This is a genomic window from Bacillus sp. SJS (assembly GCF_000732485.2).
In the GTDB taxonomy this organism is placed as follows: Bacteria; Bacillota; Bacilli; order Bacillales; family Bacillaceae; genus Metabacillus_B; species Metabacillus_B sediminis.
In genome coordinates, this window is sequence record NZ_JAQV02000010.1 from 1 (window position 1) to 56431 (window position 56431).

The following is a 56431-nucleotide window of genomic DNA, read 5'->3' on the forward strand; positions in this document are numbered from 1 at the left end:
AAAAGGAGACTTGAGGAAAAGCTGAAGAGACTGACCAACCGAAATTGGGGAGTCTCTATGAAGTACCGTATTCTCAAAATCAACCAACTCATCCAAGGCTGGGGTAATTACTTCAAAGTGGCAGACTGCAAGAAATTTGCGGAGGAAACAGACAGCCATATTAGAAGGAGGCTACGCGCATGCCGGTGGAAAGAGTGGAAGATAATCAGAACCAAAAGCCGGAACCTAATGAAATTGGGGATAAAGAAAGGAAAGGCATGGGAAGTAGCTAACTCCCGTAAGGGATATTGGCGGAATTCTAAGAACCCCATTCTCCACAAAGCCCTTCCTAACAAGTACTGGAATCAACTTGGATTAAAACAATTAACGATTGTGGTTTCATAAACTTTCGAACCGCCGTATACGGATCCGTACGTACGGTGGTGTGAGAGGTCGGGGGTTAATCACCCCCTCCTACTCGATTGGGATTTGGGGTTGAGGGATACGCTTGGGATAGAGGGAGAAAGACGGGGTGGCGGATACGTAATTCGGGATACGCCAAGAGTAGAGGGAAGGAGAAGGAGGCGGAATACTCGATTCAGTTGAACTTAGTATTTATTAGTAGCTTAATGTTTGGCTGGACTTAGTTTTAACAGAGTGAGACTGGCGGACCGTACTGGATGATGCTGGCTGGGGAAGAGGATCCAACGAATTGAGGCGGCTGCGATCTCTGTCGAACCCTCCCGAAAAGTCGATATCCGCTTATTTTAGTCGATATATCGAAATAATCGTCGATATATTAAAATTTTGGACGATATATCAAAATAATCGCCGATATATCCAAATTTCGGTCGATATCCGCTCCAGAATAGCCGATATCTTGCCACCTCCCCCCTTCCCGCACCAGAAACAAGCGTATACCTTTCCATCCTCATAGCCATTTTCCTCCCACCGAGTCTTTTTGCCAACCATTTCAGCAATTTCGAGCAAAAACAGGCGAGTTTTAATAAAAAATTCATTCTCACCCTTATCAACTCCTCAAGCCGGAGGTACCTGGCAGGCTCAAAGTACTCCCGATAGCATTAAACCACCAACTCGAAAAATCAACATCCACCCAATTTACTTCCCCAAAACCCATCTCCATCCTCCAACATCAGAAAACCCCGGCCGCCACCCCCTCAAACTATAATTCATTCCCTAACCCAAGCCTTCTATCTGTGACTCAAAATTCCCTCTCTCAAAAAGGATATGCCACTAGAATGATTTTTTAAGAATAAAAGTTTGAAGGTGCAGATTAATGGAAACCATGATGGATATTATCCTATCTGAAGAATTTACGATGATGATCCCAATTATATTTACAGCTGTCAAATTCAATTTTTTTGTTGCAGTATGTGAATTGAAAGGGTATCGGCAAGTTTTAGAACTCATTTAATTGTTGGTATGGTTGCATGTTTGCTGATGCTGCTTGCTCTTCACGGTTTTTAAAGTATTTGGAAATTCCCCAATACTCTGTTCGATCATTCTCGGTTTCCACCCTGTGTCTTAACTGAATTGGCTATTAGCAGCAGGAAACCAGTGTCCCATGAACTGCCTTGGACTTGTGATAAGGGCCGGGATGTATAGGCTTGCCTGTTTTACAGCCTTTGTTGTCAGGATGAGCCTTTCTTTACTGAATCGTGTGCAATGAAGTTTTAATAAAAAGCAGGAAAGGGAAAGAATGAAAATAAGGTGCACCCGGAGGAAAGTCTGGGGGAAGTGCTTAGGGCACTGGATCACAATGACTTGGCTGTGTATAAGATGAGCATAAACAATCCCGGCACTTATCAAAATGAACCGGCTTATTCCCTAGAGTGTTGAAAAAGGGATGATTGGATCTGTAAAGGAAAGCTTCCTCGAATGAAATAGTTGAAAAAAAAGCGAGTACGTCATATATTTATATTAGTCAAATATAGTCAAAGTCAAGTGAGGAGGAGGCTTGATGAGAAACATTTCGGATATTATCGAGCAGTATTTAAAGCAGGTTCTCGATATGAGTGAAGAGGAAATCGTCGAACTGAAGAGAAGCGAGATTGCCGATAAGTTCCAGTGTGTGCCCTCTCAGATTAATTACGTGATTAATACCCGCTTTACTGTCGAACGGGGATATATGGTTGAAAGCAAGCGCGGGGGCGGAGGCTATATTAGGATTATTAAAGTTCAATCCAATGATAAGGCCCACCTTCTGGATCAGATTTTGGAGCTTGCGGGGGACCGGATTTCCCAGGCATCTGCTGAGGATATTGTTATTAGGCTGACAGCAGAGCAGGTCATTACTCCGCGTGAAGCGAAAATCATGATAAGTGTGATGGATCGTTCAGTGCTTTATGTAGATTTGCCTTTAAGAGACGAATTACGGTCACGAATGTTAAAGGCAATGCTGACGTCCCTTAAATATAAATAATCGTAAGGCAGGTGATCCTCATTGATTTGTCAGGAGTGCCACGAAAGACCGGCAACGTTTCATTTCACCAAAGTAGTGAATGGTGAAAAGGCAGAAGTGCATATTTGTGAACATTGTGCGAAAGAGAATAGTAATATGATGGTATTCGGAAGCGACGGCGGCTTTTCAATCAATTCCCTTTTATCAGGACTTCTGAATTTTGAAACAAAGCTTGGGAAGTCTGATGCATCCTCGATGTATCGGGCAGAGGAAGTTCGCCAATGCCCCCGCTGCAAGATGACGTTCCGAGAGTTCGGGAAGGCTGGCCGATTCGGATGTCCGGATTGCTATCGGACTTTTAAAAGTGAAATTACGCCTATTTTAAGAAAGGTTCATAGCGGCAACACTGCTCATGGAGGCAAAATTCCGAAGCGCATTGGAGGCAGCATTCATCTCCAAAAGAAAATGGAAGAGCTGAAGAAGCAGATGCAGCATCACATTTCACAAGAGGAGTTTGAAAAAGCAGCCGAGCTCAGGGACGAAATTAAAGCGATCGTCAGAGAAATGAATGCCGATAGAGGGGAGGAGGCTTAAGATGTCATTGCAGGATTTTATGAACAATGCAATGAGTGCGTGGATGAGCCAGGAAGGTCCGGACTCAGATATCGTATTGAGCAGCAGAGTGAGACTTGCCCGGAACATTGAGCAGTTCCGCTTTCCAACCTTAGCATCAGAAGAAGAATTCCAGAACATTCTTACGCTTTTTGAAGAACAGTTTTCAAATCAGACGTTCCCAGATATCGGATCCTTCGTTCTGCTGAAAATGAGTGAGCTCGAGCCCGTGCAAAAAAGGGTATTGGTGGAGAAGCATTTGATTAGTCCGAGTCTGGCAGAGGATTCCGCTTTCTCCGGATGTCTGCTTTCTGTTAATGAAGAAGTGAGTATCATGGTGAATGAAGAGGATCACATTCGAATACAATGTTTGTTCCCGGGTCTTCAGGTAAAAGAGGCCCTTGAAGTGGCAGGCAGGCTGGATGACTGGATTGAAAAAGAGGTAGATTATGCTTTTGATGAGAATCGAGGCTATCTGACAAGCTGTCCGACGAACGTAGGTACCGGGATGAGAGCTTCTGTTATGATGCATCTTCCTGCCCTCACTTTGACAAAGCAAATGAACCGGATTGTCCCGGCAATTAATCAGCTTGGTCTGGTTGTTAGAGGAATTTACGGGGAAGGCAGCGAAGCTTTAGGTAACCTGTTTCAAATTTCAAACCAGATCACGCTCGGGAAGTCGGAAGAGGATATAGCGGAGGATCTTCTCAGCGTTGTGCAGCAATTAATTGCCCAGGAACGTTCGGCAAGGGAAGCGGTGCTTCAGGCATCCAAAATCCAGCTCGAGGATCGCATTTACCGTTCGTATGGCATTCTTTCCAACAGCAGAATTATTGAATCGAAAGAAACAGCCAGATGTTTATCCGATGTTAGATTGGGAATTGATTTAGGACTAATACAAAACGTTTCCAAAAATATTTTAAATGAATTGATGATTTTAACACAGCCGGGTTTTCTGCAGCAGTATTCCGGTACTGGGCTGACACCGGATGAGCGGGATATCCGCAGAGCGGCATTAATTCGTGAACGTTTAAAAATGGAGATAGATGGAGGCTGATAGGTATGATGTTCGGCAGATTTACAGAGAGAGCGCAAAAAGTACTGGCACTGGCTCAAGAAGAAGCCGTTAGACTGGGACATAACAATATTGGAACAGAACATATCCTTCTTGGTCTTGTACGCGAAGGAGAAGGAATTGCTGCAAAAGCTTTGAATGCTCTTGGATTGGGTTCAGAGAAAATTCAAAAAGAAGTGGAAAGTCTGATTGGCAGAGGCCAGGATATTTCACAGACGATCCATTACACTCCGCGTGCTAAAAAGGTTATTGAGCTTTCAATGGATGAAGCGCGCAAGCTTGGCCATTCCTATGTAGGAACAGAGCACATCCTTCTTGGGCTAATCCGCGAAGGTGAAGGAGTAGCAGCTCGAGTACTTAATAATCTGGGTGTAAGTTTAAACAAAGCAAGGCAGCAGGTTCTTCAGCTGCTCGGAAGCAATGAGTCCTCTTCCGGCCATCCGGGCGGGGGAATGGCGAATGCCAATACACCGACTTTAGACAGTCTGGCACGCGATTTAACGGTGATTGCACGTGAAGGAAGCCTAGATCCGGTTATCGGACGCGGGAAGGAAATTCAGCGTGTTATTGAGGTGCTAAGCCGCAGAACGAAGAACAACCCTGTCCTTATCGGAGAACCGGGTGTAGGTAAAACCGCAATTGCTGAAGGTCTTGCCCAGCAAATCGTTCAAAATGAAGTGCCGGAAATTCTTCGGGATAAGCGGGTCATGACACTTGATATGGGTACGGTTGTTGCCGGAACGAAATACCGCGGGGAGTTTGAAGACCGCCTGAAAAAAGTGATGGATGAGATCCGTCAGGCAGGCAATATCATTCTTTTCATTGATGAGCTTCATACACTGATCGGTGCAGGCGGAGCAGAGGGCGCGATTGATGCATCCAATATTCTGAAGCCGTCCCTTGCACGCGGCGAGCTTCAGTGCATCGGTGCTACGACTCTTGATGAATACCGTAAATATATAGAAAAAGATGCAGCACTTGAGAGACGCTTTCAGCCTATTACAGTTGACGAACCGACTGTAGCGGAAAGCATTCAAATCCTGAGCGGCCTTCGCGACCGCTATGAAGCGCATCACCGTGTTTCCATCACAGATGAAGCGATTGATGCGGCCGTTAAGCTTTCGGACCGTTATATCTCGGACCGCTTCCTGCCGGATAAAGCAATCGATTTAATCGATGAAGCGGGTTCTAAAGTGAGACTGCGTTCCTTCACTACACCTCCTAATTTGAAAGAATTAGAGATGAAGCTTGAGGAAGTAAGAAAAGAAAAGGATGCAGCCGTACAGAGCCAGGAATTCGAAAAGGCAGCTTCTTTAAGGGATACAGAGCAAAGACTTCGTGAACAGCTGGATGAAACGAAGAAAACGTGGAAAGAAAAGCAAGGCCAGGAAAATTCAGAAGTCACGGTTGAGGATATTGCAATGGTCGTATCCAACTGGACAGGAGTTCCTGTATCACGCCTTGCCCAGACTGAAACAGATAAGCTTCTGAACATGGAACAGCTTCTGCACTCCCGTGTAATCGGCCAGGATGAAGCTGTAGTGGCAGTAGCCAAGGCTGTCCGCAGGGCGAGAGCCGGCTTGAAGGATCCTAAGCGTCCAATTGGATCATTCGTTTTCCTTGGACCAACAGGTGTAGGTAAAACAGAGCTTGCACGTGCTCTTGCAGAATCTATTTTTGGCGACGAGGATGCCATGATCCGCATTGATATGTCGGAATACATGGAGAAGCATTCAACCTCCCGTCTGGTAGGTTCTCCTCCTGGATATGTAGGGTATGAAGAAGGCGGCCAGCTGACAGAGAAGGTTCGTCGCAAGCCTTATTCCGTTGTCCTTCTGGATGAGATTGAAAAGGCCCATCCGGACGTCTTTAACATCCTGCTTCAAGTTCTTGAGGACGGCCGCTTGACGGATTCAAAAGGAAGAACGGTCGATTTCAGAAATACTATTCTGATCATGACATCCAACGTAGGAGCAAGCGAACTGAAACGCAATAAATATGTCGGCTTCAACGTTCAGGATGAAAATCAGAACTACAAAGACATGAAGGGTAAAGTTATGGGCGAGCTGAAAAAAGCGTTCCGTCCTGAATTCATTAACCGGATTGACGAGATTATCGTGTTCCACTCCCTGGAGAAAAAACACTTAAAAGAAATCGTTACGCTTATGTCCAGTCAGCTTACAAAACGTCTAGCTGAACAGGATCTGTCCCTGTCGCTTACAGACGCTGCCATTGAGAAAATCACAGAGGAAGGCGTAGACCTTGAGTATGGGGCGAGACCTCTTCGCAGAGCGATTCAGAAGCATGTAGAGGACCGTCTATCTGAAGAATTGCTCAAAGGCAATATTGATAAGGGCCAAAGCATTACGCTGGACGTAGAAGGCAATGATTTTGTGGTAAAACAGGCAGAAAAATTAAATCAATAGCATGTTGAAGCAGAGGCATACATTTTATTCCGTATGCCTCGCTTTCTTTATAAAAAGAGAGGTTGGACTATGGCAAAAACGAAAACGAAATTTATGTGCCAGTCATGCGGCTATGAGTCTGCGAAATGGATGGGGAAATGTCCCGGATGCGGCGCATGGAATACGATGAACGAAGAAACGTTTAAAACAGGTACGGGAACAGGCTCCAGAAGAACCGCCTTTCAGCATTCCGCTCAGACCGCTCAAAAGGCTTCTCCCATAACAAAAATCGAAACATCATCAGAACCGCGCATTATGACAAAAATGAAGGAATTAAACCGGGTCCTGGGCAACGGAATTGTAAAGGGTTCTCTTGTTTTGATTGGGGGAGATCCCGGTATAGGGAAATCCACTTTGCTGCTGCAAGTATCCTCGCAGCTTGCTGATTTGGGTAACCGTGTGCTTTATATATCAGGAGAGGAATCGGTTAAACAGACAAAGCTTCGGGCTGACCGTCTTGATGTTTCATCAGATGAGCTTCTCGTTTTGGCTGAAACTGACATGGAATTTATCACGAAAGCCATTGATGAATCCGAGCCGGCTTTTGTCGTGATTGATTCCATCCAAACTGTGTATCAGAGTGAGATCACCTCTGCACCCGGAAGTGTTTCACAGGTAAGGGAATGTACCGCAGAATTAATGAGAATTGCAAAGACGAAGGGAATTGCGATTTTTATTGTAGGCCACGTTACAAAGGAAGGCTCCATAGCGGGTCCGCGTCTGCTTGAGCATATGGTGGATGCGGTTCTGTATTTTGAAGGCGAACGCCATCATACATACCGGATTCTCCGTGCCGTAAAAAATCGTTTCGGGTCCACAAATGAGATGGGAATTTTTGAAATGAAGGAAGCAGGTCTAGCTGAAGTGCTGAATCCATCGGAAATATTCCTTGAGGAAAGGTCAAAAGGGGCTGCCGGTTCAACAGTTGTTGCATCGATGGAAGGAACGAGGCCTGTCCTCGTCGAAATACAAGCATTAATCTCTCCCACAAGTTTTGGAAATCCGAGAAGAATGGCAACGGGCATTGATCATAACCGGGTGCCTCTTTTGATGGCGGTTCTTGAAAAGCGCGTGGGTCTGCTTCTTCAAAACCAGGATGCCTATTTAAAAGTAGCGGGCGGAGTTAAGCTGGATGAACCGGCTATCGATCTTGCTGTTTCAGTAAGCATTGCTTCGAGCTTCCGTGATGTGCCGACCAATCCGATGGATATCATTATCGGCGAAGTCGGTTTGACCGGTGAGGTGAGAAGAGTCTCGAGAATTGAACAAAGAGTTCAGGAGGCAGCAAAGCTTGGCTTTAAACGGGTGATTCTGCCGGAAGCCAATATTGGAGGCTGGACGCCGCCGCCTGGCATTAAAATTATTGGAGTTAAAAGCGTAGCGGAAGCCTTGCAGCATTCACTGGGGGGATGATCAGCATGTTGGATAAGCAGAAATCTGCCAGATATTTAAAAGATATTTTGAGATTCATAGCTCCGGGAACACCAATCCGCGAGGGAATTGAGAATGTGCTCAGAGCCAAAACCGGCGGATTGATTGTGCTGGGATACAATGAAAAAGTAAAGGATCTTGTGGATGGCGGTTTTTATATTCATTCTCCATTTTCTCCTGCTCATTTGTACGAGCTCGCGAAAATGGACGGCTCTATCATCTTAAGTGACTCAGGACAAAAGATTCTTTTTGCCAATGCACAGCTCGTCCCTGATTCGTCGATTCCATCATCTGAGACTGGCATGAGGCACAGGACGGCAGAACGGGTAGCTAAGCAGTCTGGCTGCCTGGTAATTGCGATATCCCAGCGCAGAAATGTCATCACCCTTTATCATGGGGAGCATAAATACTCTCTTCGGGACATAGGAGTCATTTTAGTGAAAGCCAATCAGGCAATCCAAACTCTTGAGAAATATAAAACGGTTTTCGATCAATCGATTGCAAGCCTGAATGCACTGGAGTTTGAAGAGCTTGTGACCTATGGAGAAGTGCTGCATGTTCTCCACCGGATTGAGATGGTGCTGCGGATCAAAAACGAAATTATTACGTATGTGAATGAGCTTGGGACAGAGGGCCGTCTGATCCGCCTTCAGATGAGTGAGCTTGTTACGGATATTGAGGGCGAAACGATGCTGCTTATTAAGGACTACAGCTTGAACCGTCTTCAGGATCCCCGCTCCGTTCTTAAACAGCTTCAGGAACTGGCGAATTTTGATTTACTGGAAGACTCTGTGCTTTTCAAGCTGCTTGGCCATCCTCACTATACGAACACGGAGGAGCAGATTTTGCCGAGAGGCTATCGGATTCTCAGCAAGATTCAGCGGCTGCCGCCATCCATTATTGACAATCTTGTGACAAAATTTCTCAATCTGAAACTTATCTTTCACGCATCCGTAGAACAGTTGGATGAGGTGGAGGGCATAGGTGAAATAAGAGCGAGAAAAATAAAAGAAGGCCTGAAAAGGATGCAGCAGCAGTCTTTGATTGACCGATGAGGTTTCTAATGGCTTAAAAAAGGGTATAACTATTTTGTTTAACCAAATGAAATGTCAGTCTATTTTCATTCTTATTACAAATTTTGAAAATATGACGGCTGAACGTTTTAATTCTTGTATTCTGTTTATAATGGTTAAAAGGAGGTGAAGGTATGTTACAGCGAATCGTTCAAATCTTCTTTCTGATTACAGGAGGAGTATTGGGAATCTTTTTTATGCCCGCATTGCTAAAACTTATGAATCTACAGGACATACCTTTTTTAAATACACCGTATACACTAGCGATTTTAGGAGCCGTCATTTTCTTTCTGGCAACTTTCTGGCTTGTGGATTACGCTGTTAATTGGATTAAGAAGTGGGAAGAGTCCCTTGTAAAAGCTCCGGTAACAGATGTACTTTTCGGAAGTCTCGGATTGGTTTTTGGACTCATAATTGCTTTTCTTCTTGTTAATGTTATTCCGTTTAAAGATATTCCGTATCTGTTCAGCACGATCATTCCTGTTTTTCTTACCCTGCTGTTGGGCTACCTCGGATTTCAGGTAGGATTTAAGAAGAAGGATGAACTGATTGGCCTATTCTCATTGCCAGGACGCATTAATAAGAAAAAGGGTACGAATGAAGATGAAACAGAGTATGAGGATAAGAAGCTGAAAATCCTCGATACAAGCGTTATTATTGATGGCAGGATTGCAGATATCTGCCAGACTGGTTTCCTTGAAGGCACCATTGTCATCCCGCAGTTTGTTCTGGGAGAGCTTCAGCATATTGCTGATTCATCCGATGTGCTGAAAAGAAACAGAGGCCGCAGGGGTCTTGATATTTTAAACCGCATTCAAAAAGAATTGGCTATCAAAGTTGAGATTTACGAAGGCGATTTTGAAGAGATTCAGGAAGTGGACAGCAAGCTTGTAAAATTGGCTAAGCTGACTTCCGGTGTTGTCGTAACCAATGATTTTAACTTGAATAAAGTCTGTGAGCTTCAAAATGTAGCTGTATTTAACATTAATGATCTGGCTAATGCTGTGAAGCCGGTTGTTCTTCCGGGTGAAGAGATGAAGGTGCAGGTCATTAAAGACGGGAAAGAACACAACCAGGGTGTAGCTTATTTGGATGATGGAACAATGATTGTCGTAGAAGACGGCCGCAATTACATCGGCAAGCACATCGATGTGCTTGTAACGTCTGTATTGCAGACTTCTGCGGGACGAATGATTTTTGCTAAACCAAAGCTTCTTGAAAAAGCGCTTTAAGTAAGGAGAAACGAAATGAACTATGAAGTCGTTATCCCGGCTGCGGGACAAGGCAAGCGAATGAATGCGGGAAAGAATAAGCAATTTATCGAGCTTGAAGGCAAGCCGGTCATTGCGCATACACTAACCGTTTTTGAAGCAGACCCTTCCTGTACGGGAATCATCCTCGTGATCAACGAGGCAGAGCGGGACGAATTCATGGACATGATTGAGCGCTATTCCTTTTCCAAAATTAAAAAGATGGCAGGCGGCGGTGCCGAGCGTCAAGAGAGTGTATACAATGGGCTAAAGCATGCATCGGAACCGATTGTTTTCATTCATGACGGCGCCAGACCCTTCATCGAGTATCCGGTCCTGCAGGAACTTGCAGCAACAGCTGAGCGGGAGGGTGCGGCGACACTTGCCGTACCTGTTAAAGATACGATTAAGCGGGTGGAAAAGGGAGAAGTGCTGGAAACAGTTGAACGATCAAGCTTGTGGGCGGTGCAAACCCCACAGGCTTTTCGTCTTTCTGAAATCCTTCATGCCCATAAAGATGCCGAGCTGCATCATTATCAAGGAACAGATGATGCCAGTCTAATCGAAAGACTGCAGCAGAAAGTACATGTTATAACAGGGTCCTATGCAAACCTGAAACTGACTACACCGGAAGATCTGCTTATTGCAGAGGCGATCCTTAAACAAAGAAAAGGGGAAATAAATCATGATACGAATCGGACAGGGATTTGACGTTCACCAGCTTACAGAGGGCCGGCCATTAATTATCGGAGGAATCGAAATTCCCTATGAAAAAGGACTGCTTGGACATTCTGATGCAGATGTTCTGCTTCACACAGTTGCGGATGCTGTCCTCGGCGCAATTGGCGAAGGCGATATCGGCAGACATTTTCCGGATACAGATCCTGAATTTAAAGATGCGGACTCGGCGAAGCTGCTTCAGCATGTATGGAATCTTGTAAAAGAGAAAGGCTATAAACTCGGAAATGCGGACTGCACGATCATCGCTCAAAAACCAAAAATGGCTCCATACATCGCTCAGATGAGGGAAAGAATTGCTTTTCTTCTGGAAGCAGACCCTTCCCAAGTGAATGTGAAGGCAACAACTACAGAAAAACTCGGATTCACCGGACGCCAGGAAGGAATTGCGGCACAGGCTGCCGTCCTGCTTATCAAGGAATAATCCGCTTTGTGCGGCATTCCAAATAATGATAAGATAAGGGTATTCATTGCGATTTTAGACATTATTGTGAAACACAATAAGGGATCTGTGGAGGTAAATAAGAATGACAAGTGAAATCCGCGTGCGCTATGCACCAAGTCCGACCGGACATTTACATATCGGTAATGCAAGAACGGCTTTATTCAATTATCTTTTTGCAAGAAGCCAAAATGGAAAATTCATTATCCGTATTGAAGATACAGATAAAAAAAGAAACATTGAAGGCGGCGAGGAAAGCCAGCTGAAGCATCTGAAATGGCTCGGCATGGATTGGGATGAAAGCGTCGATGTAGGCGGGGAGTACGGCCCATACCGCCAGTCTGAACGAACTGAGATCTACAAGAAGTATTACGAAGAGCTTCTTGAAAAGAATCTCGCATACAAATGCTATTGTACAGAGGAAGAGCTTGAGCAGGAGCGTGAAGAGCAGACAGCACGCGGAGAAATGCCCCGTTACTCTGGAAAATGCGCAAACCTGACAGATGAAGATCGTGCGAAGCTTGAGTCCGAGGGACGTAAGCCTAGCATCCGTTTCCGGGTTCCAAAAGGACAGATCATTAAGTTCAACGATATCGTTAAGGAAGAGGTTTCCTTTGAATCCGATGGAATCGGCGATTTTGTTATCGTGAAAAAGGACGGAACCCCTACCTACAACTTCGCAGTTGCGGCTGATGATCACCTGATGGAAATTACCCACATCCTGCGCGGAGATGATCACATTTCCAATACACCTAAACAAATCATGATTTACGATGCGCTGGGCTGGGATGTGCCTGTGTTCGGCCATATGACGCTAATTGTAAATGAAAGCCGCAAAAAACTGAGCAAGCGGGATGAATCCATTATCCAGTTTATTGAGCAATACAAGGATCTTGGATATTTGCCGGAAGCGCTTTTCAACTTTATTGCTATGCTTGGCTGGTCTCCGGTAGGGGAAGAGGAGATCTTCTCCCGCGAACAATTCACTGAAATCTTTGATCCAAACCGTCTTTCTGTTTCACCGGCTGTATTTGACACTCAAAAGCTGACGTGGATGAACAATCAATACATGAAGCAGCTCGATCTTGAAACGATAACAGAGCTTGCACTTCCCCACCTTGTAAAAGCAGGAAAAGTGAGCGGGAATCCTTCTGCTGAAGAACTGGACTGGGCGAAAAAGCTGATTGCCCTTTACCAGGAGCAAATGAGCTTCGGAGCTGAAATTGTTGAGCTTTCCGATCTATTCTTTAAGGACGAGCTTGAATACAACCGTGAAGCTAGAAGCGTACTTGATGAAGAACAGGTGACGGAAGTTATGGCCGCCTTCAAAGAAGAGCTTGAAAAGCTTGATTCCTTCACCGCGGATGAAATTAAGGCGTCCATTAAAGCTGTTCAAAAAGCAACAGGCCATAAAGGGAAAAAGCTCTTTATGCCAATCCGTGTTGCGGTTACTGGCCAAACTCACGGTCCTGAACTTCCTCAGTCGATTGAATTAATCGGTAAGGAGAAAGTTTTATCCCGTCTTGCAAGTTTAATGCGTTAACATTTTGAATAAAATATAATATAGTATAGATAATATTTTAAAACGTTGAAGAGGATAGTAGAGAACGGATTTCCTTTCCAGAGAAAACCTCCATGGCTGAGAGAGGTTGAAGTGAAGCTGTTCTTGAATTGCACCTCCTGAGTCTTTTGCCGAACCGTTTCAGTAAGCAAAAGCGTTCGCTCCGCGTTAAGGAGCCTAAAGTTGAGGGCTGGTCTAAAGAAATCGCCCTAAACAGAGTGGAACCGCGCATAAAGGCGTCTCTGTCCGTATACAGAGGCGTCTTTTTTTATGCAGAAAATGACCGGTTCTAGCGCCACCGTACACCATTGCTTCAAGATGCTTATAAGAAAAGAGAAAAACAGGAGGGGAGACATTGTTTAAGCTGCTGAAGGAAGATGTAGACGTTGTTTTTGACCAGGATCCCGCCGCACGAAGCTATCTGGAAGTCCTTCTGACATACTCAGGATTACACGCCGTATGGGCGCATCGGCTTGCCCATGCATTTTATAAGCGGAAGCTGTATTTTGCGGCAAGGGCTATTTCACAGATCAGCCGTTTCTTCACCGGAATTGAGATTCATCCCGGAGCTAAAATCGGGCGGCGTTTTTTCATTGATCACGGCATGGGGGTCGTGATTGGAGAAACGTGTGAAATCGGCGACAATGTCACGGTCTTTCAAGGGGTAACCTTGGGCGGAACAGGGAAAGAAAAAGGGAAGCGCCACCCGACAATTATGGATAATGCGCTGATTGCAACAGGAGCAAAAGTTCTCGGTTCGATTACAATAGGGGAGAATTCCAAAATCGGAGCGGGATCTGTCGTCCTTCAGGATGTGCCTGATCACTCTACGGTCGTCGGAATACCGGGACGCGTCGTGATCCGCAACGGCAAAAAAATAAAACGGGATTTGAATCATACGGATCTGCCGGATCCCGTATCTGATAAATTTAGAACATTAGAAGCTGAAATACTAAAATTAAAAGCTGAACTTGAAATAGTAAAAGAAGGGAAGAACGAAAATGGGCATCAGGCTTTACAACACGCTGACTCGCAAAAAGGAAGATTTTAAACCGCTTGAGGAAGGCAAGGTAAAAATGTATGTGTGCGGTCCGACTGTATACAACTACATTCATATAGGGAACGCCCGTCCGGCTATCGTATATGACACGGTTCGAAAATACCTGGAGTTCCGCGGCTACGACGTCCAATTTGTTTCAAATTTCACAGATGTAGACGATAAACTGATTAAAGCAGCGAATGAACTTGGCGAGGATGTCCCAACGATTGCAGATCGCTTTATCGATGCCTATTTTGAAGATGTAACTGCCCTCGGCTGCAGTCATGCGGATGTACATCCGCGTGTTACCGAAAACATGGACATCATCATTGAGTTTGTAGAAGCACTGATTGAAAAGGGGTTCGCCTACGAGTCCGGAGGCGACGTTTATTACAAGACCCGTGCCTTTGAAGGATATGGTAAGCTTTCTCATCAGTCGATTGACGAACTTCGTTCCGGAGCTAGGATTGAGGTTGGCGAGAAAAAACAGGATGCTCTTGATTTCGTCCTGTGGAAAGCAGCTAAAGAAGGTGAAATTTCTTGGGATAGTCCGTGGGGGAAAGGCCGTCCAGGCTGGCATATTGAGTGCTCGGCGATGGCACGCAAATATTTGGGTGACAGCATCGATATTCATGCAGGAGGTCAGGACCTTACCTTCCCGCATCATGAAAATGAAATCGCCCAATCCGAAGCTTTCACCGGAAAACCTTTCGCCAAATACTGGCTTCATAATGGATATATCAACATTGATAATGAAAAAATGTCGAAATCTCTCGGAAACTTTGTTCTGGTGCACGACATCATTAAAGAATACGATCCGCAGCTGCTGAGGTTCTTCATTCTTTCCGTACACTACCGTCATCCAATTAACTACTCGGCAGAATTGCTTGAGAATACGAAAAATGCGTTTGATCGCCTGAAAACGTCATACACCAATTTGAAGCACCGCAGAGAAAGCAGTTCAAACCTTACCGGGGATAATAGTGAATGGCTCCTTAAAATAAAGGACCTGCGCGAAACCTTTATCAAGGAGATGGACGATGACTTCAACACAGCGAATGGAATCTCTGTTCTATTCGATTTAGCGAAGCTGTCAAACTATTACTTGAAGGAAACGAATACAGCCGAGGAAGTCATTGATGCCCTGCTTATGGAATTCAATGCATTAGCTGAAGTCATCGGGATTTCATTTGGTGAACAGGGATTGCTTGACGAAGAGATTGATGCGCTGATTCAAAAGCGGATCCAGGCCCGTGCAGACCGTGATTTTGCTTTATCCGATCAGATCCGCGATCAGCTAAAAGAAATGAACATCATTTTAGAAGATACAGCGCAAGGAACCAGATGGAAAAGAGGATAACTGTATGCTTGAGCTAGAAAAGATAAAAAACGCGAGGCAGCTGAACAGCCTTGCCCTTGCTTATATGGGAGATGCCGTGTATGAAGTATACATACGGCATCACCTTCTTGCAAAAGGATTGGGACGGCCGAACGATTTGCACCGCTATGCAAAGGCTTTTGTATCAGCAAAAGCGCAGGCAGAGGCGCTGAAAATTTTGAGTGAAGCAGCCTTTTTTTCAGAGGAGGAGCTTGAGGTCCTCCGGAGGGGAAGGAACGCAAAATCGGGCACTGTTCCAAAAAATACAGATATGATCACGTATAAATACAGTACCTCCTTTGAGGCGCTGATCGGATTCCTTTTTTTAGAGAAAAAAGAGGACAGGCTCCACGAAATTGCTGAAGAAGCGATAAAGTTACTGGAAGAAAGGAGGCACAACGGATGAATCATGAAGATTACATTATCGGCCGGAATCCAGTGCTTGAAGCACTGAGATCCGAGAGAGAAATCAACAAATTGTGGATGGCGGAGAATTCTGTTAAAGGATCAGCCCTCCAAATTACAGGTATTGCGAAAGAAAGAGGCATCATCATCCAAACCGTGCCTAAAAGAAAGCTTGATCAAATGGTAGAAGGGAACCACCAGGGATTTGTCGCGCAGGTTGCGGCCTATGAGTATGCTGACATAGATGATATGCTCAAAGCAGCTGAAGAAAAGGGAGAGGCTCCCTTTGTTCTGATCCTGGACGAGCTTGAGGATCCTCATAACCTTGGATCGATCATGAGAACGGCAGATGCAGTTGGCGCTCACGGCATCGTCATTCCGAAACGGAGGGCGGTCGGCCTGACTGCAACGGTAGCAAAGGCTTCAACTGGAGCCATTGAATATGTGCCTGTTGCAAGAGTAACGAATCTTGCCCGCGCCATCGAAGAATTAAAAGAAAAAGGAGTCTGGATTGCCGGAACGGATGCGAAAGGTTCAGATGATTACCGGACATTGGACGGGACCATGCCCATCGGACTTGTCATTGGCAGTGAAGGAAAAGGAGTCAGCCGCCTTGTGAAGGAAAAGTGTGATTTTCTGGTTAACCTTCCTATGGCCGGGCATGTTACTTCTCTAAATGCTTCTGTCGCAGCAAGCCTGCTGATGTATGAGGTATTCAGGAAGCGTCATCCGCTTGGGAGCTAACGGAAATGAACATTCTGCTCGTGGATGGATACAACATCATCGGTGCCTGGCCTGAGCTGAGAGTCCTGAAAAAAGACTATTTTGCACAGGCCAGAGATCTTCTCATTCAAAAAATGGCGGAATACCAAGCTTTCACCAAATACAGGGTCATCATCGTCTTTGATGCACACCTTGTTAAAGGAATTGAAAAGAAACACAGAAATTATCGGGTAGAAGTGATTTTTACGAAAGAAAATGAAACAGCGGATGAACGAATTGAAAAGCTTGCTTCTGAATTGAATGATATCCGGACACAGATTCATGTAGCCACTTCGGACTATACGGAACAATGGGCCATTTTTGGACAGGGGGCATTGCGTAAATCGGCAAGAGAGCTGCTGAATGAAATGGAAGCGATTGAAAAAAGCATCAAGAAAAAAGTGAAGCGTATGGAAAATGAACGGCCTCCATCGAAGATTTCTTTGTCGGAAGATGTCATAAAAACCTTTGAGAAATGGCGTCGCGGAGACCTGTAATCATATTGCGATTCCAAATTTTGTGCTGTATAATATGGCTATCTATGTGCGGTCGGGGGGATCGGCTTGAATACACAAATCAGCAAGGGGTATCTCAGCAAGGAAGAATTTCAGTTTCTGGACGATGAGCAGATTGTAGAGTTAGTTCATAATGGAGATAGTGATGCACTGGATTATTTGATTACAAAGTACCGAAATTTTGTCAGGGCCAAAGCAAGATCTTACTTTCTTATCGGAGCTGACAGGGAAGATATCGTTCAAGAAGGCATGATTGGGCTTTATAAAGCGATTCGGGACTTTAAGGAGGACAAGCTTACCTCATTCAAAGCTTTTGCAGAACTATGCATAACCCGCCAAATCATTACCGCTATCAAAACAGCAACCCGCCAAAAACACATTCCGCTTAACTCCTATGTTTCTCTGGACAAGCCTATTTATGATGACGAATCGGACCGGACATTGATGGATGTCATATCCGGAGCCAAAATTATGGATCCTGAAGAGTTGTTTATCAATCAGGAAGAGTTTGACGATATTGAAGTAAAGATGGCTGAGCTATTGAGTGATCTTGAAAGAAAAGTGCTGTCCCTTTATCTGGACGGAAGGTCCTATCAGGAGATTTCTGAAGAACTGAACCGCCACGTTAAGTCAATTGACAATGCCCTTCAGCGGGTGAAAAGAAAGCTTGAAAGATATTTAGAGCTGCGCGAACTGAGCATGTGACAAATTCGATCCTTTATTGACAGGAAAAACCACGCTATGATACATTTTGTAGGAATATGAAACATGGCGGAAGGTGTTCAGTATGCGAAAAAAAGTAGTTTTAGGCTGTACAGAATGCGGCAGCCGCAACTATACAACGATGAAAAGCACTTCTAACACAACAGAGCGCTTGGAAATGAAGAAATTCTGCGGTACGTGCAATGCGCATACGAACCACCGCGAAACGAAATAGGACTTATATCACTCTTGCCAGTTTTTATTTTCCAGCGCTGATAGGCGAAGCTACAATCGAAGGTCCGACCGGAGCCTGCCATCCTCTTTCAAATTAGAAAGAAAGCCGGAAAGGCCATTTGAGCATTTTCTTTATTTTTGGAGGTAACGAAATGGGACGTATTACTAATTTCTTCGGGGATGTCGGTCGTGAAATGAAAAAAGTAAGCTGGCCAAAAGGCAAAGAGCTTACTAGATATACGATCGTTGTTATCGCAACCGTTGTCTTCGCAGCTGTGTTTTTCGCAGTCGTGGACTTGGGCATTTCTGAGCTAGTTCGATTAATTGTTGGCTGATTGTTGAATAAAACTGGATTTACCGTGTTATAATAAATGATAATCCACAGCTTTGTTCGAAAAAAGACCCGTTCAGCGGGTTTTTTAATTTGCAAAAAAGTTGCGCTTCCTGCTTACATACGGGACAAGCGCAGCAGATTCATCATATAAAACTGATTAATGCGGGGAGGGAAGGACAAAGGTCCTGACTGTATGGAGAAAAATTGGTATGTTGTTCACACGTATTCCGGATACGAGAATAAAGTAAAAGCGAATCTTGAAAAGCGTGTTGAATCAATGGCAATGCAAGACAAGATTTTCAGAGTCGTAGTTCCTGAAGAGGAAGAAACAGATATTAAGAATGGTAAAAAGAAAGTTGTAAAGAAAAAGGTGTTCCCTGGCTATGTATTGGTTGAAATCGTTATGACAGACGATTCATGGTATGTTGTACGGAATACACCGGGTGTAACAGGATTCGTTGGCTCTGCCGGTTCCGGTTCTAAGCCGACGGCACTTCTTCCTGAAGAAGTCGAAGTGATTCTTAAGCGCATGGGTATGGATGAGCGCCGTGTTGAAATCGACTTTGAGCTGAAAGAAACGGTTAAAGTAATTGAGGGGCCATTTGCAAACTTTACCGGTGTTATTGAAGACATCGATCATGACAAGCAAAAAGTTAAAGTTCTAGTGAACATGTTCGGCCGTGAAACACCTGTTGAACTTGAATTCTCTCAAGTGGATAAATTATAATCAGAAAATAACTTGAAATAGATTGGGAAAAGTGATAATATTTCATAAGTCAGTGTGTCTCACTCAAAGTGGGACAGATAACTTGATTTTATTCCTAATCATTCACATAAAGAATGAGGTTATGAGTGGGAGGGCAAGGCCCTATTACCACATCACGGACTTAAGGAGGTGTGTCTCGTGGCTAAAAAAGTAATTAAAATGGTTAAATTGCAAATCCCTGCCGGCAAAGCGAATCCGGCTCCTCCAGTAGGTCCCGCATTGGGTCAAGCTGGTGTGAATATCATGGGATTCTGTAAGGAATTTAACGCACGCACAGCTGAACAAGCTGGGTTGATTATCCCAGTTGAAATCACTGTTTTTGAAGATCGTTCCTTCACATTTATTACAAAAACTCCGCCTGCTGCTGTATTGCTTAAGAAAGCAGCTGGAATTGAGTCTGGTTCTGGTGAACCAAACCGTAATAAAGTGGCTACTGTTAAGCGTGACAAAGTACGTGAAATCGCTGAAACAAAAATGCCTGACTTAAACGCAGCAAGCGTTGAAGCGGCTATGTTGATGGTTGAAGGTACTGCGCGCAGCATGGGAATTGTGATCGAAGACTAATTGATGATGCTTAAGGGTTGCGGGTTTGGATTAACAAGTTCGCAGCCTTTATTCTCGTTTACAGATTTGTGACCTGGATGGATCAGGCATTGTTTTTGCCCCATCCGAACGCACTGGCCGGGTTTCCCGGACGGCTGCGCTTTTACCTGTGGGAGGTTATTTCCGCTAAAACCACATAAGGAGGACATTTAAAATGGCTAAAAAAGGCAAGAAATATGTAGAAGCTGCAAAGCTTGTAGACCGTTCTAAAGCTTACCCTGTTACAGAGGCTGTTGAACTGGCTAAGAAAACAAACACTGCAAAGTTTGACGCAACAGTAGAGGTTGCTTTCCGTCTTGGAGTAGACCCTCGTAAAAATGACCAGCAAATCCGCGGAGCAGTTGTGCTTCCAAACGGAACTGGTAAAACTCAAAAAGTTTTGGTTTTCGCTAAAGGCGAAAAAGCGAAAGAAGCAGAAGCTGCAGGAGCAGATTATGTTGGAGATTCCGAATTCATCACGAAAATTCAGCAAGGCTGGTTTGAGTTTGATGTAATCGTTGCTACTCCTGATATGATGGGTGAAGTTGGTAAGCTTGGACGCGTATTGGGACCAAAAGGCCTAATGCCGAACCCGAAAACTGGAACTGTAACTTTTGAAGTTGAAAGAGCTGTTAATGAAATCAAAGCTGGTAAAGTTGAATACCGTGTTGATAAAGCCGGTATCATCCACGTACCTATCGGTAAAGTTTCATTCGAAGACAACAAGCTTGTTGAAAACTTCAAAACAATCTTTGACACATTGCTTAAAGCAAAACCAGCGGCTGCAAAAGGCACTTACATGAAGAGTGTTGCAGTAACGTCCACTATGGGCCCTGGAGTCAAAGTTGATTCTGCTAGCTTCTCTGTAAAATAATTATTGACTTCTTATGGAAGTTCGTATATAATTCACTTTGTTATTAAAACGACAACTCAATAAGAGAATTATACCGCAGACAGCAGGTGCCGCTAATGGCTTAATTCCCTGCCGAGGTGTGACCATATTGTACAGATCAGCATTGTTCATGTATAAACGGCGCCTCCATGTCTAGCATGGAGGCTTTTTCATGCGAACACAAACGGTATAATGTCAATCATTCTACAGGAGGTGTAACAATGAGCAGCATTATCGAAACAAAGAAACAAATCGTTGATGAAATCACAACTAAATTCCGCGACAGCAAATCTACTATCGTAGTTGACTACCGCGGACTGACAGTAGGTCAAGTGACTGAACTTCGTAAAACTCTTCGTGAAGCTGGCGTAGAATTCAAAGTTTACAAAAACACGATGACTCGCCGTGCGGTTGAACAAGCTGAGCTTACGGAACTTAACGACGCTCTAACTGGACCGAATGCGATCGCGTTCAGCACAGAAGACGTAGTAGCTCCTGCAAAAGTCTTGAACGACTTCGCGAAAAAGAACGAAGCTTTGGAAATCAAAGCTGGTGTTGTTGAAGGTAACGTTGTATCTGCTGAGGAAATTAAAGCTCTTGCTGAACTTCCTTCACGCGAAGGCTTGCTTTCTATGTTGCTTAGCGTTCTTCAAGCTCCAATCCGCAACCTGGCTCTTGTCAGCAAAGCAGTTGCTGAGCAAAAAGAAGAACAAGGCGCTTAAGCCCGTATTACTATAAAAAAACTGATTGAAAAATAAGGAGGAAAATATAATGTCTAAAGAACAAATCATTGAAGCTGTCAAAAGCATGACAGTTCTAGAACTAAACGATCTTGTTAAAGCTATCGAAGAAGAATTTGGTGTTACTGCTGCTGCTCCTGTTGCTATGATGGGTGGAGCTGGAGCTGGCGAAGCTGCTGCTGAGCAAACTGAATTCGATCTTATCCTTGCATCTGCTGGAGCTTCAAAAATCAAAGTTATCAAAGTGGTTCGTGAAATCACAGGTCTTGGACTTAAAGAAGCGAAAGAAATGGTTGACAACGCACCGAAACCAGTTAAAGAAGGCATTGCTAAAGAAGAAGCTGAAGAGCTTAAAGCTAAACTTGAAGAAGTTGGCGCTGGCGTAGAAATTAAGTAATTCCTTTCTATATAAGATAAAGCCCGCTGCTAATAGCGGGCTTTTTTCTTCCTAAGAAGGCAACATCCTTATTAGAGCGCGGGCTAATTTATGGCAAGCAGCTTCCCCTAAATGATAGAATAAACTCCCAGCTCCTAAAAGGAGGTAACATGATGAGTGATCATTACTACTCTGAGAATCCTACTGTTCAAAGCAATAAGAAAAGCTGGACCTATGATCTGGCTGGCCATTCCTTTACCTTTCGAAGTGATTCAGGTGTATTTTCAAAAAATGAAGTTGATTTCGGATCAAAAGTGCTGATCGAGGCTTTTGAAATGCCGGAAGCAGACGGAAAGATTCTGGATATGGGCTGCGGCTATGGCCCAATAGGCCTCGCGCTTGCGAAAAAATGGCCAAGCCGTGATGTAGACATGGCTGATGTTAATTCCAGAGCCGTTGAACTTGCAAAAGAAAATGCGGAACTAAATCAAATTTCAAATGCCGAAATTTTTCAAAGCAACTTGTTCGAGCATGTAAAAGGAAAAGAATATTCAGCGATCCTGACAAACCCGCCTATCAGAGCCGGGAAGAGTGTGGTTCATGAAATTCTTGAAAAAAGCTATGAATATCTTCGCGCCGGCGGAGAACTCTGGGTTGTGATTCAGAAAAAACAGGGAGCTCCATCTGCAGCTGCAAAAATGGAAGAGCATTTTGATGAAGTAGACGTCGTGCAGAAGAAAAAAGGCTACTATATTATAAGGGCTAAAAAAGATTGACTCGTATTTTTTGGCATGTTAATATTATAAAATGCCAATGTTTAAATTTCTGCAAATGTCTAAAATACATAACGAATGTATAAATTTAGCATATGCGGGAAAACTTATAGAATCTGTTCGTTCAAAAAAAGTGTGGTTTTCTTAACAGAAACCCTTTTTTGTTTTGTTATTTACTTGTAAAAGCATAAGTTGCTAGGATAACTAGTTTGATGCTTTTTACAGATCCAATATGCATGAACTGAGGGGTGAATCAGTTGACAGGTCAACTAGTTCAGTATGGACGGCACCGCCAACGCAGAAGTTATGCACGCATTAGCGAAGTATTAGAATTGCCGAATCTCATTGAGATTCAAACCGCTTCTTATCAGTGGTTTCTTGATGAGGGTCTCAGAGAGATGTTTTATGATATCTCTCCAATTGAGGATTTCACTGGCAACCTCTCGCTAGAGTTTATTGATTACAGCCTTGGTGAGCCAAAGTACTCCGTGGAGGAGTCTAAGGAACGCGATGTAACCTATTCTGCTCCGCTGCGCGTGAAAGTCCGTTTGATCAACAAAGAAACAGGCGAAGTAAAGGACCAGGACGTTTTCATGGGGGATTTCCCTTTGATGACGGAAACTGGAACGTTCGTAATCAATGGAGCTGAGCGTGTTATCGTATCTCAGCTAGTGCGTTCGCCAAGTGTATATTTCAGCGGTAAAGTCGACAAGAATGGTAAAAGAGGCTTTACAGCAACAGTCATTCCAAACCGTGGTGCTTGGCTGGAGTACGAAACCGATGCTAAAGATGTCGCATATGTACGGATAGATCGTACTCGGAAACTGCCAGTTACGGTTCTTTTGCGTGCCCTAGGGTTTGGCTCTGATCAAGAAATCACCGATTTGTTTGGTGAAAACGAGTATTTGCGCAACACTCTTGAAAAAGATAACACGGAGACTACGGAAAAAGCGCTTCTTGAAATCTACGAACGCCTTCGTCCGGGAGAGCCTCCTACTGTTGATAACGCAAAAAGCCTGCTTGAGTCACGCTTCTTTGATCCGAAGCGCTATGATCTTGCTAGTGTTGGACGCTATAAAATTAACAAAAAGCTTCATATAAAAAACCGTCTTTTCAATCAGCGTCTTGCTGAATCACTGGCAGATCCTGAAACAGGGGAAATCATTGCTGAAAAGGGCGCGGTTATTGACCGCAGAACTCTTGACCGCATTATTCCAAACCTTGAGAGCGGTGTAGGCTTCAAAACAGTGAACCCTTCAGGCGGAGTTGTAACGGAAGAAACAACTCTTCAATCTATTAAAATCTACTCTCCGAACGATCCGGAAGGCGAACAAGTCATCAATGTGATCGGAAATGCTTACGTAGAAGAAGCAGTTAAGAACATTACGGCTGCTGATATTTTATCTTCAATCAGCTATTTCTTTAACCTTCTTCACGGAGTAGGCGACACAGATGATATCGATCACCTTGGTAACCGCCGTCTGCGTTCAGTTGGCGAATTGCTTCAAAACCAATTCCGTATCGGTCTTTCCCGTATGGAGCGTGTCGTTCGTGAGCGTATGTCCATTCAGGATACAAATACAATCACTCCTCAGCAGCTTATTAACATTCGTCCTGTTATTGCGAGCATTAAAGAGTTCTTCGGAAGCTCTCAGCTTTCTCAGTTCATGGACCAGACGAATCCGCTTGCTGAGCTTACCCATAAGCGCCGTCTTTCTGCACTTGGACCCGGTGGGTTGACTCGTGAGCGTGCAGGCTTTGAAGTCCGTGACGTTCACTACTCCCACTACGGCCGTATGTGTCCGATTGAGACGCCTGAGGGACCAAACATCGGTTTGATCAACTCCTTGTCCAGTTACGCGAAGGTAAACCGTTTCGGATTCATTGAAACACCATACCGCCGTGTTGATCCTGATACTGGAAAAGTAACTGCGCGCATCGATTATCTGACTGCAGATGAAGAAGATAACTATGTTGTAGCACAGGCAAATGCCCGTTTGGATAACGACGGTACGTTCCTTGATGACGGAATCGTAGCCCGTTTCCGCGGTGAGAATACGGTTGTAGCCCGCGATCGCGTGGATTACATGGACGTATCTCCTAAACAGGTCGTTTCCGCTGCGACAGCATGTATTCCTTTCCTTGAAAACGATGACTCCAACCGTGCCCTAATGGGAGCGAACATGCAGCGTCAGGCTGTGCCTTTGATGCAGCCGGAAGCTCCGATTGTCGGAACAGGAATGGAGTACGTTTCAGGTAAAGACTCGGGTGCTGCTGTAATCTGTAAGCATCCTGGTATCGTTGAAAAAGTAGAAGCGAAAAACGTTTATGTTCGCCGCTATGAAGAAGTAGATGGCAAAAAAGTAAAGGGCAACCTTGATAAATACAGCATGCTGAAATTTATCCGTTCCAATCAGGGAACATGCTACAATCAGCGTCCGATCGTAAGTGAAGGCGATGAAGTGGTAAAAGGCGAAATTCTTGCTGACGGACCATCTATGGAAAAAGGCGAACTGGCTCTTGGCCGCAACGTTATGGTTGCGTTCATGACATGGGATGGCTACAACTATGAGGATGCCATCATCATGAGTGAGCGTCTTGTAAAAGACGATGTTTACACTTCGATTCATATTGAAGAATACGAGTCCGAAGCACGTGATACAAAGCTTGGACCTGAAGAAATCACAAGAGATATTCCAAACGTTGGGGAAGATGCACTCCGCAACCTTGACGAACGCGGAATCATCCGTGTCGGTGCAGAAGTAAAAGACGGCGACTTGCTTGTTGGTAAAGTAACACCTAAGGGTGTAACGGAGCTGACAGCTGAAGAAAGACTTCTTCACGCAATCTTTGGCGAGAAAGCACGCGAGGTTCGTGATACATCCCTAAGAGTACCGCATGGCGGTGGTGGAATTATCCTTGATGTTAAAGTCTTCAACCGTGAAGACGGAGACGAATTGCCGCCGGGTGTTAACCAGCTCGTACGCGCTTATATCGTTCAGAAGCGTAAAATTTCTGAAGGAGATAAAATGGCTGGACGACATGGTAACAAAGGGGTTATCTCCCGCATCCTTCCGGAAGAAGATATGCCTTATCTTCCAGACGGCACACCGGTAGATATCATGCTTAACCCGCTTGGTGTACCATCCCGTATGAACATCGGGCAAGTGCTCGAGCTTCACTTGGGAATGGCTGCACGCTACCTTGGCATTCATGTTGCATCACCGGTATTTGATGGTGCGCGTGAGGAAGATGTTTGGTCTACGCTTGAAGAAGCAGGAATGGCAAGAGACGCTAAAACAGTCCTTTATGATGGACGTTCAGGCGAACCGTTTGATAACCGTGTATCCGTTGGAATCATGTACATGATCAAACTGGCCCACATGGTTGATGACAAACTCCATGCCCGTTCTACCGGACCTTACTCACTTGTTACACAGCAGCCTCTTGGAGGTAAAGCTCAATTCGGCGGACAGCGTTTTGGAGAGATGGAGGTTTGGGCGCTTGAAGCTTATGGAGCTGCCTATACACTTCAGGAAATCCTTACAGTTAAGTCGGATGACGTCGTAGGACGTGTGAAAACATATGAAGCCATCGTAAAAGGCGAAAACGTTCCAGAGCCTGGCGTTCCTGAATCCTTCAAAGTATTGATCAAGGAGCTTCAAAGCTTAGGTATGGACGTTAAGATTCTCTCAGGCGATGAAAAAGAAATCGAAATGAGAGATACCGAGGACGACGAAGATCCTCAAAACTCCGATAGCTTGTCTTTAGGAGACGAAATGGAAGAAGAAGCAGCTGTCACTACTGAAAAAGAGAAGGACGCTGTTACGAAAGAATAGATGGATTGGAAATGGCTGCAAAGCAGCAGGCGCGCTATACAGCCTGCAGCCTTAGGGTGAAAAACCGGGCTTTAGCGTCCGGTCTCACCCTGAGGCGGATGCTAAAGCCTTTATTATTGGCCCTGATTGCCGTACTGTAAGCAACGAAAGAATAGTCACTCTTCAGGATATAAGGGTATAACCTGAAGATGAAAAGGGAGGTAGGCCCCTTGCTGGATGTTAATAATTTTGAGTACATGAACATCGGACTTGCATCACCCGATAAGATCCGTTCCTGGTCATTCGGTGAAGTTAAAAAGCCAGAAACAATCAACTACCGTACGCTTAAGCCTGAGAAAGACGGTTTGTTCTGTGAACGTATTTTCGGACCTCAAAAGGACTGGGAATGCCATTGCGGAAAATACAAACGTGTCCGTTACAAAGGTGTAGTCTGCGATCGATGCGGAGTTGAAGTAACACGTGCGAAAGTCCGCCGTGAGCGCATGGGACACATTGAGCTGGCAGCTCCTGTATCCCACATTTGGTATTTCAAAGGAATCCCGAGCCGCATGGGTCTTGTGCTAGACATGTCCCCGCGTGCTCTTGAAGAAGTCATCTATTTTGCTTCCTATGTTGTAACAGACACAGGAGATACTCCTCTTGAGAAGAAACAGCTTCTTTCCGAGAAAGAATATCGTGCATACCGTGATAAATACGGCAGTACATTCCATGCCGGAATGGGTGCAGAAGCTATTAAAAAGCTTCTTATGGACATCGATCCGGATAAAGATGTAGAACAGCTGAAAGAGGATTTGAAAACAGCGCAAGGACAGCGCCGTACTCGTGCTATCAAGCGTCTTGAAGTGCTTGAAGCATTCCGCGGATCTGGAAACAATCCTTCGTGGATGATCCTTGATGTTCTTCCTGTCATTCCTCCTGAGCTTCGTCCGATGGTACAGCTGGACGGAGGACGTTTTGCAACATCCGATCTAAATGATCTTTATCGCCGTGTAATTAACCGTAACAACCGTTTGAAGCGTTTGCTCGATCTTGGAGCTCCAAGCATTATCGTTCAAAATGAAAAGCGTATGCTTCAAGAAGCAGTGGATGCATTAATCGACAACGGACGCAGAGGCCGTCCGGTTACCGGTCCTGGTAACCGTCCATTAAAATCCCTTTCTCATATGCTTAAAGGGAAGCAAGGACGTTTCCGCCAAAACTTGCTTGGTAAACGTGTTGACTATTCAGGCCGTTCCGTAATCGTAGTTGGACCGAACCTGAAAATGTATCAGTGCGGACTGCCTAAAGAAATGGCTCTTGAGCTATTCAAGCCATTTGTAATGAAAGAGCTCGTGGAAAAAGGTCTTGCCCATAACATTAAGAGTGCGAAACGCAAAATCGAACGCGTTCAGCCTGAAGTTTGGGACGTTCTTGAATCCGTAATCAGGGAGCATCCAGTTCTGCTGAACCGTGCACCTACACTTCACAGACTTGGTATCCAGGCATTTGAACCGACTCTTGTAGAAGGACGCGCAATCCGCCTGCATCCTCTAGTATGTACGGCATACAACGCGGACTTTGACGGAGACCAAATGGCTGTTCACGTACCTCTATCCGCTGAAGCACAGGCAGAGGCGCGTATCCTTATGCTTGCAGCACAGAACATCCTGAACCCTAAGGATGGAAAACCGGTAGTAACACCATCTCAGGATATGGTTCTCGGTAACTACTACCTGACAATGGAGCGTCCTGATGCTGTCGGTGAAGGAATGATTTTCAAAGATACAAACGAAGCCCTTATTGCTTATCAAAACGGATATGTACATCTTCATACCCGTGTTGCGGTAGCAGCTTCATCTTTAGATAATCAAACTTTCACAGACGCGCAGAAAAAACAGCTTCTTGTTACTACGGTAGGAAAGCTTGTATTCAATGAAATCCTTCCAGATTCATTCCCTTATATGAATGAACCGACAAAAGGCAACATTGAAGAAAAGACGCCTGAGAAATACTTCGTCGATCCGAATGTGGACGTGAAGGAACACATTGCGAAGCAGGAATTGATTCCTCCATTCAAAAAAGGAATCCTTGGAAGCATTATCGCTGAAATCTTTAAAAAGTTCCAAATCACAGAAACGTCAAAAATGCTTGACCGTCTGAAAGATTTGGGATTCAGATACTCTACAAAAGCCGGTATTACAGTTGGTGTAGCAGACATCGTTGTATTGCGTGAAAAAGAAGAGATTCTAACCGAAGCGCAAGCGAAGGTAGATAACGTTCTTAAACAGTTCCGCCGCGGTCTGATTACAGAAGAAGAACGCTATGAGCGTGTCATCTCGATCTGGAGTGCTGCGAAAGATACAATTCAAGGCAAACTGATGAAAACTCTTGATATTCGCAACCCGATCTTCATGATGAGTGACTCTGGAGCCCGTGGTAACGCGTCTAACTTTACGCAGCTTGCCGGAATGCGCGGTCTGATGGCCAACCCGGCTGGACGAATCATCGAACTTCCGATCAAGTCCAGTTTCCGTGAAGGTTTAACGGTATTGGAATACTTTATCTCTACCCATGGTGCCCGTAAAGGTCTTGCCGATACAGCCCTTAAGACTGCCGATTCAGGTTACCTTACTCGCCGTCTGGTTGACGTTGCTCAGGATGTTATCATTCGTGATGACGACTGTGGAACGGACCGGGGACTTCTTGCAGAAGCCATCAAAGAAGGTACAGAGGTAATTGAAAAACTTGAGGAGCGTCTAATTGGACGTTATGCTCGCAAAAACATTCACCACCCTGAAACAGGAGCTGTTCTTGTTGAGGAAAATGAACTGATCACAGAAGATCTTGCTCTTCAAATTGTTGAGTCAGGAATTGAACAGGTCTTGATCCGTTCTGCATTTACATGTAATACCCGTCACGGTGTGTGTAAACGATGCTACGGCCGTAACCTGGCTACCGGTTCAGATGTAGAAGTTGGAGAAGCAGTAGGTATTATTGCCGCTCAATCCATCGGGGAGCCGGGAACACAGCTTACAATGCGTACGTTCCATACAGGCGGTGTTGCAGGGGATGACATCACTCAAGGTTTGCCTCGTATCCAGGAGCTGTTTGAAGCTCGTAACCCTAAAGGTCAGGCTACGATTTCAGAAATTGACGGTGTTGTAACCCAAGTAAATGAAATCCGTGAAAAACAGCAGGAACTGGTTGTGCAGGGTGATGTGGAATCACGCACATATACAGCTCCTTACAATGCACGTCTGAAAGTAGCAGAAGGCGATACTGTTAAACGCGGCCAAGAGCTTACTGAAGGTTCAATCGATCCGAAAGAACTTCTGAAAGTAAAAGATACTCAAGCTGTGCAGGAATACCTCCTTCGTGAAGTTCAAAAAGTATACCGTATGCAAGGGGTAGAAATTGGCGATAAACACGTAGAGGTTATGGTTCGTCAAATGCTTCGCAAAATCAGAGTTATTGACGCTGGAGATACAGATGTATTGCCTGGAACTCTTCTGGACATTCATCAGTTCACAGACGCCAATAAAAAAGTTCTTATTGGGGGCAAACGACCTGCTACAGGCCGTCCAGTCCTTCTGGGTATCACGAAAGCATCTCTTGAAACGGACTCCTTCTTGTCTGCAGCATCCTTCCAGGAAACAACTCGTGTCCTGACAGATGCCGCGATTAAAGGAAAACGTGACGAGCTTCTCGGACTAAAAGAGAATGTAATCATCGGTAAATTGGTTCCTGCCGGTACAGGTATGAACCGCTACCGTAAAGTACAGCCAATCTCACAAGTTCAATCGAGCCAAGACACGGTTACCGTAGATTAATATGAGAGATGGATGTCTTCAGAGCTTTCTTCTGAAACTCTGTTGACATCCATCTCTTCCAATGTTAAGATATTCAAGGTGCTCGATTCTACCTGTTGCTTTGGAGGATATACTTCAATGTCTTATGAAAAAGTATCACAGGCAGTAAACATTATTGTTGGTACAAAGCAAACGCTGAAGGCACTTCAGCAAGGTTCCGTCAAAGAGCTTCTCATTGCGGAGGACGCCGATCCACGAATTACATCTGCCGTTGCTCAGATGGCCGCGGATAAGAACGTTCCTGTAATAAAAGTAGACTCCATGAAAAAGCTTGGAAAAGCTTGCGGAATTGAAGTTGGCGCCGCAGCTGTAGCCATTACCTAATAAAGCAAACACGTTTTTACCTGAGTAATCAAGTAAAGACTTTGTTTTTGCCCAAATATGAACCACCTGGATGTGTGGGTTTAGAATTTGAGAAGGGAGGAAAAAACATGCCTACTATTAATCAATTGATCCGCAAGGGACGCGTAAGCAAGATTGAAAAATCTAAGTCTCCTGCATTGAACAAAGGTTACAACAGTTTCAAAAAAGAGCACACTAACGTATCTTCACCTCAAAAACGCGGTGTATGCACACGTGTTGGTACAATGACTCCGAAGAAGCCGAACTCCGCGCTTCGTAAATATGCCCGTGTACGCTTGACTAACCAAATCGAGGTTACAGCTTACATTCCTGGTATCGGACATAACCTTCAAGAGCATAGTGTTGTTCTTATCCGTGGCGGACGTGTAAAAGATTTACCGGGAGTACGTTACCACATCGTTCGCGGTGCGCTTGACACTGCTGGTGTTGATGGCCGTATGCAAGGTCGTTCCAAATACGGAACTAAACGTCCTAAAGCTCCAAAAAAATAATTTAAACAAATAGAATCACTTTCGTGAAAGGAGGAAAAAAACATGCCTCGTAAAGGTCCTGTTACAAAAAGAGACGTATTGCCAGATCCGCTTTACAATTCCAAACTTGTTACTCGTTTGGTAAACCGCATTATGGTTGATGGTAAAAGAGGAAAAGCACAAACCATTCTTTATTCCGCACTTGATACAATCAGGGAGCGCAGCGGTAAAGAGCCAATGGAAGTGTTCGAACAAGCACTAAAAAACATCATGCCAGTACTAGAAGTTAAAGCACGCCGTGTAGGTGGAGCAAACTACCAAGTACCAGTAGAGGTGCGTCCTGACCGCCGTTCTACTCTTGGACTTCGCTGGTTAGTAAACTACGCTCGTCTTCGTGGAGAAAAAACCATGGAAGAGCGTTTGGCTAACGAGATTCTTGACGCAGCCAACAATACTGGTGCTGCTGTTAAGAAACGCGAAGATACACACAAAATGGCAGAAGCGAACAAAGCATTCGCTCACTACCGCTGGTAAGATCGAAATAAAAAACCCACTAATCCTCTTTATAGGAAGGAGAAGTTACTAAGATGGCAAGAGAGTTCTCCTTAGAAAACACTCGTAATATCGGGATCATGGCTCACATCGACGCTGGTAAAACGACGACTACAGAACGGATCTTGTTCTACACTGGACGTATCCACAAAATTGGTGAAACTCATGAAGGAGCTTCACAAATGGACTGGATGGAACAGGAGCAAGAACGCGGAATCACGATTACATCTGCAGCTACAACTGCATCATGGAAAGGTTACCGCGTTAACATCATCGATACACCTGGACACGTAGACTTCACTGTTGAAGTTGAACGTTCCCTGCGTGTACTTGATGGTGCCGTAGCTGTTCTTGATGCACAATCCGGAGTTGAGCCTCAAACTGAAACAGTTTGGCGCCAAGCTACTACTTACGGCGTACCTCGTGTAGTGTTCGTAAACAAAATGGATAAAATCGGTGCGGATTTCCTTTATTCCGTAAAAACGATGCATGACCGCCTTCAAGCGAATGCTCATCCGATTCAGCTTCCTATCGGTGCTGAAGATAACTTCGAAGGAATTATCGATCTAGTAGAAAACGTTGCATACTTCTACGAAGATGACTTGGGAACTCGTACCGATGCGAAAGAAATTCCAGAAGACTATCAAGAACTTGCTGAAGAATGGCGCAACAAGCTAATTGAAGCAGTAGCAGAACTTGATGAAGAATTGATGATGAAATATCTTGACGGTGAAGAGCTGACGGTTGATGAAATCAAAGCTGCAATCCGTAAAGGTACTTGCGACGTTGAATTCTATCCAGTAATTTGCGGATCTGCTTTCAAAAACAAAGGTGTTCAATTGATGCTGGATGCTGTACTTGATTACCTTCCTGCGCCAACTGACGTACCGTCTATCAAAGGAATTCTTCCTGATTCTGAAGAGGAAGTAATCCGTAAATCCAGTGACGATGAGCCGTTCTCTGCTCTAGCGTTCAAAGTAATGACAGATCCATACGTAGGAAAGCTTACTTTCTTCCGTGTGTACTCTGGAGTACTTAACTCTGGTTCTTACGTACAAAACTCCACGAAAGGCAAGCGTGAGCGTGTAGGACGTATCCTGCAAATGCATGCTAACTCTCGTGAAGAAATCTCCACTGTATACTCTGGGGATATCGCAGCAGCTGTAGGATTGAAAGATACTACAACTGGTGATACTCTATGTGATGAAAAGAGCCTTGTAATCTTGGAATCCATGGAATTCCCAGAGCCGGTTATCTCTCTATCAGTTGAGCCGAAATCTAAAGCTGACCAAGACAAAATGTCTACAGCTTTGACAAAGCTATCTGAAGAGGATCCAACATTCCGTGCTCATACTGATCCTGAGACTGGACAAACCATCATCTCTGGTATGGGTGAGCTTCACCTTGATATCATCGTTGACCGTATGCGTCGCGAATTCAAAGTAGAAGCTAATGTTGGTGCTCCGCAAGTTGCATACCGTGAGACTTTCCGTGGTTCAGCTAAAGTCGAAGGTAAGTTTGCCCGCCAATCTGGTGGACGCGGACAATTCGGACACGTTTGGATCGAATTCGAACCAAACGAAGAAGGAAAAGGCTTCGAATTCCAAAACAAGATCGTCGGTGGAGTTGTTCCTCGTGAATACGTACCAGCTGTTCAAGCAGGTCTAGAGGATTCAATGAAAAACGGTGTCCTTGCAGGATATCAGCTAATCGACGTTAAAGCAGCACTTGTTGATGGATCTTACCATGATGTTGACTCCAGTGAGATGGCGTTTAAAGTAGCGGCTTCACTAGCTCTTAAAAACGCAGTATCCAAATGTAACCCGGTTATCCTTGAGCCTGTTATGAAGGTTGAAGTTGTAATCCCGGATGAGTACATGGGAGATATCATGGGTGATATTACTTCTCGCCGTGGACGCGTTGAAGGTATGGATGCACGCGGTAACGCTCAAGTTGTTCGTGCAATGGTTCCACTTTCCGAAATGTTTGGTTATGCAACTGCGTTGCGTTCAAACACACAAGGACGCGGAGTATTCTCCATGCACTTCGATCACTACGAAGAAGTTCCTAAATCGATTTCTGAAGAAATCATCAAAAAAAATAAAGGCGAGTAATTGATTTTACACCTTTATTGAAGTATAACTACTTATGTATCCTCAGAAGGCGGGTATAATCCTGCTTTCTGAATTAAAATAACTAATTCTATTATCTAAGGGAGGCATTTCGAATGGGTAAAGAAAAATTCGACCGTTCCAAAACACATGCCAATATCGGTACAATTGGACACGTTGACCATGGTAAAACAACTCTAACAGCTGCAATCACAACTGTACTTGCTAAGCGCAGTGGTAAAGGTGCAGCGATGGCTTATGATATGATCGATGCTGCTCCAGAAGAGCGCGAGCGCGGAATCACAATCTCAACTGCACACGTTGAGTACGAAACTGAAACTCGTCACTATGCACACGTTGACTGCCCAGGACATGCTGACTATGTTAAAAACATGATCACTGGTGCTGCACAAATGGACGGCGGAATCCTAGTAGTATCTGCTGCTGACGGTCCAATGCCACAAACTCGTGAGCACATCCTTCTTTCTCGTCAAGTAGGTGTTCCTTACCTAGTTGTATTCATGAACAAATGTGATATGGTTGATGACGAAGAATTGCTTGAACTAGTTGAAATGGAAGTTCGTGACCTTCTTTCTGAGTACGATTTCCCTGGCGACGACATTCCAGTAATCAAAGGTTCTGCTCTTAAAGCTCTTGAAGGAGAAGCTGAGTGGGAAGAGAAAATCGTTGAACTAATGAACGCAGTTGACGAGTACATCCCAACTCCAGAGCGTGATATCGAAAAACCATTCATGATGCCTGTTGAGGATGTATTCTCTATCACTGGCCGTGGAACTGTTGCAACTGGACGTGTTGAGCGTGGACAAGTTAAAGTCGGTGACGTTATCGAAATCATCGGTCTTGCTGAAGAGCCAAAATCAACAACTGTTACAGGTGTTGAAATGTTCCGTAAACTTCTTGACTATGCTGAAGCTGGAGACAACATCGGCGCACTTCTTCGTGGAGTAGCTCGTGAAGATATCCAACGTGGACAAGTTCTTGCTAAGCCAGGAACAATCACTCCACACACTAACTTCAAAGCAGAAGTTTATGTTCTATCTAAAGAAGAGGGTGGACGTCACACTCCATTCTTCACTAACTACCGTCCTCAGTTCTACTTCCGTACAACTGATGTAACTGGTATCTGCAACCTTCCTGAAGGTGTAGAAATGGTTATGCCTGGAGACAACATCGAAATGACTGTTGAACTAATCTCTCCAATCGCAATCGAAGAAGGTACTAAGTTCTCTATCCGTGAGGGTGGACGTACTGTAGGTGCTGGAGTAGTTGCTACAATCACTGAGTAATCAGTGTTTAAAAGAACGAGCGAGAAATCGCTTGTTCTTTTTTTTATGTCTTTAAATTATATTGGAAAGCGCAACAGCGTTCTTGAAGAAAGAAAAAGTGAAGCTGGATCAAAAACTAGACGCACTTGATTTTTCGCCTAGAAAAAGGTATAATATCTGAGGTGCGTAAAAGACAAAGAAATTTAAATTTCTTCTTGCAACTGACGCTCATTTTTTATATAATAGTGAATGTTGGTCTTTGACTGCGATGATGTGAGAGGTTGCTGACACACCCGGCCGCTTTGCCATGGCGAGTGTGTGAGGGAAATTCTCACTGAGAACTGTCTATATTAAGTAGGCGAAAAGGAGGGAAAATAATGGCAAAACAAAAAATTCGTATTCGTTTGAAAGCTTATGATCACAGAATTCTTGATCAATCTGCCGAGAAAATCGTAGAAACAGCGAAACGTTCAGGTGCTAACGTATCTGGTCCGATCCCGCTTCCGACTGAAAAGTCAATCTACACAATTCTTCGTGCGGTGCATAAGTACAAAGACTCTCGTGAGCAATTCGAGATGCGTACACACAAACGTCTAATCGACATCATTAACCCAACACCACAAACTGTTGATGCGTTAATGCGTTTGGATTTACCATCCGGTGTCGATATCGAAATCAAACTTTAATGTTCAATATTATATAGTAGAAAAAAACAGGAGGTGTGACGAATGACCAAAGGAATCTTAGGTAGAAAAATCGGTATGACGCAAGTATTTGCTGAAAACGGCGATCTTATCCCAGTTACAGTTGTAGAAGCTGCTCCAAACGTAGTTCTTCAAGTGAAAACGGCTGAAATCGACGGTTACGAAGCAGTTCAGGTTGGTTTTGATGACAAACGTGAAAAACTTGCTAACAAACCGCTTAAAGGTCACGTTGCAAAAGCAAACACTGCGCCTAAGCGCTTCATTAAGGAATTTCGTGGAGTAAGCGCAGCAGACTACGAAGTTGGTCAGGAAGTCAAAGTAGAAGTATTCTCCGCTGGAGATACAGTAGATGTAACAGGAACTTCAAAAGGTAAAGGATTCCAAGGTTCTATTAAACGCCACGGACAATCCCGCGGACCAATGTCCCACGGTTCACGCTACCATCGCCGCCCAGGTTCAATGGGTCCTGTTGCTCCAAACCGCGTATTCAAGAACAAACTTCTGCCTGGACGTATGGGTGGAGAGCGCGTAACAGTACAAAACCTTGAGATCGTTAAAGTTGATGCAGAACGCAACCTTCTTTTGATCAAAGGTAACGTACCTGGTCCAAGAAAATCTCTAGTTACTGTAAAATCTGCAGTAAAATCCAAATAACTTTTCCGAGAAAGGAGGAAATGGATTATGCCAAAAGTTACTATGTTAAACCAAAGCGGAGCTAACGCTGGTGAAATCGAACTGAACGATTCTATCTTCGGTATCGAGCCAAACCAAGCTGTTCTTTTCGAAGCGGTTATCATGCAAAGAGCTTCCTTAAGACAAGGAAATGCTAAAGTAAAGAATCGTTCTGAAGTTCGTGGCGGAGGACGAAAACCTTGGCGCCAAAAAGGAACTGGACGTGCTCGTCAAGGATCTATCCGTTCACCGCAATGGCGCGGAGGAGGAGTAGTTTTCGGACCGACACCTCGTTCTTATGCTTACAAACTACCTAAAAAAGTACGCCGTCTGGCTATCAAATCTGCTTTATCATCTAAAGTACAAGACAGCAAAATTGTTGTTCTTGAGGATCTGACACTGGATGCTGTAAAAACAAAGGAAATGGCTTCTATCCTAAAAGCTATTTCAGTTGAGAAAAAAGCATTGATCGTTACTGCTGATGTTAACGAGAAAGTTTCACTTTCTGCACGTAACATCCAGGGCATCACTGTTGTTGCAGCTGACGGTATCAACGTTCTTGACGTACTGAACCATGAAAAGCTAATTATGACGAAAGCTGCGGTGCAAAAAGTAGAGGAGGTGCTTGCATAATGAAAGATCCTCGTGATATTATTAAGCGCCCCGTGATCACTGAAAATTCTACTGACATTATGGCTGACAGAAAATATACGTTTGAAGTAGACGTAAGAGCTAACAAAACGGAAGTTAAAGATGCTGTAGAAGCAATTTTCGGTGTGAAAGTAGCGAAAGTCAATGTTATGAATTACAAAGGTAAATTCAGACGCGTTGGCCGTTACAGCGGACTTACAAATCGCAGAAGAAAAGCAATCATTACATTGACTGCTGACTCTAAAGAAATCGAACTTTTTGAAGTTTAATATATAAGTGAAGGAGGGAAATTGAGATGGCGATTAAAAAATACAAACCGACCTCCAACGGTCGTCGTGGTATGACAGTATCTGATTTTGCAGAAATCACTACTGATAAGCCGGAGAAATCCTTGCTTGCTCCGTTGAGCAAAAAAGCTGGACGTAACAACCAAGGTAAAATCACGGTTCGTCATCAAGGCGGAGGCCATAAGCGCCAGTATCGTATTATCGATTTTAAACGCGACAAAGATGGTATACCAGGACGCGTTGCTACAATCGAGTACGATCCAAACCGCTCTGCAAACATTGCGTTAATTCATTACGCTGATGGAGAAAAGAGATACATTCTTGCTCCTAAAAACCTTAAAGTTGATTTGGAAATTATGTCAGGAGCAGAAGCTGACATTAAAGTGGGTAATGCCCTTCCACTTCAAAACATTCCAGTTGGTACAGTAGTACACAACATTGAGCTTAAACCTGGTAAAGGCGGACAGCTTGTACGTTCTGCAGGAACATCTGCACAAGTCCTTGGTAAAGAAGGCAAATACGTACTTGTTCGTTTGAATTCCGGAGAGGTTCGCATGATTCTTGCTACTTGCCGCGCTACAATCGGTCAAGTTGGTAACGAGCAGCACGAACTTATCAACATTGGTAAAGCTGGACGTTCCCGCTGGTTAGGCAAACGCCCAACTGTTCGTGGATCTGTAATGAACCCTAACGATCACCCGCACGGTGGTGGTGAAGGTCGTTCACCTATCGGTCGTAAATCACCTATGTCTCCATGGGGTAAACCGACTCTTGGTGCTAAAACACGTAAGAAAACGAATAAATCCGATAAATTTATCGTACGTCGTCGTAAAAAATAACGTGACTGAACTACGGTTCATCCGAACCGTAGCGCAATCACGAAGGGAGGTACTCGCATGGGTCGCAGCTTGAAAAAAGGACCTTTCGTGGATGATCACTTGATGGTTAAAGTGGAAAAATTGAATGAAACTGAAAAGAAACAAGTTATTAAAACTTGGTCTCGCCGTTCTACAATTTTCCCTCAATTCATCGGTCACACGATCGCTGTATATGATGGACGCAAACACGTTCCTGTTTATGTAACGGAAGATATGGTTGGCCACAAGTTAGGTGAATTTGCACCTTCTCGTACTTATAAAGGCCACGGTAACGATGACAAAAAAACAAGACGCTAATGAGAGGAGGCATTTAAATGCAAGCTAAAGCTGTCGCTAGAACAGTTCGTATTGCTCCTCGTAAAGCACGTTTGGTAATGGACTTAATTCGAGGAAAGCAAATCGGTGAAGCAGTTGCAATCCTTCGTCTCACACCGAAGGCAGCTTCTCCAATTATTGAAAAAGTACTAAACTCTGCAGTTGCTAACGCTGAGCACAACTACGAAATGGACATTAACAGCCTTGTAATTTCCGAGGCATTCGTTGACGAAGGTCCAACACTTAAAAGATTCCGCCCACGTGCAATGGGACGTGCGAGCGCAATTAACAAACGTACTAGTCATATCACTATTATCGTATCAGAAAAGAAGGAGGGATAAGCTGTGGGTCAAAAGGTAAATCCAGTCGGTCTTCGTATCGGTGTGATTCGTGATTGGGAATCAAAATGGTACGCTGGCAAAGACTACGCTGATCTTTTACACGAAGATATCAAAGTTCGTGAATATATCAACAAACGCCTAAATGATGCATCTGTTTCCAAAGTGGAAATCGAGCGTGCTGCTAACCGCATTAACGTTACAGTCCACACTGCTAAGCCAGGAATGGTTATCGGTAAAGGTGGTACTGAAGTTGAAGCGCTTCGTAAAGCTCTTAACTCACTTACTGGTAAACGCGTGCACATCAACATTCTTGAAATCAAAAGAGCTGATCTTGATGCTAAATTAGTAGCTGACAACATCGCTCGCCAGCTAGAAAACCGTATTTCTTTCCGTCGTGCTCAAAAGCAAGCATTGCAACGTTCAATGCGCGCTGGTGCAAAAGGAATTAAAACAATGGTTTCCGGACGTCTTGGCGGAGCTGATATCGCTCGTTCAGAACATTACAGTGAAGGAACTGTTCCACTTCACACACTTCGCGCTGACATCGATTACGGTACAGCAGAAGCAGACACTACTTACGGTAAACTAGGTGTCAAAGTATGGATCTATCGTGGAGAAGTTCTTCCTGTTAAGAAGAAATCCGAGGAAGGAGGAAAATAATATGTTATTGCCTAAACGTGTTAAGTATCGCAGAGAGCATCGCGGAAAAATGCGCGGACGTGCAAAAGGCGGTGCGGAAGTACACTTTGGTGAATACGGTATTCAAGCTTTGGAAGCTTCTTGGATCACTAACCGTCAAATCGAGGCAGCTCGTATTGCGATGACTCGTTACATGAAACGTGGCGGTAAAGTATGGATCAAAATTTTCCCTTCCAAACCTTATACTGCTAAGCCACTAGAAGTCCGCATGGGTTCCGGTAAAGGTGCTCCTGAAGGATGGGTAGCTGTAGTTAAACCTGGTAAAGTTTTGTTTGAGATTGCGGGTGTTTCTGAAGAAGTTGCTCGCGAAGCATTACGTCTTGCGTCTCACAAACTGCCAATTAAAACGAAATTCGTTAAGCGCGAGGAAATTGGTGGTGAATCAAATGAAAGCTAATGAAATCCGTGATTTAACCACTGCCGAAATCGAACAAAAAGTAAAATCACTTAAAGAAGAGCTTTTCAACCTTCGTTTCCAGCTTGCTACTGGCCAGCTTGAAAACACTGCTCGCATCCGTGAAGTACGTAAAGCCATCGCTCGTATGAAGACTGTTATTCGTCAAAGAGAGATCGCTGCTAATAATCGATAAACCCGAGAGGAGGTTTGCAAAATGAGTGAACGCAATCAACGTAAGGTTTACACTGGCCGTGTTGTGTCCGACAAAATGGATAAAACAATCACTGTACTGGTTGAGACTTACAAAACTCATTCTCTATACGGCAAACGCGTAAAGTACTCTAAGAAGTTCAAAGCGCATGACGAAGAAAACCAAGCTAAAATTGGCGATATCGTAAGAATCATGGAAACTCGTCCGCAATCTGCGACAAAACGTTTCCGTCTTGTAGAAATCGTTGAAGAAGCTGTTATTATCTAATAAATGTTCGGATAGTTAATTCCGAAGGGAGGTAACGTGAATGATTCAACAAGAATCTCGCTTAAAAGTTGCTGACAACTCTGGTGCTCGTGAAGTACTGACAATTAAAGTCCTTGGCGGATCCGGACGTAAGACAGCTAACATTGGTGATGTAATCGTGTGTACGGTTAAACAAGCAACACCAGGAGGCGTTGTTAAAAAAGGAGACGTAGTTAAGGCTGTTATCGTTCGTACTAAGAGCGGTGCACGCCGTACTGACGGTTCTTACATTCGTTTCGACGAAAATGCTTGTGTAATCATCCGTGATGACAAAAGCCCGCGCGGTACGCGTATTTTCGGACCTGTTGCTCGTGAGCTTCGCGAAAACAACTTCATGAAGATTGTTTCTCTAGCTCCAGAAGTTCTTTAATTAAATTTGATTGCCTTAATAAGGAGGTGCGGACAAGATGCATGTAAAAAAAGGTGATAATGTAATGGTTATCTCTGGTAAGGATAAAGGCAAGCAAGGTAAAGTGCTTGAAGCTTACCCTAAGAAAGACCGTGTGCTAGTTGAAGGTGTGAATGTTGTAAAAAAACACTCTAAACCAACACAAACAAACACTCAAGGCGGAATCGTGAGCCAAGAGGCGCCAATCCATGTATCCAACGTAATGCTGATCGACCCTAAAAGCGGCGAGCCAACTCGTATCGGTTATAAATTGGTTGACGGCAAGAAAGTACGTGTTGCAAAAAAATCTGGTGAATCTCTAGATAAATAGTAACTAAGGAAGGGAGGTCTATCATATGAACCGCCTTAAAGAAAAATTTGTAAAAGAAACAACTCCAGCTCTAATGAGCAAGTTTAATTATAAATCCGTAATGGAAGTACCTAAACTTGAAAAAATCGTCATCAATATGGGTGTGGGTGATGCAGTAGCTAACTCAAAGTCTCTTGACAACGCTGTTGAAGAGCTAACTGCGATCGCTGGTCAAAAGCCAGTTATCACTCGCGCAAAGAAATCAATCGCCGGTTTCCGTCTACGTGAAGGTATGCCGATCGGTGCGAAAGTAACTCTTCGCGGCGAGCGCATGTACGAATTCCTAGACAAATTGGTATCTGTTTCTTTACCACGTGTACGTGACTTCCGTGGAATTTCAAAAAAAGCATTCGACGGACGCGGTAACTACACTCTAGGTGTTAAAGAACAATTGATCTTCCCTGAGATTGATTATGATCAAGTTACTAAGGTTCGCGGTATGGATATCGTTATTGTTACAACTGCTAAAACAGACGAAGAAGCTCGTGAACTACTTACTCAGTTTGGAATGCCATTCCAAAAATAATCGTAAAGGGAGGCGAAATCGTGGCAAAAAAATCTATGATCGCGAAACAAAAACGCTCTCCAAAGTTTAATGTTCAAGCATATACTCGATGCGAACGCTGCGGACGTCCACATTCTGTGATTCGCAAATTTAAACTTTGCCGTATTTGTTTCCGTGAACTTGCTTATAAAGGTCAAATTCCTGGCGTTAAGAAAGCTAGCTGGTAATACCCCATAACGGGAAGGAGGTTATTTAACAATGGTTATGACAGATCCGATTGCAGATTTGCTTACTCGCATCCGTAATGCGAATATGGTACGTCATGAGAAGCTGGAAGTTCCTGCTTCTAAAATCAAAAAAGAGATTGCTGAAATCTTGAAACGTGAAGGTTTTGTCCGTGACGTTGAATACGTTGAAGACAACAAACAAGGTGTTATCCGCATCTTCCTTAAATACGGTACAAACAACGAGCGTGTTATTACTGGTCTTAAACGCATCAGTAAACCTGGTCTTCGTGTTTATGCGAAAGCTACTGAAGTACCTCGTGTACTTAATGGCCTGGGAATCGCTATCATCTCAACTTCTCAAGGTGTCATCACTGACAAAGAAGCTCGCGCTAAACAAGCCGGCGGAGAAGTATTAGCATACGTTTGGTAAAAAGTTAAAAAGAATGGAGGTGTAAATTATGTCTCGTGTCGGTAAAAAACTGCTTGAGATTCCATCTGATGTTACAATCAAAATGAACGAGAACACGGTTACGGTTAAAGGTCCTAAAGGTGAATTGACTCGTACTTTCCACCCGGACATTACGATTTCCATTGAGGAAAACATTCTAACTGTATCACGTCCTTCCGATCATAAAGACCACCGTGCACTTCACGGTACAACTCGCAGCATTATTGGAAACATGGTTGAAGGTGTTTCTAAAGGCTTCGAAAAAGGATTAGAACTAGTTGGTGTAGGTTACCGTGCTTCTAAATCCGGAAACAAACTGATTCTAAACGTTGGTTACTCTCACCCTGTTGAGATCACACCAGAGCAAGGAATCGAAATTGAAGTACCTTCTCAAACGAAAATTATCGTTAAAGGTACTGACAAAGAGCGCGTTGGAGCAATTGCTTCCAACATCCGTGCGACTCGCCCGCCTGAGCCTTATAAAGGTAAAGGAGTTCGCTATGAAGGTGAATTTGTACGCCGTAAAGAAGGTAAAACTGCGAAGTAATGCCGCTTAATGGCTAAGAAAGGAGTGACCCTGATGATCACAAAAGCTAGCAAAAATTCTGTGCGTAAAAGAAGACATGCTCGTGTACGTGCGAAACTTTTCGGAACTGCTGAAAGACCTCGTCTAAACGTGTTCCGTTCTAATAAACACATTTATGCTCAACTGATCGACGATACAAACGGTGTAACAATCGTTAGTGCTTCTTCCATGGAGAAAGATTTAAATCTTGATTCTACTGCAAACCTTGAAGCAGCTCAAAAAGTTGGAGAGCTTGTTGCAAAACGTGCTGTTGATAAAGGTCATAAATCAATCGTATTTGATCGTGGAGGATACCTATACCATGGTCGTATCAAAGCTCTTGCTGACGCTGCCCGCGAAGCTGGACTTGAATTTTAATAGGAAAAGGAGGGAAACACAGTATGCGTCGTAATGACTCAGTTAAATCAGAGTTTGAAGAACGTGTAGTTACCGTTAACCGCGTTGCTAAGGTTGTTAAAGGTGGTCGTCGCTTCCGTTTTGCTGCACTTGTTGTTGTAGGCGACAAGAATGGCCGAGTTGGATTCGGTACAGGTAAAGCGCAAGAGGTGCCAGAAGCAATCCGTAAAGCAATCGAAGATGCGAAAAAGAATCTTGTAACAGTACCTATGGTTGGTACAACAATTCCACACGAAGTGATCGGACGATTCGGTGCTGGAAACATTCTTCTGAAGCCAGCTTCAGAAGGTACCGGAGTAATCGCCGGCGGACCAGTACGTGCGGTGCTTGAACTTGCAGGTGTAGGTGACATCCTATCTAAATCCCTTGGTTCAAACACACCAATCAACATGGTTCGTGCAACACTTGAAGGCTTAAAGCAGCTTAAGAAAGCAGAACAAGTTGCTAAGCTTCGTGGAAAATCCGTAGAAGAACTGTTAGGATAAGGGGGGAAAGATAATGGCAAACAAATTAGCGATCACCCTTACTCGCAGTGTAATCGGCCGTCCGGAAACTCAGCGTGTAACAGTTAAAACACTTGGTTTGCGCAAAATGCACCAAACTGTGGTACACGAAGACAACGCTGCTATTCGCGGTATGATTAATAAAGTATCTCACTTGGTTAAAGTAGAAGAACAATAATTATTTTTGTTCTATAAATAAGGAGGTGTCCTGATGAAACTTCATGAATTAAAACCAGCAGAAGGATCCCGTCGCGAACGTAACCGTTTGGGCCGTGGTATCGGTTCTGGTAACGGTAAAACGGCTGGTAAAGGTCATAAAGGTCAAAATGCTCGTTCTGGCGGAGGTGTTCGTCCTGGATTCGAGGGTGGTCAAACTCCATTATTCAGACGTTTGCCTAAACGCGGATTCACAAACATCAACCGTAAAGAATACGCAGTTGTTAACCTTGAAAGGCTGAACCGTTTCGAAGAAGGTACAGAAGTAACTCCTGAACTTCTTCTTGAAACTGGCGTGCTTAGCAGCACAAAAGCTGGCGTTAAGATTCTTGGCGAAGGAAAAATCGAGAAGAAACTCACTGTTAAAGCGAACAAATTCTCGTCTTCCGCTAAAGAAGCAATCGAAGCTGCCGGCGGTACAGCTGAGGTGATCTAATGTTCAAAACAATCTCCAATTTCATGCGCGTGGGTGACATAAGAAATAAAATTATTTTCACTCTTTTAATGCTTATTGTATTTCGTATCGGAACATTCATTCCTGTGCCTGGCGTAGATACTAAAGGCCTGGCTGCAATGGATCAGCAAATGAGCGTTTTCGGAGTAATGAACACTTTTGGCGGGGGAGCACTGTTTAACTACTCCATTCTTGCAATGGGTATTATGCCGTACATCACCGCCTCCATTATTGTTCAGCTGCTTCAAATGGACGTTGTACCGAAGTTTACGGAATGGTCTAAGCAGGGTGAGGTTGGCAGACGTAAATTGGCTCAATTTACGAGATATTTCACGATTGTTCTTGGGTTTATTCAAGCAATTGGGATGTCCATCGGGTTTAACAACCTGAGCGGCGGTCAATTGATTCAAAACCCTAGTGTTACTACCTATCTTCTGATTGCAGTAGTCCTTACAGCAGGAACTGCTTTCTTAATGTGGTTAGGAGAGCAGATTACGGCTAAAGGTGTTGGGAATGGTATTTCCATCATTATCTTTGCCGGTATCGTTGCGGCGATCCCTACTACTCTTAACCAAATTTATGCTCAGTTGTTTACTGATGCGGGAGATCAGCTGTTCTTGCGGATTGTGATTGTTATTCTGCTCGCTATTGCTGTTCTTGCTATTATTGTAGGAACAATTTATGTGCAGCAGGCACTTCGCAAAATTCCGATTCAATACGCTAAAAGGGTATCAGGTTCAGGTCCGCAGGCGGGCGGTCAATCCACTCACTTGCCGCTGAAAGTGAACCCGGCTGGTGTAATTCCTGTAATCTTCGCGGTTTCATTCTTGATTACACCGCCGACGATTGCTAATTTCTTCGGTAAAAACGATGTGACCAATTGGATTACCACCAATCTCACAACGACTCATCCGATTGGAGCTTCCATCTATGTTGCTTTAATTATTGCCTTTACGTATTTCTATGCGTTCGTTCAGGTTAATCCTGAGCAAATGGCTGATAACTTAAAGAAACAAGGCGGTTATGTTCCAGGGATTCGTCCAGGAAAAAGCACACAGGAATATTTAACAAAAGTTTTGTATCGTTTAACGTTTGTTGGAGCAATTTTCCTATCAATCATTGCTGTTCTTCCTACTCTATTCATCGCATTTGCAGGTCTTCCTCAATCCGCACAGATTGGCGGAACCAGCTTGCTGATCGTGATCGGAGTTGCGCTTGAAACAATGAAAGGGCTGGAAAGCCAGCTTGTAAAACGAAATTACAAAGGCTTTATTAAACAGTAAGGTAATGGGACGCAGCTGCGCCCATTCCCTTTATATAGAGACTGAGGGGGAAATCGGATGAATCTAGTATTAATGGGTCTGCCCGGTGCCGGTAAAGGAACTCAGGCAGAACAAATCACAGAGGAATATCATATCCCTCATATCTCGACTGGAGATATGTTTCGAGCGGCAATGAAGGAAGAAACTGAATTAGGACTGCAGGCTAAATCTTTTATTGATAAAGGCGAGCTTGTACCTGATGAAGTGACGATCGGTATTGTCAGAGAAAGATTGGGCAAAGATGATTGTGAAAAAGGTTTCTTGCTTGATGGTTTTCCTCGTACTGTAGCACAGGCAGAGGCGCTGGAAACGATTCTCTCTGATCTTGGTAAAAAGCTCGACCACGTTATCAACATTGATGTGGATAAGAGCATTCTTATGGAACGCTTGACTGGCCGCCGCATTTGCAAAAATTGCGGAGCTACTTACCACCTTGTCTTTAACCCTCCTGCTAAAGAAGGCGTTTGTGACAAATGTGGCGGAGAGCTGTACCAGCGGGCAGACGATAACGAAGAAACGGTTTCAAACCGCTTGGAAGTTAACGTCAAACAAAGCAAGCCGCTTCTTGATTTCTATAGTGAAAAAGGCTATGTGAGAGAGATTAACGGACAGCAGGATATCACCAAAGTTTTTGCTGATATCAAAGCCTTGCTTGGGGGCTCAGCTGAATGATCATCTGCAAGACTCCGCGTGAGATTGAAATCATGAAGGAAGCTGGCCGGATCGTTGCACTGACCCATCAGGAATTAAAGAAACATGTACAGCCCGGTATTACTACCAAAGAATTGGATAGTATTGCCGAAAAGTTTATACGCATGCATGATGCAATTCCTTCCTTCAAGGGGTATAATGGATTCCGCGGAAGCATTTGTGCTTCTGTCAACGAAGAGCTCGTTCATGGCATCCCGGGTGACCGGGTATTAAATGAAGGAGACATTATCAGCATCGATATCGGTGCAAAGTATAATGGCTATCACGGTGACTCAGCCTGGACATATCCGGTAGGCGCCATTTCCGAAGAAACGCAAAAGCTGCTGGACGTTACAGAAGAGTCTTTATATAGAGGGCTGAATGAAGCCAAGCCAGGAGATCGTCTTTCGAACATCTCCCATGCTATCCAGCTCTATGCTGAGAGCGAAGGGTTTTCAATCGTCAGAGAATATGTTGGGCACGGTGTAGGACAGGAACTTCACGAAGATCCTCAAATTCCTCACTTTGGACCGCCGGGCAAAGGCCCTAGGCTGAAACCTGGCATGGTTCTGGCAATTGAACCTATGGTCAATGCAGGAACACGATATGTTAGAACCTTGCAGGATAACTGGACTGTTGTAACAGTAGATGGTAAGATGTGTGCTCATTTCGAACATACAATTGCTATCACGGAAACCGGCTTTGAGATCCTTACAAAAGCTTAAAAGCAAATGAAGGCGATGACGCTTTAACAGACTGCAGACGGAAGCAGAACTCCGGAAGTTTGAGTCTCGTTATAGTGGCAGATGGAGACAAACGGACGTTTCATTCTCCCCAGAACACATCCACCACTTTAAGTTCTTTAATTGCGTATCTCCGGAAGTTCAGAGCAGTGTATAAAATGATATAGCGATCAGCTATATGGAATTTGCCAGCTTGGCAAATTGCTGATTTGATGAAGGGAGAACAACTTAATGGCTAAAGATGATGTAATTGAAGTTGAAGGTACCGTTCAAGAGACGCTGCCTAATGCAATGTTTAAAGTTGAACTTGAGAACGGTCATACAGTCTTGGCACATGTCTCAGGCAAGATCCGCATGCACTTCATCCGTATTTTACCTGGAGACAAAGTTACGGTAGAATTGTCCCCGTATGATTTGACACGCGGAAGAATAACGTACCGTTTCAAATAAAAGCACTCCGAACTATCAAGGAGGTTGGAAAACACATGAAGGTTAGACCGTCCGTGAAACCGATTTGCGAAAAATGTAAAGTTATTCGCAGAAAAGGAAAAGTCATGGTTATTTGTGAGAATCCAAAGCATAAACAAAAACAAGGATAAAACATAAGGAGGTGCACTGACAAATGGCTCGTATTGCTGGTGTAGATATTCCACGCGAAAAACGCGTTGTAATTTCATTAACATACATTTTCGGAATTGGCCGTACTACAGCTCAAAAAGTTCTTGCTGAAGCAGGAGTTTCTGAGGACACACGTGTACGTGATCTTACTGAAGACGAACTTGGAAAAATCCGTGATGTAATTGATAAGCTAAAAGTTGAAGGGGACCTTCGCCGTGAAATTTCCCTAAACATTAAACGTCTTATCGAAATCGGAAGCTTCCGTGGTCTTCGCCACCGTCGCGGTTTACCTGTTCGCGGACAAAACACTAAAAACAATGCTCGTACACGTAAAGGCCCACGCCGTACTGTTGCGAACAAAAAGAAATAAGGTAAAGGAGGTTAAAGCTCTATGGCTCAACGTAAAACAAACACTCGTAAACGCCGTGTGAAAAAGAATATTGAAGCTGGTATCGCGCATATCCGCTCAACTTTTAACAATACAATCGTTACGATCACTGATACTCACGGAAACGCAGTATCTTGGTCCAGCGCAGGTGCTTTAGGATTCAGAGGTTCACGTAAATCTACTCCTTTTGCTGCGCAAATGGCTGCTGAAACTGCAGCAAAAACTTCCATCGAACATGGTTTGAAAACTTTGGAAGTAACTGTTAAAGGTCCTGGTGCCGGCCGTGAAGCTGCAATTCGTGCTCTTCAAGCTGCTGGTCTAGAAGTAACTGCTATCAGAGATGTTACTCCAGTTCCTCATAATGGCTGCCGCCCGCCAAAACGTCGTCGTGTGTAAATTTTCTGTATAGATTTCGTTTCCCTGTCTATAATGGGTTATGATACAGTATATAATTAAAAGCAGAATTTCCCAATTCTGCTGTTGTGCACAATCGGGACATTACAATGGGGAATTTCGGTTAGGTTTAGCCTGCTAGATCTTTAACCGGGGTTTCGACGTTTTGAAGGAGGGTTTTATTGAATGATTGAGATTGAAAAACCAAAAATCGAAACGGTTGAAATCAGCGAAGATGCCAAATACGGTAAATTCGTCGTCGAACCACTCGAGCGCGGGTATGGTACTACTTTGGGTAACTCCTTACGTCGTATTCTATTATCCTCACTCCCTGGTGCTGCTGTAACATCGATCCAAATTGACGGTGTACTGCATGAATTTTCGACGATTGAAGGCGTCGTAGAAGATGTTACATCCATTATTTTAAACGTTAAGAAGCTTGCTCTTAAAATCTATTCAGAAGAAGAAAAAACACTTGAGATTGATATTCAAGGAGAAGGTGCTGTTACGGCAGCCGATATCACTCATGACAGCGATATTGAAATCCTAAACCCTGATCTTCATATCGCAACTTTGGCGAAAGATGCCACGCTTCGAATGAGATTGACTGCAAGAAGAGGACGCGGATACAATCCTGCTGTAGCTAACAAACGTGAAGATCAGCCGATTGGCGTTATCCCGATCGATTCTATCTATACACCAGTTGCCCGCGTATCCTATCAAGTTGAAAATACTCGTGTAGGACAAGTGGCTAACTTTGATAAGCTAACACTTGACGTCTGGACTGATGGAAGCAATGGTCCCAAAGAGGCAGTTGCCTTAGGTGCCAAAATTTTGACTGAGCATCTTAATATTTTTGTTGGCTTAACTGATGAAGCCCAAAATGCTGAGATTATGGTTGAAAAAGAAGAAGATCAAAAAGAGAAAGTATTAGAGATGACAATTGAAGAGTTGGATCTCTCCGTGCGTTCTTACAACTGTCTGAAACGTGCTGGAATCAATACAGTACAAGAACTTGCGAACAAAACAGAGGAAGATATGATGAAAGTTCGCAATCTTGGACGAAAATCTCTTGAAGAAGTTAAAGCGAAACTAGATGAACTTGGATTAGGTCTACGCAAGGACGACTGACCAATTCACTAGTCATTTGTGTGTAAAACGCACACAAAGCCTATTCAAAGGAGGGGACATCACATGCCATACAGAAAATTGGGCCGTACTAGCTCACAACGTAAAGCTATGCTTCGTGACTTGGCTACTGATCTAATTATCAACGAGCGCATCGAAACGACTGAAGCTCGTGCGAAAGAGCTGCGTTCCGTTGTTGATAAAATGATTACTCTAGGAAAACGCGGAGATCTTCATGCTCGCCGTCAAGCTGCTGCATTCGTTCGTAATGAAGTTGCTGAAATGGTAGTAGTAGGTCAAGATAAAAACGGAAAAGACAAAGAAAAAGCGAAATACGCTTTGGAAAAACTTTTCACTGATATCGCAGGCCGTTATGGAGAGCGCCAAGGCGGATACACTCGTATCATGAAACTTGGACCTCGTCGCGGAGACGGAGCTCCAATGGTTATCATTGAGCTTGTGTAAGTAATGTAAAGAGGGCGGGACAGCTTTAATAGCTGATTTGCCCTTTTTTACGATGAAGACCGGCACCATTTGGTTTTCATAGGCGGATAGACAATGGAAACGTTGTAAGGAGCCGAATACGACTGAGAACATGGCGGGCAGATTCTGTCCGCCTATCCCAGTTAGTAGTATTTTTTTTTTATTTTCAGAGAAGTTTTGATTGTGAGAGGAGAAGAACAGGCTATGCGCAAGGAAATTGCTAGAGTAGAGAATGTAACCTTTTCCTATCCTGATCGCGAAAAACCTGCTTTAGATGAGGTGTCCTTAAACATCTATGAAGGTGAATGGCTGGCAATTGTCGGTCATAATGGATCTGGAAAATCGACTCTTGCCCGGATATTGAATGGACTTTTGCTGCCGTCCAAAGGGAAAGTGAAGATTGCAGGTACTGAACTTTCAGAGGAGACTATCTGGGATGTACGCAAGAAGGTCGGGATGGTGTTTCAAAACCCCGATAATCAATTTGTTGGAACCACCGTTAAGGATGATGTGGCTTTTGGTCTGGAAAACAACGGAATTCCCCGTGGAGAAATGATAGAACGGGTGGATTGGGCGACAAAGCAAGTTAAGATGGATGCTTTTCTCGATCAAGAGCCGCACCATCTGTCAGGCGGTCAGAAACAGCGTGTTGCCATCGCTGGTGTGCTGGCCGTTAAGCCTCAAATTATGATATTGGATGAAGCTACATCCATGCTCGATCCGGCAGGGCGTCAAGATGTGATGGACACCGTACGCCTCTTAAATGATCAAGGGGCTGTTACAGTCATCTCCATTACGCACGATCTTGAAGAGGCTTCAAAGGCTGACCGGATCATCGTTATGAATAAGGGGAAGAAGCTTAAAGAGGGGAAACCGGAGATTATTTTTTCAATGGGGGAAGAGCTCTCGAGAATCGGTCTCGATCTTCCGTTCCCTTACAAGCTGAGTATGGAAATGCGCAAAGCAGGCATTCCGCTTCAGCATAATCACTTAACTGAACAAGGATTGGTGGATGAGCTATGGACATTACAGCAAAAGGCCTAGAGCATACGTACAATCCGAGGACCCCTTTTGAAAAACGTGCGATTTATAACATGGATCTTCATATAAAATCTGGGTCCTACACGGCAATTATAGGTCACACCGGATCAGGCAAGTCAACACTCCTTCAGCATTTAAATGGATTGCTGAAGCCAACAGCCGGCTCTATTTCAATCGGGGATCGAATGATAAAGGCAAAAGAGAAAGCGAAGCATTTAAAATCGGTCCGGAAAAAGGTTGGCATTGTGTTTCAGTTTCCTGAGCATCAGCTCTTTGAAGAAACGGTCGAAAAAGACATTATGTTCGGACCAATGAATTTCGGCGTTTCGGAAGAGGCTGCAAGAGAGAGAGCCAGAGAGATGATCAGAATGGTTGGTTTGCCTTCCGAGGTACTTGACCGGTCTCCTTTCGATTTAAGCGGAGGACAAATGAGAAGAGTGGCGATTGCAGGTGTACTTGCAATGGATCCCGAAGTCATTGTCCTGGACGAGCCTACAGCAGGTCTTGACCCTAAGGGCCGACATGATATTATGGAGCTTTTCTATCAGCTTCATCGTGAAAAGGGACTGACAACGATCCTGGTGACTCACAGCATGGAGGATGCCGCCAGATATGCAGAGGAGCTCATCGTACTTCATCAAGGGACGATTCAGCTGAAAGGGACACCTCAAGAGGTATTTTCGTCATCCGTTAAAATAACGGAAGCAGGACTCAGGCTGCCTGAAACCGTGCAGTTTAAATACGCACTGGAATCTAAGCTCGGAATCCGAATCGAAGAAACACCGCTTACGATTCAGGAGACAGTTCAGGCTCTCCGGTCTCTCTACGTAAAGGAGGGAGACAATTGAACAGCATGATTATAGGAAAATATGTGCCTGGTCATTCCTTTGTGCACAAGCTCGATCCCAGATCCAAGCTCCTGCTGGTCTTTTTATTCGTCTTTATTGTGTTTCTTGCAAACAATGCCGTTACGTATGCTATTTTAGGTTTGTTTACGATCCTGGTTGTTTCCCTTACCAAGCTGCCGCCAAGATTTCTTGCTGCAGGCTTGAAGCCGATTTTATGGATTATCCTGTTCACCTTTATTCTGCATATTTTGGTTACAAAACAGGGTCCTGTCCTTTTCCAATTTTCATTTGTTTCGATTCATGAGGAAGGACTGCGGCAGGGGATTTTCATCTCGCTTCGTTTTCTTTACTTGATTTTAATTACGACGCTGCTAACACTTACGACTACTCCGATTGAAGTAACAGATGGGATGGAGAATCTTCTTCATCCATTCAAAAAGCTTGGGCTTCCTATCCATGAGCTTGCATTAATGATGTCAATCGCTCTCCGGTTTATTCCAACGCTGACAGATGAAACCGACAAAATTATGAAGGCTCAAATGGCAAGAGGGGTGGACTTTTCCTCAGGACCGCTGACAAAGCGCATCCAGTCCATAGTCCCTTTACTGGTTCCATTGTTTATCAGCGCCTTTAAAAGAGCTGAGGAGCTTGCTACGGCGATGGAAGCGAGAGGCTATCAGGGCGGGGAAGGAAGAACGAAATACAGGCAGCTGAAATGGGACACTCAGGACTCGATGATCATGGTTCTGCTTCTGATTTTGTCCGTTCTTCTTCTGCTGTTCCGTTCGTAGGTGTCCAGGATGAGAATGAAAATGATCATTGCATACGATGGAACCGATTTTAACGGCTATCAGATTCAGCCTGATGCAAGAACCGTTCAACAGGAGCTTGAGGTGGCTTTATCGAAGCTCCATAAAGGAGCGAATATAAAAGTATCCGCTTCCGGAAGAACCGATGCCCGGGTCCATGCAAAGGGGCAGGTCATCCATTTTGATACGCCTCTCAGCATTCCGATGGAGAAGTGGCCTAAAGCTCTTAATGCAGTGCTTGCGAAGGATGTAAGGGTGCTTGAAGCTTCTGAGGCACCCGAGAGCTTCCATGCACGCTTTGATGCATGCGGAAAAGAATACAGGTATGTAATTGACCGCTCTCGTGTTCAGGATGTATTTCTGAGAAACTATGCATATCATTATCCGCACCCATTAAACATGGAGGCGATGAAAATGGCTTCCCGGCATTTATTAGGGACACATGATTTTACTGCCTTTTGTTCAGCGAAAACGGAGGTTGAGGACCGTGTACGGACCATTGAATCAATCGAGTTCACTGAAGAAGGCGATAAACTGACGATGTCGATCAGGGGCAGCGGCTTTTTGTACAACATGGTCCGTATTATTATGGGAACGCTTCTGAACGCGGGCACCGGAATGACTCAGCCGGGAGAGATTTCTGACATGATTTTTTCCAGAGACCGTACGAAAACTGGAAAAACAGCGCCGGGCCATGGTTTATATTTATATAAAGTTTTCTATGACAACTAAACCAGGTGTAACATTGTCTTGACATTGCGCCATTACTGAGATAAACTATCACATGGTATGTATTTCATCCCCACGATAAAGCCCCGGAAAGCTCATCGTGTTTTGAAATAAAAATGGAACTAACGTTTATGGAAAGATATTAGGAGGGAAATTTAATGCGTACAACGTATATGGCGAAAGCTAGCGAAGTTGACCGTAAGTGGTACGTTGTAGATGCAGCTGGCAAGACACTAGGTCGTCTTTCTACTGAAGTAGCATCTATTCTTCGCGGCAAACACAAGCCGACTTTTACACCACATGTAGACACTGGAGATCACGTGATCATCATCAACGCTGAGAAAATTGAACTGACAGGTAAGAAATTGACTGATAAAATTTACTACCGTCACAGCCAATTCCCTGGCGGACTTAAATCTAGAACAGCTCTTGAAATGCGTACAAACTACGCTGAAAAAATGCTTGAGCTAGCGATCAAAGGAATGCTTCCGAAGAATTCTCTTGGCCGTCAAATCTTCAAGAAATTGCACGTTTACACGGGTGCTGAGCATCCACACCAAGCACAACAGCCTGAAGTTTACGAACTTCGCGGTTAATTAATAAGGAGGTTATCAATTTGGCACAGGTTCAATATTACGGTACTGGCCGCCGCAAGAGCTCCGTTGCTCGTGTACGCCTAATTCCAGGCGAAGGCAAGATCGTTGTTAATAAACGCGACATTAAAGATTACATCCCATTCGCAGCTCTAATCGAGGACGTAAAACAGCCGCTTAACTTGACTGAAACTGGTTCTTCTTACGATGTACTAGTTAGCGTTAACGGCGGAGGATTTGCTGGTCAAGCCGGCGCAATCCGCCACGGTATCTCTCGTGCATTGCTTCAAGCAGATCCTGAGTTCCGTACAACTCTTAAACGCGCTGGTCTATTGACTCGTGACGCTCGTATGAAAGAGCGTAAAAAATACGGACTTAAAGGCGCACGCCGTGCACCTCAGTTCTCAAAACGTTAATATACCTGGTATATCAATGTTTACCCTCTTTGCTCCAGTGGAGCGAGGAGGGTTTTTTCATGTCCGGAGATGGAATTGAATACCCCTTGAATACCCCGAGCTAAAATTTCATATATTTCTGGAACATTTCCGCAGTTTTTTCTTTCGCTTCCTCAGTCACGTGAGTGTAAATATCCATTGTGGTTTTAATATCTGTGTGACCTAGCTGGGCTTGTACATCTTTGATGGAAGCGCCGGCTGCAAATAGCAAACTGGCATGTGTATGCCTGAATGCGTGAACATTTATTTGAGGCAGATCCGGATTTTTTTGATAAATACTCTCAAGCTTTTCGTTCAAAAATGCCAGTCGGCAATAATCCATTTTATGTTTTGATTGGTTATAGATTGTGAAGACAGGCTGTTTTTCATCAGATTCAAAGCAATCGGCAAGTTGTAACGTCAGGTAGCGCTGTATTTGCTTGCTGCGCCATTTTTTCAAAATCGCTAGGGTTTCATCATCCACTCGAACAACTCGCCGAGAGGCCTTCGTTTTCGAGGTCTGAAGCTGCTTCTTGCCTCCAATGTGAATAAGTGTCTTTTTTAAACTGATTTTCTTGTGATGGAAGTCCACGTCGGACCAATGCAGGGCACACAGCTCCCCCTTGCGTGCCCCTGTGAAGGCGAGAACCCGAAACATGGCATAACACATATCATCGTCCTTAATCGCCTCCAGGAAGCTCCTGAGCTCTTCTCGCGTGTAGTAATACTTTCTCTCTTCAAGTTCTGAATCATATTCCAACACATGCTTTAATTTAGGCAACGTGACATAATCCATTGGGTTGCGCTTTATAATATCCATTTTCATAGCATAACGAAAGACTTGGTTTGCTTGAATCTTGTAATCGTTGAAGGTCTTAAGCTCCTCGGCCCATGTATTAATGGCTTTTTGACAATGCGACCGGGATATATCTTTCATTTTAATCGGACCGAAGAGTGGGAGAATTCTCCGGCTGAATTTACTCTCCATTGCGTACGCCGTAGTGGGCTTTACTTCCTTCTGATGCTGCTTAAACCATTCCTCAAAAACTTCCTTAAAGGTCACTCGATCATTTTGACGGAGCCCGAGCTCATTAACTTCCACCATTAATTTAGATAGCGCAATATTTGCTTCTTTTTTTGTTTTGAATCCTCGCCGGGTGGTGCGTTTTTTCTTACCTGTGAGCGGATCCTTGCCGAGATACACATTAAACATATATGCGGTCGTACCGTCTTTCTTCGTATACTTTTTAATATTTGCCATATTAGGTTCCTTTCCAATACGCTGGCAGGCTATATACAGGAAAAGGAAGGTGCTTTATTCAAGGATTAATTCAAGCATTAGTTTAACTTTTCTGCGTTTCTCATCTGTTAAATAAGCATTCTTATAATACAAGTCAACCTTGAGATTAAGAAGATCGCTAAGGTCAAATAATCTTCTTCTTAATTCGTCGTCTGATAGTTCTCTAATACTTTGCTCTCCATTTGGTGATATCAATTCCTCAGTGCAAGGAAGCTTCACATTTACTTTTTTTCTTTTGCTCAATAATCTTTCTTCTTTAAAAAGGTCATCTTCACCTACATATGAATCAGAATAACCTGCTAAGTTCATCAGGTAGATGTAGGATATATCTAATCCTTCAGCA

General features: G+C 44.1%; 70 protein-coding genes and 2 other annotated features (1 of these 72 cut by a window edge). Of the genes, 68 read left to right on the forward strand and 2 right to left on the reverse strand.

The genetic code is table 11. From position 1 onward, the window contains the following. The 68 genes from AS29_RS05180 to rpsI all read left to right on the forward strand — a co-directional run. Positions 1–384 (forward strand): group II intron maturase-specific domain-containing protein (locus tag AS29_RS05180; RefSeq protein WP_035406691.1); only part of this gene is annotated, 384 nt, incomplete at its 5' end. Positions 385–1960: 1576 nt separating this feature from the next. Beyond that, positions 1961–2422 (forward strand): CtsR family transcriptional regulator, encoded by a 462-nt coding sequence (locus AS29_RS05190; RefSeq protein ID WP_035406697.1) that lies wholly within the window; start codon positions 1961–1963, stop codon positions 2420–2422. Positions 2423–2443: 21 nt separating this feature from the next. Then, positions 2444–2995 (forward strand): UvrB/UvrC motif-containing protein, encoded by a 552-nt coding sequence (locus AS29_RS05195; RefSeq protein WP_035406700.1) that lies wholly within the window; start codon positions 2444–2446, stop codon positions 2993–2995. 1 nt (position 2996) lies between these two features. Continuing rightward, positions 2997–4070, forward strand: a complete 1074-nt coding sequence (locus AS29_RS05200; protein ID WP_035406704.1) for a protein arginine kinase — start codon at positions 2997–2999, stop codon at positions 4068–4070. A 5-nt stretch (positions 4071–4075) separates the two neighbouring features. Next, entirely contained in the window at positions 4076–6514 is a 2439-nt protein-coding gene (clpC, locus tag AS29_RS05205) for an ATP-dependent protease ATP-binding subunit ClpC (protein ID WP_035406707.1), read from the forward strand. A 69-nt stretch (positions 6515–6583) separates the two neighbouring features. Continuing rightward, positions 6584–7966 (forward strand): DNA repair protein RadA, encoded by a 1383-nt coding sequence (gene radA / locus AS29_RS05210; RefSeq protein ID WP_035406710.1) that lies wholly within the window; start codon positions 6584–6586, stop codon positions 7964–7966. A 5-nt stretch (positions 7967–7971) separates the two neighbouring features. After that, positions 7972–9039 carry a DNA integrity scanning diadenylate cyclase DisA gene (gene disA / locus AS29_RS05215; protein WP_035406713.1) on the forward strand — a complete coding sequence of 356 codons (1068 nt, stop codon included), beginning with the start codon at positions 7972–7974 and terminating at the stop codon, positions 9037–9039. A 152-nt stretch (positions 9040–9191) separates the two neighbouring features. After that, positions 9192–10289, forward strand: a complete 1098-nt coding sequence (locus AS29_RS05220) for a PIN/TRAM domain-containing protein (protein ID WP_035406715.1) — start codon at positions 9192–9194, stop codon at positions 10287–10289. A 15-nt stretch (positions 10290–10304) separates the two neighbouring features. Next, positions 10305–11018, forward strand: a complete 714-nt coding sequence (gene ispD / locus AS29_RS05225) for a 2-C-methyl-D-erythritol 4-phosphate cytidylyltransferase (RefSeq protein WP_051860640.1) — start codon at positions 10305–10307, stop codon at positions 11016–11018. Then, a complete protein-coding gene (gene ispF / locus AS29_RS05230) occupies positions 10993–11469 on the forward strand; it encodes a 2-C-methyl-D-erythritol 2,4-cyclodiphosphate synthase (RefSeq protein ID WP_035406718.1) in 477 nt (158 codons plus the stop codon). The genes ispD and ispF overlap by 26 nt, the downstream gene beginning before the upstream one ends. Positions 11470–11572: 103 nt before the next feature. After that, positions 11573–13030, forward strand: a complete 1458-nt coding sequence (gene gltX, locus AS29_RS05235) for a glutamate--tRNA ligase (protein WP_035406721.1) — start codon at positions 11573–11575, stop codon at positions 13028–13030. Positions 13031–13066: 36 nt separating this feature from the next. Beyond that, positions 13067–13295 (forward strand) — a binding site (T-box leader). A 108-nt stretch (positions 13296–13403) separates the two neighbouring features. Further along, positions 13404–14099 (forward strand): serine O-acetyltransferase, encoded by a 696-nt coding sequence (gene cysE, locus AS29_RS05240; RefSeq protein WP_035406724.1) that lies wholly within the window; start codon positions 13404–13406, stop codon positions 14097–14099. Then, the gene (gene cysS / locus AS29_RS05245) at positions 14050–15447 is read left to right on the forward strand and encodes a cysteine--tRNA ligase (protein WP_035406727.1); all 1398 of its coding nucleotides are present in this window, start codon (positions 14050–14052) and stop codon (positions 15445–15447) included. Before cysE ends, cysS begins: the two co-directional genes overlap by 50 nt. A gap of 4 nt (positions 15448–15451) precedes the next feature. Continuing rightward, on the forward strand, positions 15452–15871 hold the full coding sequence (locus AS29_RS05250) for a Mini-ribonuclease 3 (RefSeq protein ID WP_035406730.1): 420 nt from the start codon (positions 15452–15454) through the stop codon (positions 15869–15871). Next, complete coding sequence (rlmB, locus tag AS29_RS05255; protein ID WP_035406734.1) at positions 15868–16614, forward strand: 23S rRNA (guanosine(2251)-2'-O)-methyltransferase RlmB; 747 nt, start codon at positions 15868–15870, stop codon at positions 16612–16614. Before AS29_RS05250 ends, rlmB begins: the two co-directional genes overlap by 4 nt. A gap of 5 nt (positions 16615–16619) precedes the next feature. Beyond that, complete coding sequence (locus AS29_RS05260) at positions 16620–17129, forward strand: NYN domain-containing protein (protein ID WP_035406736.1); 510 nt, start codon at positions 16620–16622, stop codon at positions 17127–17129. 66 nt (positions 17130–17195) lie between these two features. Next, positions 17196–17852, forward strand: coding sequence for an RNA polymerase sporulation sigma factor SigH (gene sigH / locus AS29_RS05265; RefSeq protein ID WP_035406739.1), 657 nt, complete (start codon positions 17196–17198; stop codon positions 17850–17852). A gap of 82 nt (positions 17853–17934) precedes the next feature. After that, entirely contained in the window at positions 17935–18084 is a 150-nt protein-coding gene (rpmG, locus tag AS29_RS05270) for a 50S ribosomal protein L33 (RefSeq protein WP_035406742.1), read from the forward strand. Between the two features lie 151 nt (positions 18085–18235). Continuing rightward, complete coding sequence (secE, locus tag AS29_RS05275) at positions 18236–18418, forward strand: preprotein translocase subunit SecE (RefSeq protein ID WP_035406745.1); 183 nt, start codon at positions 18236–18238, stop codon at positions 18416–18418. A gap of 192 nt (positions 18419–18610) precedes the next feature. Then, the gene (gene nusG, locus AS29_RS05280; RefSeq protein ID WP_035406748.1) at positions 18611–19144 is read left to right on the forward strand and encodes a transcription termination/antitermination protein NusG; all 534 of its coding nucleotides are present in this window, start codon (positions 18611–18613) and stop codon (positions 19142–19144) included. Positions 19145–19321: 177 nt separating this feature from the next. Continuing rightward, positions 19322–19747: a 50S ribosomal protein L11 gene (rplK, locus tag AS29_RS05285; protein WP_035406751.1), complete on the forward strand. Its 426-nt coding sequence runs from the start codon at positions 19322–19324 to the stop codon at positions 19745–19747. Positions 19748–19940: 193 nt separating this feature from the next. Further along, a complete protein-coding gene (gene rplA / locus AS29_RS05290) occupies positions 19941–20639 on the forward strand; it encodes a 50S ribosomal protein L1 (RefSeq protein ID WP_035406754.1) in 699 nt (232 codons plus the stop codon). Between the two features lie 55 nt (positions 20640–20694). Beyond that, positions 20695–20838 (forward strand) — a sequence feature (ribosomal protein L10 leader region). A gap of 40 nt (positions 20839–20878) precedes the next feature. Then, positions 20879–21379 (forward strand): 50S ribosomal protein L10, encoded by a 501-nt coding sequence (rplJ, locus tag AS29_RS05295; RefSeq protein ID WP_035406758.1) that lies wholly within the window; start codon positions 20879–20881, stop codon positions 21377–21379. Between the two features lie 49 nt (positions 21380–21428). Then, positions 21429–21794, forward strand: a complete 366-nt coding sequence (gene rplL, locus AS29_RS05300; RefSeq protein WP_035406761.1) for a 50S ribosomal protein L7/L12 — start codon at positions 21429–21431, stop codon at positions 21792–21794. Between the two features lie 152 nt (positions 21795–21946). Further along, positions 21947–22549 carry a class I SAM-dependent methyltransferase gene (locus tag AS29_RS05305; RefSeq protein WP_035406764.1) on the forward strand — a complete coding sequence of 201 codons (603 nt, stop codon included), beginning with the start codon at positions 21947–21949 and terminating at the stop codon, positions 22547–22549. 254 nt (positions 22550–22803) lie between these two features. Next, positions 22804–26385: a DNA-directed RNA polymerase subunit beta gene (rpoB, locus tag AS29_RS05310; RefSeq protein ID WP_035406767.1), complete on the forward strand. Its 3582-nt coding sequence runs from the start codon at positions 22804–22806 to the stop codon at positions 26383–26385. 209 nt (positions 26386–26594) lie between these two features. Further along, positions 26595–30194 (forward strand): DNA-directed RNA polymerase subunit beta', encoded by a 3600-nt coding sequence (gene rpoC / locus AS29_RS05315; protein WP_035406770.1) that lies wholly within the window; start codon positions 26595–26597, stop codon positions 30192–30194. A 117-nt stretch (positions 30195–30311) separates the two neighbouring features. Beyond that, the gene (locus AS29_RS05320; RefSeq protein ID WP_035406773.1) at positions 30312–30557 is read left to right on the forward strand and encodes a 50S ribosomal protein L7ae-like protein; all 246 of its coding nucleotides are present in this window, start codon (positions 30312–30314) and stop codon (positions 30555–30557) included. Between the two features lie 107 nt (positions 30558–30664). Beyond that, positions 30665–31087, forward strand: coding sequence for a 30S ribosomal protein S12 (gene rpsL, locus AS29_RS05325; protein ID WP_035406776.1), 423 nt, complete (start codon positions 30665–30667; stop codon positions 31085–31087). A 42-nt stretch (positions 31088–31129) separates the two neighbouring features. Continuing rightward, positions 31130–31600, forward strand: a complete 471-nt coding sequence (gene rpsG / locus AS29_RS05330; RefSeq protein WP_035406779.1) for a 30S ribosomal protein S7 — start codon at positions 31130–31132, stop codon at positions 31598–31600. 53 nt (positions 31601–31653) lie between these two features. Then, entirely contained in the window at positions 31654–33732 is a 2079-nt protein-coding gene (fusA, locus tag AS29_RS05335; RefSeq protein ID WP_035406783.1) for an elongation factor G, read from the forward strand. 113 nt (positions 33733–33845) lie between these two features. Continuing rightward, positions 33846–35036, forward strand: coding sequence for an elongation factor Tu (gene tuf, locus AS29_RS05340; protein ID WP_035406786.1), 1191 nt, complete (start codon positions 33846–33848; stop codon positions 35034–35036). A gap of 356 nt (positions 35037–35392) precedes the next feature. Beyond that, entirely contained in the window at positions 35393–35701 is a 309-nt protein-coding gene (gene rpsJ / locus AS29_RS05345) for a 30S ribosomal protein S10 (RefSeq protein WP_029282834.1), read from the forward strand. 42 nt (positions 35702–35743) lie between these two features. Further along, positions 35744–36373 (forward strand): 50S ribosomal protein L3, encoded by a 630-nt coding sequence (gene rplC / locus AS29_RS05350; protein ID WP_035406789.1) that lies wholly within the window; start codon positions 35744–35746, stop codon positions 36371–36373. Positions 36374–36400: 27 nt separating this feature from the next. Further along, positions 36401–37024 carry a 50S ribosomal protein L4 gene (gene rplD / locus AS29_RS05355; RefSeq protein ID WP_035406792.1) on the forward strand — a complete coding sequence of 208 codons (624 nt, stop codon included), beginning with the start codon at positions 36401–36403 and terminating at the stop codon, positions 37022–37024. Beyond that, positions 37024–37311: a 50S ribosomal protein L23 gene (gene rplW / locus AS29_RS05360; RefSeq protein ID WP_035406795.1), complete on the forward strand. Its 288-nt coding sequence runs from the start codon at positions 37024–37026 to the stop codon at positions 37309–37311. Before rplD ends, rplW begins: the two co-directional genes overlap by 1 nt. 26 nt (positions 37312–37337) lie before the next feature. Then, a complete protein-coding gene (rplB, locus tag AS29_RS05365) occupies positions 37338–38168 on the forward strand; it encodes a 50S ribosomal protein L2 (protein WP_035406798.1) in 831 nt (276 codons plus the stop codon). Between the two features lie 57 nt (positions 38169–38225). Next, a complete protein-coding gene (gene rpsS / locus AS29_RS05370; RefSeq protein WP_035406800.1) occupies positions 38226–38504 on the forward strand; it encodes a 30S ribosomal protein S19 in 279 nt (92 codons plus the stop codon). A gap of 17 nt (positions 38505–38521) precedes the next feature. Next, positions 38522–38863, forward strand: a complete 342-nt coding sequence (gene rplV, locus AS29_RS05375; RefSeq protein ID WP_035406804.1) for a 50S ribosomal protein L22 — start codon at positions 38522–38524, stop codon at positions 38861–38863. Positions 38864–38866: 3 nt separating this feature from the next. Continuing rightward, complete coding sequence (gene rpsC / locus AS29_RS05380; RefSeq protein ID WP_035406807.1) at positions 38867–39523, forward strand: 30S ribosomal protein S3; 657 nt, start codon at positions 38867–38869, stop codon at positions 39521–39523. A gap of 1 nt (position 39524) precedes the next feature. After that, complete coding sequence (gene rplP / locus AS29_RS05385; protein ID WP_035406810.1) at positions 39525–39959, forward strand: 50S ribosomal protein L16; 435 nt, start codon at positions 39525–39527, stop codon at positions 39957–39959. Continuing rightward, complete coding sequence (gene rpmC, locus AS29_RS05390; RefSeq protein ID WP_035406812.1) at positions 39949–40152, forward strand: 50S ribosomal protein L29; 204 nt, start codon at positions 39949–39951, stop codon at positions 40150–40152. The genes rplP and rpmC overlap by 11 nt, the downstream gene beginning before the upstream one ends. 21 nt (positions 40153–40173) lie before the next feature. Beyond that, a complete protein-coding gene (rpsQ, locus tag AS29_RS05395) occupies positions 40174–40437 on the forward strand; it encodes a 30S ribosomal protein S17 (RefSeq protein WP_035406815.1) in 264 nt (87 codons plus the stop codon). A 40-nt stretch (positions 40438–40477) separates the two neighbouring features. Further along, positions 40478–40846 carry a 50S ribosomal protein L14 gene (gene rplN, locus AS29_RS05400; RefSeq protein WP_035406818.1) on the forward strand — a complete coding sequence of 123 codons (369 nt, stop codon included), beginning with the start codon at positions 40478–40480 and terminating at the stop codon, positions 40844–40846. A 37-nt stretch (positions 40847–40883) separates the two neighbouring features. Next, positions 40884–41195, forward strand: coding sequence for a 50S ribosomal protein L24 (rplX, locus tag AS29_RS05405; RefSeq protein ID WP_035406821.1), 312 nt, complete (start codon positions 40884–40886; stop codon positions 41193–41195). A gap of 25 nt (positions 41196–41220) precedes the next feature. Further along, positions 41221–41760, forward strand: coding sequence for a 50S ribosomal protein L5 (gene rplE / locus AS29_RS05410; RefSeq protein WP_035406824.1), 540 nt, complete (start codon positions 41221–41223; stop codon positions 41758–41760). Positions 41761–41780: 20 nt separating this feature from the next. Beyond that, positions 41781–41966, forward strand: coding sequence for a type Z 30S ribosomal protein S14 (locus AS29_RS20940; RefSeq protein ID WP_082883739.1), 186 nt, complete (start codon positions 41781–41783; stop codon positions 41964–41966). 31 nt (positions 41967–41997) lie between these two features. Then, positions 41998–42396 carry a 30S ribosomal protein S8 gene (gene rpsH, locus AS29_RS05415; protein WP_035406827.1) on the forward strand — a complete coding sequence of 133 codons (399 nt, stop codon included), beginning with the start codon at positions 41998–42000 and terminating at the stop codon, positions 42394–42396. Positions 42397–42424: 28 nt separating this feature from the next. Then, on the forward strand, positions 42425–42961 hold the full coding sequence (gene rplF / locus AS29_RS05420; RefSeq protein WP_035406830.1) for a 50S ribosomal protein L6: 537 nt from the start codon (positions 42425–42427) through the stop codon (positions 42959–42961). A 33-nt stretch (positions 42962–42994) separates the two neighbouring features. Beyond that, positions 42995–43357 carry a 50S ribosomal protein L18 gene (gene rplR / locus AS29_RS05425; RefSeq protein WP_035406832.1) on the forward strand — a complete coding sequence of 121 codons (363 nt, stop codon included), beginning with the start codon at positions 42995–42997 and terminating at the stop codon, positions 43355–43357. Positions 43358–43380: 23 nt separating this feature from the next. After that, entirely contained in the window at positions 43381–43881 is a 501-nt protein-coding gene (gene rpsE, locus AS29_RS05430; RefSeq protein WP_035406835.1) for a 30S ribosomal protein S5, read from the forward strand. Between the two features lie 13 nt (positions 43882–43894). Further along, positions 43895–44077, forward strand: coding sequence for a 50S ribosomal protein L30 (gene rpmD / locus AS29_RS05435; protein WP_035406839.1), 183 nt, complete (start codon positions 43895–43897; stop codon positions 44075–44077). A gap of 33 nt (positions 44078–44110) precedes the next feature. Beyond that, positions 44111–44551, forward strand: a complete 441-nt coding sequence (gene rplO, locus AS29_RS05440; protein ID WP_035406842.1) for a 50S ribosomal protein L15 — start codon at positions 44111–44113, stop codon at positions 44549–44551. Further along, positions 44551–45852, forward strand: a complete 1302-nt coding sequence (secY, locus tag AS29_RS05445) for a preprotein translocase subunit SecY (protein WP_035406845.1) — start codon at positions 44551–44553, stop codon at positions 45850–45852. Before rplO ends, secY begins: the two co-directional genes overlap by 1 nt. Positions 45853–45909: 57 nt before the next feature. Then, a complete protein-coding gene (locus AS29_RS05450) occupies positions 45910–46563 on the forward strand; it encodes an adenylate kinase (protein ID WP_035406848.1) in 654 nt (217 codons plus the stop codon). Next, positions 46560–47306 (forward strand): type I methionyl aminopeptidase, encoded by a 747-nt coding sequence (gene map / locus AS29_RS05455; RefSeq protein ID WP_035406851.1) that lies wholly within the window; start codon positions 46560–46562, stop codon positions 47304–47306. The genes AS29_RS05450 and map overlap by 4 nt, the downstream gene beginning before the upstream one ends. Positions 47307–47555: 249 nt before the next feature. Beyond that, positions 47556–47774 carry a translation initiation factor IF-1 gene (infA, locus tag AS29_RS05460; protein WP_028390440.1) on the forward strand — a complete coding sequence of 73 codons (219 nt, stop codon included), beginning with the start codon at positions 47556–47558 and terminating at the stop codon, positions 47772–47774. A gap of 35 nt (positions 47775–47809) precedes the next feature. Continuing rightward, the gene (gene rpmJ / locus AS29_RS05465; protein WP_003156543.1) at positions 47810–47923 is read left to right on the forward strand and encodes a 50S ribosomal protein L36; all 114 of its coding nucleotides are present in this window, start codon (positions 47810–47812) and stop codon (positions 47921–47923) included. A 23-nt stretch (positions 47924–47946) separates the two neighbouring features. Further along, complete coding sequence (gene rpsM, locus AS29_RS05470; RefSeq protein ID WP_035406854.1) at positions 47947–48312, forward strand: 30S ribosomal protein S13; 366 nt, start codon at positions 47947–47949, stop codon at positions 48310–48312. A gap of 21 nt (positions 48313–48333) precedes the next feature. Further along, complete coding sequence (gene rpsK, locus AS29_RS05475) at positions 48334–48726, forward strand: 30S ribosomal protein S11 (RefSeq protein WP_035406857.1); 393 nt, start codon at positions 48334–48336, stop codon at positions 48724–48726. Positions 48727–48909: 183 nt separating this feature from the next. After that, positions 48910–49854 carry a DNA-directed RNA polymerase subunit alpha gene (locus tag AS29_RS05480; protein WP_035406861.1) on the forward strand — a complete coding sequence of 315 codons (945 nt, stop codon included), beginning with the start codon at positions 48910–48912 and terminating at the stop codon, positions 49852–49854. Positions 49855–49917: 63 nt separating this feature from the next. Then, complete coding sequence (rplQ, locus tag AS29_RS05485; RefSeq protein ID WP_035406864.1) at positions 49918–50316, forward strand: 50S ribosomal protein L17; 399 nt, start codon at positions 49918–49920, stop codon at positions 50314–50316. A gap of 222 nt (positions 50317–50538) precedes the next feature. Further along, on the forward strand, positions 50539–51378 hold the full coding sequence (locus AS29_RS05490; RefSeq protein WP_035406867.1) for an energy-coupling factor ABC transporter ATP-binding protein: 840 nt from the start codon (positions 50539–50541) through the stop codon (positions 51376–51378). Then, complete coding sequence (locus tag AS29_RS05495; protein ID WP_035406870.1) at positions 51354–52223, forward strand: energy-coupling factor ABC transporter ATP-binding protein; 870 nt, start codon at positions 51354–51356, stop codon at positions 52221–52223. The genes AS29_RS05490 and AS29_RS05495 overlap by 25 nt, the downstream gene beginning before the upstream one ends. 5 nt (positions 52224–52228) lie before the next feature. Beyond that, positions 52229–53014: an energy-coupling factor transporter transmembrane component T family protein gene (locus tag AS29_RS05500; RefSeq protein ID WP_035406936.1), complete on the forward strand. Its 786-nt coding sequence runs from the start codon at positions 52229–52231 to the stop codon at positions 53012–53014. 9 nt (positions 53015–53023) lie between these two features. Then, on the forward strand, positions 53024–53764 hold the full coding sequence (gene truA, locus AS29_RS05505) for a tRNA pseudouridine(38-40) synthase TruA (protein ID WP_035406873.1): 741 nt from the start codon (positions 53024–53026) through the stop codon (positions 53762–53764). Positions 53765–53919: 155 nt separating this feature from the next. After that, the gene (rplM, locus tag AS29_RS05510; protein WP_035406876.1) at positions 53920–54357 is read left to right on the forward strand and encodes a 50S ribosomal protein L13; all 438 of its coding nucleotides are present in this window, start codon (positions 53920–53922) and stop codon (positions 54355–54357) included. A gap of 20 nt (positions 54358–54377) precedes the next feature. Then, positions 54378–54770 carry a 30S ribosomal protein S9 gene (gene rpsI, locus AS29_RS05515; RefSeq protein ID WP_035406879.1) on the forward strand — a complete coding sequence of 131 codons (393 nt, stop codon included), beginning with the start codon at positions 54378–54380 and terminating at the stop codon, positions 54768–54770. A gap of 100 nt (positions 54771–54870) precedes the next feature. On the opposite strand, the gene AS29_RS05520 is transcribed toward rpsI, so the two are convergent. After that, a complete protein-coding gene (locus AS29_RS05520; RefSeq protein ID WP_035406882.1) occupies positions 54871–56049 on the reverse strand; it encodes a site-specific integrase in 1179 nt (392 codons plus the stop codon). 54 nt (positions 56050–56103) lie between these two features. Further along, a protein-coding gene (locus AS29_RS05525; protein ID WP_035406885.1) for a helix-turn-helix domain-containing protein crosses the window boundary here: on the reverse strand, positions 56104–56431 show its 3' portion. Its footprint extends 161 nt past the window's final position; 328 of the gene's 489 nt are visible here — the last part of the coding sequence; its start codon lies beyond the right edge, outside the window; the stop codon is at positions 56104–56106.

Bases quoted from the DNA above. Each gene is read 5' to 3' on its own strand.
- AS29_RS05190 (WP_035406697.1), top strand. From the start codon at position 1,961: ATGAGAAACATTTCGGATATTATCGAGCAGTATTTAAAGCAGGTTCTC.
- AS29_RS05200 (WP_035406704.1), top strand. From the start codon at position 2,997: ATGTCATTGCAGGATTTTATGAACAATGCAATGAGTGCGTGGATGAGC.
- clpC (WP_035406707.1), top strand. From the start codon at position 4,076: ATGATGTTCGGCAGATTTACAGAGAGAGCGCAAAAAGTACTGGCACTG.
- radA (WP_035406710.1), top strand. From the start codon at position 6,584: ATGGCAAAAACGAAAACGAAATTTATGTGCCAGTCATGCGGCTATGAG.
- disA (WP_035406713.1), top strand. From the start codon at position 7,972: ATGTTGGATAAGCAGAAATCTGCCAGATATTTAAAAGATATTTTGAGA.
- AS29_RS05220 (WP_035406715.1), top strand. From the start codon at position 9,192: ATGTTACAGCGAATCGTTCAAATCTTCTTTCTGATTACAGGAGGAGTA.
- ispD (WP_051860640.1), top strand. From the start codon at position 10,305: ATGAACTATGAAGTCGTTATCCCGGCTGCGGGACAAGGCAAGCGAATG.
- ispF (WP_035406718.1), top strand. From the start codon at position 10,993: ATGATACGAATCGGACAGGGATTTGACGTTCACCAGCTTACAGAGGGC.
- gltX (WP_035406721.1), top strand. From the start codon at position 11,573: ATGACAAGTGAAATCCGCGTGCGCTATGCACCAAGTCCGACCGGACAT.
- cysS (WP_035406727.1), top strand. From the start codon at position 14,050: ATGGGCATCAGGCTTTACAACACGCTGACTCGCAAAAAGGAAGATTTT.
- AS29_RS05250 (WP_035406730.1), top strand. From the start codon at position 15,452: ATGCTTGAGCTAGAAAAGATAAAAAACGCGAGGCAGCTGAACAGCCTT.
- rlmB (WP_035406734.1), top strand. From the start codon at position 15,868: ATGAATCATGAAGATTACATTATCGGCCGGAATCCAGTGCTTGAAGCA.
- AS29_RS05260 (WP_035406736.1), top strand. From the start codon at position 16,620: ATGAACATTCTGCTCGTGGATGGATACAACATCATCGGTGCCTGGCCT.
- rpmG (WP_035406742.1), top strand. From the start codon at position 17,935: ATGCGAAAAAAAGTAGTTTTAGGCTGTACAGAATGCGGCAGCCGCAAC.
- secE (WP_035406745.1), top strand. From the start codon at position 18,236: ATGGGACGTATTACTAATTTCTTCGGGGATGTCGGTCGTGAAATGAAA.
- nusG (WP_035406748.1), top strand. From the start codon at position 18,611: ATGGAGAAAAATTGGTATGTTGTTCACACGTATTCCGGATACGAGAAT.
- rplA (WP_035406754.1), top strand. From the start codon at position 19,941: ATGGCTAAAAAAGGCAAGAAATATGTAGAAGCTGCAAAGCTTGTAGAC.
- rplJ (WP_035406758.1), top strand. From the start codon at position 20,879: ATGAGCAGCATTATCGAAACAAAGAAACAAATCGTTGATGAAATCACA.
- rplL (WP_035406761.1), top strand. From the start codon at position 21,429: ATGTCTAAAGAACAAATCATTGAAGCTGTCAAAAGCATGACAGTTCTA.
- AS29_RS05305 (WP_035406764.1), top strand. From the start codon at position 21,947: ATGAGTGATCATTACTACTCTGAGAATCCTACTGTTCAAAGCAATAAG.
- AS29_RS05320 (WP_035406773.1), top strand. From the start codon at position 30,312: ATGTCTTATGAAAAAGTATCACAGGCAGTAAACATTATTGTTGGTACA.
- rpsL (WP_035406776.1), top strand. From the start codon at position 30,665: ATGCCTACTATTAATCAATTGATCCGCAAGGGACGCGTAAGCAAGATT.
- rpsG (WP_035406779.1), top strand. From the start codon at position 31,130: ATGCCTCGTAAAGGTCCTGTTACAAAAAGAGACGTATTGCCAGATCCG.
- fusA (WP_035406783.1), top strand. From the start codon at position 31,654: ATGGCAAGAGAGTTCTCCTTAGAAAACACTCGTAATATCGGGATCATG.
- tuf (WP_035406786.1), top strand. From the start codon at position 33,846: ATGGGTAAAGAAAAATTCGACCGTTCCAAAACACATGCCAATATCGGT.
- rpsJ (WP_029282834.1), top strand. From the start codon at position 35,393: ATGGCAAAACAAAAAATTCGTATTCGTTTGAAAGCTTATGATCACAGA.
- rplC (WP_035406789.1), top strand. From the start codon at position 35,744: ATGACCAAAGGAATCTTAGGTAGAAAAATCGGTATGACGCAAGTATTT.
- rplD (WP_035406792.1), top strand. From the start codon at position 36,401: ATGCCAAAAGTTACTATGTTAAACCAAAGCGGAGCTAACGCTGGTGAA.
- rplW (WP_035406795.1), top strand. From the start codon at position 37,024: ATGAAAGATCCTCGTGATATTATTAAGCGCCCCGTGATCACTGAAAAT.
- rplB (WP_035406798.1), top strand. From the start codon at position 37,338: ATGGCGATTAAAAAATACAAACCGACCTCCAACGGTCGTCGTGGTATG.
- rpsS (WP_035406800.1), top strand. From the start codon at position 38,226: ATGGGTCGCAGCTTGAAAAAAGGACCTTTCGTGGATGATCACTTGATG.
- rplV (WP_035406804.1), top strand. From the start codon at position 38,522: ATGCAAGCTAAAGCTGTCGCTAGAACAGTTCGTATTGCTCCTCGTAAA.
- rplP (WP_035406810.1), top strand. From the start codon at position 39,525: ATGTTATTGCCTAAACGTGTTAAGTATCGCAGAGAGCATCGCGGAAAA.
- rpmC (WP_035406812.1), top strand. From the start codon at position 39,949: ATGAAAGCTAATGAAATCCGTGATTTAACCACTGCCGAAATCGAACAA.
- rpsQ (WP_035406815.1), top strand. From the start codon at position 40,174: ATGAGTGAACGCAATCAACGTAAGGTTTACACTGGCCGTGTTGTGTCC.
- rplN (WP_035406818.1), top strand. From the start codon at position 40,478: ATGATTCAACAAGAATCTCGCTTAAAAGTTGCTGACAACTCTGGTGCT.
- rplX (WP_035406821.1), top strand. From the start codon at position 40,884: ATGCATGTAAAAAAAGGTGATAATGTAATGGTTATCTCTGGTAAGGAT.
- rplE (WP_035406824.1), top strand. From the start codon at position 41,221: ATGAACCGCCTTAAAGAAAAATTTGTAAAAGAAACAACTCCAGCTCTA.
- rpsH (WP_035406827.1), top strand. From the start codon at position 41,998: ATGGTTATGACAGATCCGATTGCAGATTTGCTTACTCGCATCCGTAAT.
- rplF (WP_035406830.1), top strand. From the start codon at position 42,425: ATGTCTCGTGTCGGTAAAAAACTGCTTGAGATTCCATCTGATGTTACA.
- rplR (WP_035406832.1), top strand. From the start codon at position 42,995: ATGATCACAAAAGCTAGCAAAAATTCTGTGCGTAAAAGAAGACATGCT.
- rpsE (WP_035406835.1), top strand. From the start codon at position 43,381: ATGCGTCGTAATGACTCAGTTAAATCAGAGTTTGAAGAACGTGTAGTT.
- rpmD (WP_035406839.1), top strand. From the start codon at position 43,895: ATGGCAAACAAATTAGCGATCACCCTTACTCGCAGTGTAATCGGCCGT.
- rplO (WP_035406842.1), top strand. From the start codon at position 44,111: ATGAAACTTCATGAATTAAAACCAGCAGAAGGATCCCGTCGCGAACGT.
- secY (WP_035406845.1), top strand. From the start codon at position 44,551: ATGTTCAAAACAATCTCCAATTTCATGCGCGTGGGTGACATAAGAAAT.
- AS29_RS05450 (WP_035406848.1), top strand. From the start codon at position 45,910: ATGAATCTAGTATTAATGGGTCTGCCCGGTGCCGGTAAAGGAACTCAG.
- map (WP_035406851.1), top strand. From the start codon at position 46,560: ATGATCATCTGCAAGACTCCGCGTGAGATTGAAATCATGAAGGAAGCT.
- infA (WP_028390440.1), top strand. From the start codon at position 47,556: ATGGCTAAAGATGATGTAATTGAAGTTGAAGGTACCGTTCAAGAGACG.
- rpmJ (WP_003156543.1), top strand. From the start codon at position 47,810: ATGAAGGTTAGACCGTCCGTGAAACCGATTTGCGAAAAATGTAAAGTT.
- rpsM (WP_035406854.1), top strand. From the start codon at position 47,947: ATGGCTCGTATTGCTGGTGTAGATATTCCACGCGAAAAACGCGTTGTA.
- rpsK (WP_035406857.1), top strand. From the start codon at position 48,334: ATGGCTCAACGTAAAACAAACACTCGTAAACGCCGTGTGAAAAAGAAT.
- AS29_RS05480 (WP_035406861.1), top strand. From the start codon at position 48,910: ATGATTGAGATTGAAAAACCAAAAATCGAAACGGTTGAAATCAGCGAA.
- rplQ (WP_035406864.1), top strand. From the start codon at position 49,918: ATGCCATACAGAAAATTGGGCCGTACTAGCTCACAACGTAAAGCTATG.
- AS29_RS05490 (WP_035406867.1), top strand. From the start codon at position 50,539: ATGCGCAAGGAAATTGCTAGAGTAGAGAATGTAACCTTTTCCTATCCT.
- AS29_RS05495 (WP_035406870.1), top strand. From the start codon at position 51,354: ATGGACATTACAGCAAAAGGCCTAGAGCATACGTACAATCCGAGGACC.
- AS29_RS05500 (WP_035406936.1), top strand. From the start codon at position 52,229: ATGATTATAGGAAAATATGTGCCTGGTCATTCCTTTGTGCACAAGCTC.
- truA (WP_035406873.1), top strand. From the start codon at position 53,024: ATGAGAATGAAAATGATCATTGCATACGATGGAACCGATTTTAACGGC.
- rplM (WP_035406876.1), top strand. From the start codon at position 53,920: ATGCGTACAACGTATATGGCGAAAGCTAGCGAAGTTGACCGTAAGTGG.
- AS29_RS05520 (WP_035406882.1), bottom strand. From the start codon at position 56,049: ATGGCAAATATTAAAAAGTATACGAAGAAAGACGGTACGACCGCATAT.